Here is a 56,064-nt window from a genome sequence, read left to right on the forward strand (position 1 = left end):
GAGCCCGACTCGCTGATGCCCTCGTGCAGGATCTGGCCCTGCGTGGCCTCCTTGTACGACAGCAGCAGCTCGCGGTCGACGGCCTCGTACGTCTGCCCGTGCGGCGAGTAGATCTTGGCCGTCGGGAACATCGCGTCGAGACCGAACGTGCGCGCCTCGTCGGGGATGATCGGCACGAACCGGTGGCCGATCTCCTTGTCGCGCATGAGGTCCTTCAGCAGCCGCACGAACGCCATGGTCGTGGCCACCTGCTGCTTGCCCGAGCCCTTGCTGAAGGTGCTGTAGACCTCGTCGCCGGGCAGCTTGACCGGCTTGGCGCGCACGACCCGCTTGGGCAGCACGCCGCCGAGCGCCGCGCGGCGCTCCTTCATGTACTGGATCTCCGGGTCGTTCTCGCCCGGGTGGAAGTACGGGGGCAGGTCGCCTTCCAGGGCCGAGTCGGGGATCGGCAGGTAGAGCCGGTCCCGGAACTCCTTCAGCTCGGCCTTGGTGAGCTTCTTCATCTGGTGGGTGGCGTTGCGGGCCTCGAAGTCCTTGCCCAGGGTCCAGCCCTTGATGGTCTGGGCGAGGATCACCGTCGGCTGGCCGACGTGCTCGCGGGCCGCCTTGAACGCCGCGTACACCTTGCGGTAGTCGTGGCCGCCGCGCGACAGCTTGCGGATGTCGTCGTCGCTCAGGTGCTCGACCATCTTGCGCAGGCGCGGGTCGGAGCCGAAGAAGTGCTCGCGGATGTAGGCGCCCGACTCGACCGAGTAGGTCTGGAACTGGCCGTCGGGGGTGGTGTTCATCTGGTTGACCAGCACGCCGTCGACGTCGGCCGCCAGCAGCGGGTCCCAGTCGCGGCCCCACACGACCTTGATCACATTCCAGCCGGCGCCGCGGAAGTACGACTCCAGCTCCTGGATGATCTTGCCGTTGCCGCGTACCGGACCGTCGAGCCGCTGCAGGTTGCAGTTGATCACGAACGTGAGGTTGTCGAGCTCCTCACGCGCGGCCAGGCCGATCGCGCCCAGCGACTCGGGCTCGTCCATCTCGCCGTCGCCGAGGAACGCCCACACGTGGCTGCGGCTCGTGTCCTTGATCTGCCGGTTGAGCAGATAACGGTTGAACCGCGCCTGGTAGATCGCGCCGATCGGGCCCAGGCCCATCGAGACCGTCGGGAACTCCCAGAAGTCGGGCATGAGCCGCGGGTGCGGGTAGGAGGGCAGGCCGTGGAAGCCGTGCGACAGCTCCTGACGGAACGCGTCGAGCTGCGCCTCGTTGAGCCGGCCCTCGAGGAAGGCGCGGGCGTAGATGCCCGGCGCTGCGTGCCCCTGGAAGAAGACCTGGTCGCCCGACTCGCCGTGGTCTTTACCGCGGAAGAAGTGGTTGAAGCCCACCTCGTACAGGGAGGCGGCCGAGGCGTAGGTGGCGATGTGGCCGCCCACGTTGGTGCGGGCGTTGGCCCGGGACACCATGATGGCCGCGTTCCAGCGGATATAGGCGCGGATGCGGCGTTCGACGTGCTCGTCGCCCGGGAACCAGGGCTCGCGCTCCGGCGGGATCGTGTTGATGTAGTCGGTGCTGCGCAGGCCCGGCACGCCGACCTGGTGCTCGCGGGCGCGCTCCAGCATGCGGAGCATGAGGTAGCGGGCTCTGGTGCGGCCCTCCGTCTTGACGACGTTGTCGAGAGACTCGAGCCACTCGTTGGTCTCGCTGGGGTCGACATCAGGCAGCTGGCTGGGTAGGCCGTCGCTGATGATCGAGAATCGCTGGCGTCCGGAAGCCACTGGGTCTCGCCTTCCGAGATGGACTGATGTCTGGTCTGGGTCGCCTTCCATCCTGGTCGCTAGCCGTAGAAAACGCATCTCTACTTGCCAGTAACCAGAGTGTCCCTGCTGGCAGGGCCATCTGCGATGGCCTAGACCACCGATGGTAGGACGAATCGCACCAAAGGTTACATCCCTGGGTCAATTTAACAAGACAGGAAAACGGACGAAATTTCGCTCGAATCCCGGTTGCGCCGGGGATGCCTCCTCCGTAGCTCGTAACCTCCCCGTGGGGGAGGTTTCTCACTCGCGGCGGGCGAGTCTAGCCGCCCCACCTGGAGCCCAGGGCGCGCGCCCCTGAAGTGGCAGGTCGCGGTGCGGCGTGGTACCGCCGCTGGGCGGGGCCGCGTACGGCGCGGTACATGTGGCATTGCACGCACTACAAGAAAACGGTACGCGCGCGCACGCCCGCTTCTGCGGGCGCACCTGCCGACGTCACGCGGTAGCCCGCCCCTACGTGCGTGCCTGCCGACGTCGTGAGCCGGTCACCCGTCCCTGAGTGCGTGCCTGCCGGCGTCGCGGGCCGGTCACCGGTCGCTGGGTGCGTGCCTGCTGGGCTGGCGTCGTGGGCTGCTCGCCCTCCCTATGTGCGTGCCTGCCGGGTCGCGGGCTGCTCACCCGTCCCTGGGTGTGTGCCTGCTTCCGGTGTCGTGAGGCCCTCACCCGCCTCTGCGTGCGAGCCCGCTGGCGTCATACGCCGCTGCCCGCGCCTGCTGGCGTCCAGGGCCGTTGCATGCGACTGCTGGCGTCCAGGGTCGCTGCTCGCGCTTGCTGGCGTCATGGGCCTCTCACCCGTCCCTGCGTGCCCGCCTGTCGGCCGCCGTTATGCGCCGCTTGCTCGTCCGGCGGCTCCGTGCCGGTGCGCCGAGCCGCCGCTTAACGGACCGAACACGCCGCCACCCCGCCACGTGCCCCTCTCGCGGTACGCCGCCCAGCTCGCGCCGCGTCGGCGAGACCTCGTACGAAGGAGCCCGGCGCAACGCGCACGGCGGCCGACCCAGCACCGCCCCCGCCACGTGCCCACCTCGGCAACGCGCCCTCACCACCCGCCATGCGCCCCGCGCTCGCGACGCCCGCCTGCCCACATGCCCGCCCGGCCACACTCCGCCTGGCCACACGCCCCGCCTGGCCACACTCCGCCTGGCCGCTCGCCCCGCCCGGCCACACTCCGCCTGGCCGCTCGCCCCGCCCGGCCACACGCCCGCCCCGCCACGCGTCCCACTCGCCCCCGCCACATGTCCCCGGCCACCCGCCAACTCGCGCCGCGTCGGTGAGACGCCGTACGAAGGAGCCCGGCGCAACGCCCACGGCGGCCGACCCAGCGCCGGCCTCCGCCACGTGCCCACTCCAAGAACCCGCCCTCACACCCCACTCCTCGCGCTCAGGAAGCGCCCCCGACGCGCCTCCGTCACGCGCGTCCGCCACGCGCCTCCTCCCACCGCGCGCCAGCCCGCCAGGGTCCGAGACCGCGGGGCCCCTCAGGGCCCGTCGTCCCCTCCGTGTCCGGTAACAATCTGGTCATCATTCGATCTCTATCCACCCCCTCGGCAAAACTTCGGAATCGCTCTTTTCGTCCGGCAATCGGCGTACCAATGTGGGAGGTATGAATGCGACGGTAGGCGACCGCCTCCTGATGCACGGGAATACGGTCGGCGAAAGCGACCGGGGAGGCGTAATCACGGAGGTGCAGGGCACGGACGGCGGCCCGCCGTACGTGGTCCGGTTCGACGACGGGCACACCGGGCTGGTGTTTCCGGGCCCCGATGCCGTGGTCGTGCCTAAGTAGGATTTCCGTGTGAGATCTGAAATCATCTCTGTGGCCACGGGTTCTCGAGAGACGGTGCATGACATCACGGCCGAATGCGCCGATTTCGTACGTGCCCAGGGTGAAGACGGGCTGCTGCACGTCTTCGTGCCGCACGCGACGGCCGGTGTCGCGCTGCTCGAGCTGGGTTCGGGCAGTGACGACGACCTGCTGGCCGCCCTGCGTGACCTGCTGCCGGCCGACGACCGCTGGCGTCATGCGCACGGGTCGCGGGGGCACGGCAGGTCGCACGTGATGCCCGCGCTGATCCCGCCGTACGCGACGATCCCCGTGCTGGGCGGGCGAATGGCGCTGGGCACGTGGCAGTCGGTGGCGCTGATCGACCTGAACGTCGACAACCGGCAACGTCAGGTTCGCCTGTCGTTTTTGTCTGATTGATTCTGGCCGACTACGGCCGTACCCGTGGCGACCGTTGACGACTGAGGGTCACAGCGTGTGGACTGTGCCGAAGCGATAAACCGCATAAGCGGGGCCACTCAAGCAGGAGGGATAAACGTGAGCGCGACCGCGGGTCAGGCGCAGGGCGAGCGCGGCCTGGCCGAACGACTCGGCCTCAAGCCGGGTCAGGTGGTGCAGGAGATCGGTTGGGACGAGGACTCCGACGACGAGCTTCGCGAGTCCATCGAGAACCTGACCGGCAACGAGCTGCTGGACGAGGACAGTTACGACGTCGTCGATGTGGTGCTGCTGTGGTGGCGCGACGGCGACGGGGACCTCTTCGACGCTCTGACCAACGCCATGCGAGCACTCGCCGATGGCGGCCAGATCTGGCTGCTCACTCCCAAAGCGGGGCGCGAGGGCCACGTGGAGCCGAGCGACATCGGGGAGGATGCGACCACCGCGGGTCTCTCGCAGACCAGCAGCATCTCCGCCGCACCCGACTGGTCCGGCACCCGGCTCGTCCCGCCGAAGGGCCGCCGGTAGGGGGCTCGAGCGCCTGCCGTACGGCAGGATGAGGGTTGTGAACGCACATCCTGCCGAGGTCGGCGCCCTGGCTCCGGATTTCGAGCTGCAGGACCAGCACGGCACCCCGGTGAGCTTGTCTCGGCTCCGGGGCGAGAAGGTCGTGCTGGTCTTCTACCCGCTGGCGTTCAGCGGGATCTGTTCCAGCGAGCTGTCCGCCCTGCGCGATCACCCGATCGAGGGCGCGCGGCTCCTGACCGTCTCCGTCGACTCCGTCTTCACGCATCGTGCGTGGGCGGATCGCGAGGGTTACACGTTCTCCCTGCTCTCTGATTTCTGGCCACACGGACAGGTCGCGCAGGCGTACGGTGTGTTCGATGAGGCGAAGGGGCTCGCTCGGCGGGGGAGCTTCATCATCGACGGCGAGGGCGTGATCCGGTGGTCGGTGGTCAATCCGATCTCCTCCGCTCGCGACGTCGCCGACTATGTCAAGGCACTCGCCGATATTCCGTGACTTCGCGGACTTCGTGACTTTCGGAGGGAAGGATGCCCTGCTACCGGTGCGGGGCCCGGCAGACGGACCCGGTGCGCGGCGCAAGCCCGTGGCAGCGCGGGGTGCGCAACGAGTCCCAGGTGCTGATCTGCCCGGACTGCCAACGACTGCACGACCTCGACCTCGACGCCTGCTCCACCTGCGCCTCCACGGCGCTCATCTGCCGGCTGGGCGAGGTCGAATGCCGCTCCTGCGGGGCCGTGTGGCTGGCGCGCTCGTCCGACGCCCTCGACCGCCCGGCCGCGGTGGCACCGCCGCCCGGGCTGTCGGCCGAGGTCGAGGCGGCACTCAACCGGGTGCTCGGACGGGCCTGAGCCCGCCCTGTGAGCCCGGCCGCGGCCCGCTCCTGCCCGGAAACCCTCCACTCGCGGTACGGGGCGCACGGCCTCACTGAGCACCGCGCGCCGAACGTCCCTCGCAGGAGCCCGAAGCCGGACACGAAGCTCAACAGCCTCGAAGCCGACTCGGAGGCGACTCGGAGCCGACTCGGAGGCGATTCGGAGCGCGGCTCGAAGGCGGCTCTGAGCCATCGACATGGACGCAGAGCCCACAGCCCTCCACAGGGACCCCACAGCCCTCCACCGGGACGAGGAAGCCGGAGCCACGGCACACCCTTTCCAGACATTTACTGAGCTGCGCTATCGTCTCCTTCCGTGTCTGCAATGAGTTCGTTCGTCGTCGCGCTCGACGTCGGTGGTACGTCCATGAAGGGCGGCCTGGTCAGCGAGTCCGGCGCGGTGCTGCTGAGCGAGCGGCGCCCGACCCCCCGAGCCGAGGGCCCGGAGGCGGTCGTGGCGGCCATCTCCGCCTTCATCAGCCACCTGGCCGCCTCGGGCGACGGCAACCCGGCCGGCGTCGGCCTGGCCGTTCCGGGCCTGGTGACGGAGAACGCGGCCGTGTACGCGGCGAACCTCGGCTGGCGCGACGTCCCCGCCTCCAGCTTCACCACCCTGGACATCCCGGTGATGCTCGGCCACGACGTCCGCACGGGCGGCCTGGCCGAGAGCATCCTCGGCGCCGGCCGCGGCCTCACGGACTTCCTCTTCCTCCCCATCGGCACGGGCATCGCCGGCGCCTCGATCATCCGCGGCGAGCCGTACGGCGGCTCCTCCGGCTGGGCCGGCGAGATCGGCCACACCCCCGTCTTCCCGGACGGCGAGCAGTGCGCGTGCGGCCAGTTCGGCTGCCTGGAGACGTACGCGTCGGCCGCCTCGGTCGGCCGCCGCTACAGCCAGCGGGCCGGCGTGGAGGGCGTCAAGGCGGAGCAGGTGGTCTCCTCGGACGACCCGATCGCCATCGAGGTCTGGGACGAGGCCGTGGAGGCCCTGTCGCTGGCTCTGGCCACGTACACACTGCTGCTGGACCCCTCGGTGATCGTGCTGGGCGGCGGCCTGGCGGAAGCGGGCCCGGCCCTGTTCGACCCCGTCCGCACCCGCCTGATCAAACGCCTCGCCTTCCGCGACGCACCCCCGCTGGTCCCGGCCGCCCTCGGCGTGGACGCCGGCATGCTCGGCGCCTCCCTCCTGGGCTGGCGCGCCGCGGGCCGACCTGAGCTGGGGCCCGGCTGGGCGGTGGATGTGCGATCGGGGCCGTTGGTGTCGTAAGGTGTAGTGCCGATCAGGGGCGGTTAGCTCAGCGGTAGAGCACTCGCCTTACAAGCGAGGGGTCACTGGTTCGAACCCAGTACCGCCCACCTGCGACCTCAGCCCCGTCTCCCAGCGTGGAAACGGGGCTTCCTGCCATTAGCTCACGTACCAGGGCTGCTCGTGATCGCCCCGAGCGCTCCGCCGCCATCTCCCCCCGGCGGGGGAGGGCGTCAGGGGAGGGGTCGGCTAGCGTCGGTCCGCATGAAGCGCCATCTTGCCCGGGCCGTGCGGGCCGGGGTCTACCAGTTGCTGGGCGCTGCGTTGCTGTCTCCGGTCGCCGCCGGGCTCGGCTTGCTGATCCTCGGCGAGCCGACGCCGGGACGGGTGCTGGTGTTGTGGGCGGCGTGCGCGCCCGCCTCGGTGCTGCTCGCGATGATGCCGCTGACGCGCCGGCTGGAGGTGGCCGCGCTGTCGGAGCTGCTCGGTGTCGATGTGCCCGAGCGTGGTGATCGGCTCTACCTGGTGGTGCTGACCAGCCTGCATCTGTACGTCGGTGCGTCGCTCAGCGCGGCTGTGCTGGCCCTGGCTCCCGGGCTGCTTCCCGAGGGGTGGCGGGTGGCGTCCGGTGAGGTGGCCGAGGTGCTGGGGCTCGCCGTCGTCGTGGTGGCCGTGATGGTCGGCGCGGGGTTCGGGCAGCGTTGGGCGGCGCGGCGGTTGTTGCGTTCCGAGCCGTCCCGGGTGATCGACGAGCTTGGACGGCGCCAGGCGCTCGCTCTGGAGCTGCACGACTCCGTCGGCCATGCCCTCAGCGTCGTCCTGGTGCAGGCCATGGCGGCCGAGGCGGCGTTGCAGCGGGCCGCCCCGGCGCTCGCCGCAGAGTCGCTCGGACATTTGACGGCCACCGCCCGCGATGCCCAGCAGGAGCTGGACGTGCTGCTGAACGTGCTCGACGACGGTATGGCGGGGGAGACGCCCACTCTGGAGGCGCTCGGCGCGCTCACTCACGGCCTCGACGTCCGGGTCAGTGTCGGTGATCTCGGCAAGGTGCCCGTCGCGACGTCGCGGGCGGCGTTCGCGATCGTGAGGGAGGCGCTCACCAACGCGCTGCGCCACGGGCGCGGCCCGGTCACGCTCAGTGTCGCCGTGGCCGCCGGCCTGGCCCTGACCCTGGAGAACGCGATCCTGGGCAAGCCCAGCGAGCCGGGACGTGGACTGACCGGCATGCGCATGCGGGCCCGTCTCGCGGGTGGGACGTGCGAGTGGGAGGAGGTGGACGGGACGTGGCGCGTACGGGCGAGTCTGCCGCTGTGATCCGGGTCGTCCTGGCCGACGACGAGAAGCTCATCCGCTCGGGCTGGGCCACCATGCTCTCCCTGCACGACGACATCGAGGTGACGGCCGAGGCCGCCGACGGCCGTGCGGCGGTCGCGGCCGGCGCCGGCGCGGACGTCGTGCTGATGGACATCCGCATGCCCGGCATGGACGGCCTGGCCGCGACCCGGGAGCTGGCCCACCGCTCGCCGGGGACGCGCGTCATCGTGGTCACCACGTTCGAGAGCGACCAGCTCGTCTGGGGTGCCCTGCGTGCGGGCGCCGCCGGGTACGTGCTCAAACGCTCGCCCGCCGGCGAACTCGTCGAGGCGGTCCGCCTCGTGCACCGGCGCGACGCGGTGCTCTTCCCCGGCGCGCTGCGCCGCATCGCCGCGCCGCATGCCGGCAGCGCCCGGCAGCGCGGGCCGGTCGTCGAGCTGACGCCGCGCGAGCTGGACGTGCTGCGGCACGTGGCGCTCGGGCTGAACAACGCCGAGATCGCCTCCGCGCTGCACGTCACCAGGGAGACGGTCAAGACGCACGTCGGCAACGTCCTGGACAAGCTCGGCGCCCGCGACCGCACCCAGGCGGCCGTGCTCGCCTACGAGCTCGGTCTCGTCAGCAGCGGCCTCGCAGAGGTGGGGCACCGCTTCTCCGCCGAGATGATCATGTAGGTGCCGGGTCGTCATCGCCCTGCCGGAACGGCCCGGCGGCGCAGCCAGTAGGCCAGGACGGCCACGGCGAGCAGCGCGCCCCACAGCGGGTACGGCCAGAGCAGCAGCGCACCCGGCTGGCCGCGCAGCACGGAGTCGATCACGAGCCCCGGCGAGGCCAGGCAGCAGAGGCCCGCGACTGTGCCACCGGCGATGACCGGCAGCCCCACCGGGACGGGACGCCCGTGCACGATCGGCACCCAGCGCGGGAACACCTCACCCCACCTGCTGATCAGCCCGAGGGTCAACGCGGCGCCCGCCAGCGCGGCGAAGGCGAGCAGCAGCCCCTGGAGCCGGGTGTCGGCCCTGAGCGCCCCGGTGACGTCGGCGTCGGTGGGCCACGGGGTCAGCCAGGTCAGCCGGTACAGCGCGTACGGGAGCGGGCACAGCGCCGCCCCGATCGTGGCGATCCGCCCCCACCTGCGGGCTGACTCGGGCCTGATCCAGCGCGGCCGTTCGCCCGTTCTGAACGCCCTCGCCGCGATCACCGCCCACACGGCGCAGGCGGCCGCGTTGGCGAGCGTCCAGCCGAGCCGGCCGCCGAACGAGGCGAAGTCGCTCGCGACGTTGCCCAGGTAGCGTCCCACCAGGGGCAGCGCGCCGAACCCGGTGATCGTGTCCGCCGCCGCGAGGGCGGCCAGCGCGGCGACTCCCACCAGGCCGAACGCCTTCCCGCGCGCGGCCGCCACCACCACGACGCCGAGCAGGGCCACGGGCCCCAGGATCGCCAGTCCGTAGGCGAAGACGGACATGATGCCGGCGTCGGAGAGCACCACGCCGAAGAAGAGCAGCTCGGCGACCGCGCCGGCGCGCACGACCGGCCCCGGGCCGAAGATCACCGCCAGGCCCACCAGCCCGGCGGCCACGGTCATGGGGCCGGTCACGTCGTGCTCGAGCAGGTGGGTGAGCGACACCTTCACGCGGTCGGCCGCGCCGAACGGATAGCTGGCGGGGGCCGTCCACCACAGGATCCCCACGGCGGTCACGGCGAGCGACAGGAGCGCGCCCAACGTCCGGATGTTTCTGGTCATGCGGCTCACGCTACGAACGCCTGGCCGCCGCCACCTCCCCCTCCTGGGGGAGGCCGCTCACCGGCACACGGGGCCTTCCCGGTAGGACGGGTAGGCGGGCGTCCAGCCCAGCTCCCTCCTGGCCAGATCGGTGCTCAGCCGCAGCCGCGTCCCCACCATGAGGGCGTGCAGGTACGGCGTGGCGCGCAGCAGCCGGCCGGGCACCGTCAGCGGGGCGGGAGCGCCGGCCGCCCGCGCCAGCGCCCTGACGTACTCGTCGAACCGGGCCGGGTGGTCGTCGGCGATGTTGTAGGCCCGGCCCGGCCGGCCGCGCTCCAGGGCGGCCACCGTGGCGGCGGCCGCGTCCTCGATGTGGATCAGCGAGACGGTGCCCGCCGGGCGGGGGACGGGAAGCAGGCGCCTCCTGGCCATCCTCATCAGGTGCCAGGTGGTCGGCTCCGGGCCGTAGAACATGCCGTAGCGCAGGGAGATGCCGCCGACCGCGAACGCCTGCTCCTCGTTGGCGCGCATCGAGCGCATGTGCGGGTCGAAGGCTCCCTGGCCGGGCTCGGCGAACGGGCGGTCCTCGGTCACCGGCTCGTCGCCGTGGTCGCGGTAGCCGTACCCGAGGAAGAACGACTGGGTGAGGAACCTGCGGGCGCCGACCAGCCCGGCGGCCTCGACGAGGTGGGCGGTGCCGCGCTCGCGCAGGGCGTCGGTGGCGTACAGGGCGCGGTGGAAGAGCGGCAGGCCGGTGATGGCGGTGGCCTGGTGGACGACGGCGTCCGCCTCCAGGCCGTCGAGCGCGGTCAGGAGCGCGTCGCGGTCCATCACGTCCGCGACCACGGCCGTGGCGCCCGCGGCCGCGAGCTTCCGGACGCCGGTGGCGGATCTCGTGATGCCGCGGACCTGGTGGCCGGCGGCGAGCAGCTGACGTACCAGGACCGTGCCCAGCGTGCCGGTCGCGCCGGCGACCAGCACCTTCACGCGCCCGCCCCCTGACCCGCGCGGCGGGCGGCCGTCATGCGCAGCCTGGCCACCAGCCCGGCCGCCCCCACCACGGAGAACGCCAGCAGCAGCCAGGGGTCGGAGGCGCGACCGCCGAGGTCGAGGTCGGTCGCGTGGTTGACAGCGTGGAAGGTGTTGGTGAACACGAAACCCGCCAGCACCAAGGTGACGACGTCCCGCCAGCGCAGCGCGCACACCAGCATCAGCCCGATGCCGAGCTGGAACACCCCTGCGTCGTGCAGGAAGTGCACGTGGTTCGGCCAGCCGGCCCAGGCGGCGAACCCGGCCGGATCGACCCGCGCCCACCCGCCGGTGATCAGCATCGACGCCGCGGCCAGCACCAGGGCGGCCCTGATGAGGATGCTCATGTCAGACCTCCGCGCTCTCGCCGGCCCTGACGGGCTCGCGGGCGGCCAGCAGGGCCAGCACGCCGATGGCCAGGATCGGCCAGCCGCCCGTGACCGGGAAGTACAGGACGCACAGGGGCACGCCGATGCCCACCAGGTACCAGCCGAGCTGGGCGGGCAGCCGGCCGGTCGTGGCGATGACGTGCCGGGAGAGGGTGCCCAGGGCGAGGAGGGCGACGCCCGCGGCGAGGAACCAGACGCTGGCCTCGCGGGCGAAGTAGTCGCCGGCCTCGAGGTCGACGAGGGCGCGGAAGAAGCCGTCGCCCGCGATGGCGGCCCAGGCGTTGGGCTGCGCGAACGCCCAGACGAAGTGCACCAGGGCGAGGGCGATGATCAGCCGGGGGACCCAGCGGGTCAGCGTGCTTGCTCGTGGACTCATGAGCGTGACCATACCGTACCTTATGGTATGGCTCGGGGGAGGGGCATACCGTCTGGTACGGTATGCGCGTGGCGTCCAAGGGTGAATGGCTGGAGGCCGGGCTCGCCATCGCGACCCGGGACGGCATCCGGGCAGTGACGATCGAGCGGCTCTGCGCCGACCTCGGCCGCACCAAGGGCTCCTTCTACCACCACTTCAAGGGCATCCGCGGCTACAAGTCCGACCTGCTCGCGCACATCGAGGCCGAGCACACCGGCCGCCTCATCGCCGGCGCGGAGGCCGCCGGCCCGAGCGGGCACGACAAGATCCAGGGCCTGCTCGACCTGGTGCTGGAGGCGTACGCGGGCAGCCGCGACCTGGCGACGGCCGTCCGCGCCTGGGCCCGGCAGGACGCCGACGTCCACGCCTTCCAGGAACGCGTCGACCGCATGCGCATGGACTATCTGCGTTCGCTGTGGCTGGAGCTCGGCGGGGAGCCGGACGAGGCCGAAGGCATGGCCAAGCTTCTTTACCTGATCCTCGTCGGCGCGCAGCAGGTCGTCCCGCCCATCTCGGCCGAGGATCTGCGCGGCGTCTACGCGCTGGCCATGCGCTCCGTCCCGCCCGGCTGACGGACACCGGTCGCGGCGTCGTCACGCCACTCGATCCTGATCCCCGCCCCCGCGACCAGGTCTGGCACGCCATCAAGCACCCCGACCCCACGGACATCCGCCTCGCCAAGCCGCTGTTCGCCCTCCGTGACCTGGCCTCCCGCCTGCGCAACGGCCACGCGCAGCTCGACCTGCCGAGCTTCACCACGCTCGCCGAGAACCCCGGCCGCGAGGTCGTGGACGGCGTGATCGGCCAGTGGTGGCGGCTGGGCCGGGCCGAGAACGTCTCCTCGGTCACCGACCTCGACGGCTTCCTCGCCTTCGACCGTCCCGGCTTCGCCAAGGCCACGTTCAGCTTCCTCCTCGACGACGCCGGCGACGGCCGCATCCGCCTCATCACCGAGACCCGCGTCCAGGCGACCAGCCCGGACGCGCGCCGGGCGTTCCTGCGGTACTGGCTGCTCATCCGGCTCGGCAGCGGTCTCGTCCGGCGGGCCATGCTCTCGGCCGTCCGCGCCCGCGCGCTCCAGGCCCCCTCGCGCCCATGACCTCGTTCAGTCGGTGGGCTCCGCGTCGGGCCGCACGTCCTTCTCCTCGCCCCCTTCGGACGCCACCTCCCGCCGCTCCTCCTCGGCCTTCTGCTCGGGGTCGGGCGGCGGCTCGATCGGCTCGGCCGGGATCGGGCGTGGCGTGTGCCGTACCTGGACTCCGGCTCGTGCCACCAAGGCGTCGGACTCTCCGGAGACCTGTCCGACTGCGGGCGGCATCTCCTCGGGAGGCTTCTCGTCGGTCATGAACGCCAACTGCCCGAGCCCCGACCCGCAAACCCGCCGCCTGCTCGGCGGAAAAGGGGTGGAGACGTCGCGTCCCAGGGTGGGATAGTCGGGGCGCACGCCTGCATAGCTCAGTCGGTGAGAGCGCCGCACTCATAATGCGGAGGTCCCAAGTTCGAGTCTTGGTGCAGGTACGCGAAGGCAGGACGGCACCCGGTGCCGGCGTGAATGCCGCACTCTTGGCCGCTCAGCACTGATCCATGGTTTTCCCGTTGAACGGAAGCGCGAGTGACAGGCCGGCTTCCCCGGCGGGGATGCGGTGGTGGGTCAGCGGGGTCGGTGGCCCTTCCTCCGCCGGCCGGGCTGCGTGCCCCGGCGGCCCACGGCGTTCTGGCTTGGTTTGGGGCTCTGTCGTCGTGCGGGCTTCTGCGCGGGGGAGGCGGCGGCGTTGCGGCCGCGGGAGCTGTTCACCGTCCGGCCGCGAACGATGCCGATGAACTCCTCCACCAGGTCGGTGGTCGCGTCCGCCGGCCAGGCCAGCGCGACCTGCGACTGCGGTGCGTCCGTCACCGGACGGTAGGTGAGGTCCTTGCGGTGGTGGAGGCGGGCGAGTGACTGCGGGACCAGAAGCAGCCCGGCGCCGGAGGCCACGAGCTGGATCGCGTCCGCGGTCGTGTCGGGACGGGTGAACGCGGGCTGCCCGGGCAGGGCCGGCCACTCGATGGTGTCGTCCAGCGGATGGAACACGTCGTCATCGGCCAGGTCGGCGGTCTCGATCTCGTCGGCGGCGGCCACCGCGTGGTCCTTCGGCACCACGACCACCGTCGTCTCCACGTAGAGCGGGATCACGCTGAGACCGTCACGCTCGACCGGCAACCGCACGAACGCGGCATCCGCGCCGCCGTCGCGCAGCAGCGCCACCGCCTCGGCGGCGGGCACCGCGACCAGGGTGAGCGGTACCTCCGGCATCCTCTCGGCCCAGATCCTGACCCACTTCGCGGGCGTCACCCCAGGCACGTACGCCAGCCGGAACTCGTCGCCGCTCTCACCATCAGTCACCGCCTCAGGGTACCGATGTCAGGAAACGCGCCCCGACTGGCTACTCTTGGCCCCATGACCTCGTCCAAACCGAAGAGCGTCCAGACGATGAAGCCCGAGACCGCGGCCAAGAAGCTGGGTGTCCTCTTCTCGGCCACCCCCGCCGAGTTCCAGGCGGGTGTCGTCTCCAGGGACGAGCTGAACGAGCTGCAGGCGAAGCCGCCGGCCTGGCTCACGGACCTGCGCCGCAACGGCCCGCACCCGAAGCAGGTCGTCGCCGCCAAGCTCGGCGTCTCCATCTCCGGCCTGGCCAGGGCCGGCATCACCGAGCCGCTGACCACGGCCGAGATCGAGGCGCTGAAGGCGGAGAACCCGGAGTGGCTGGAGCACGAGCGGGCCGTCCACGCCGAGGCCCGCAAAGAGGCGCTCCGCCTCAAGCAGCGCTAGTCGTCGGTACGGCTCCGCCGCACGCCGGGTGTCGGACAACCAGGCAGCAAGGGCGGGTTCCTGCCTGCTCAGGTGCTATCCGGCGGCGGCCAGGCGGCCCCGGAACTCCGCCGTGGCGCTCTCGAAAACGGCGTTCAGCTGCTTCAGCTCGTCCTCGGTCGGCTCCCTGACGAGCTGGACGCCGATCTGGAAGTCGCCGCCGTCCAGGGTGACCTCGAGCTCGGCCAGCAGGTCGTGCGGCAGCCTGCCGATGACGAACTCGCGGAACGCCTGCGCGATCGCTTCCCTCGTGTCGCCGCAGCCGCACGATCGGCCGGCCATGATGGCTCCGAGATGGCCGCGGCCCTGGATCGCCTCCGGATGCGCGACGTCGAGCGTGGTCAGGCCCGCCTCGACCAGCTCCCGCGCCTCGTCCAGCCGCTCCTCGTGCTGCAGGAAGAGGCCGAGCGCGATGCGGGCGCGGCCGAGCAGCTCGTCGTCGCCAGACAGGCCGGCCTCCGTCACGGCCGCGCGCAGCCGCTGCTCCGCCTCTGCCGGGCGGCCTGCGGACGACAGGGCAAGACCCCAGTTGCGCAGCACCTGGGCGCGGAGGTCATGCCGGCCGATGCCGTCGGCCCGGGCCAGTGCCTGCTCGTACGTCTTGAGCGAGCCGTCCACGTCCCCCGCCGCGTCCTGCGCGACGGCCAGGCCGAGGACCGCCATGAGCGCGTCCTCCGCCCTGCCCTGTCGGTCGTAGGAGGCCAGCAGCTTCTCGATCGCCTCCACCCGTCCCGTTTGATCTCCGGAGTCGTGGCCGGAGTTCGCCAGCTCGGCGAAGGCTTTGAGTGTCGCCTGATGGTCGGGGCCGAGGTGGGACTCCAGGGTGGCGGCCAGGTGGGTGAGCACCGGCCTGGCGGTCGCGGGGACCTGGCGGACCCGGGCCGTCACGGTGAGCACGATCAGCTCGACGATCTCGTCCGGCAGCTGGTCCAGCCCGGGGAAGACGGCGTCCCCGCCACCCGAGGCCAGGACGATCTCCGCACGCAACGCCATGGCGCCTGCGACGCGTTCGTGGCCCGCCTCCCAGAAGATGCCGACCGCCTCCTCGGCGGCCTGGCGGGCCTGGGCCAGCTCACCGCGCCGGATCAGGACGTCGGCGAGCTGCTCCAGGGCGTAGGCGTAGCCCGGGTGCTCGCGCCCGTAGAACTCCTCCCGCTCGCGGAGGTTGCGGCGCAGCTCGGCCTCGGCCTCGTCCAGGCGGCCGGCCATGAGCAGCGCCATGCCGAGATTGAGGCGGTAAGTGAGAAAGTTCTTGAATGCCGCACTGTCGCCGACCGGGGGGTGGGCGCACGCGTCGCGGAAGCACTCCGCCGCGCGGTCGAACTGGTCCGAGTTGAACAGGAGATTGCCCAGGTCACATTGGGCGGAGGCCCATTCGGAGCTGGTGCGGCCATGGCTCTGCTCGACGCTCTGGAGTTCTTTCAGCATGAGCTGCTCCGCGTCGATCAGGCGGCCTTCGCGCAGGAGACTGTACGCGATGTCGAAGGTGGAGGGTGATTCCGGCATGGGCCGGAGTATAGAGATCAAGCATCACCGAATAATCAGGTGTGCGATCGTTCCGGGCGGCTCTAGGGTTTCAGCGTGACCAAGCTCAACCAGATCCTCGCGGTCGAGAAGGGTGTGAAGTCGGACGTCCAGCGCAAGGTGACGGACGCCTACCACCAGATTCAGAAGGCGCCGCTGCTGTCCGGCATCTCCCGTACCTACCAGCCGATCGACGACGAAGGCGAGCAGTTGCCGCCCGAGTCCACGCGGGTGCAGGTGCAGGCGGACGAGGTGCTCAAGGGGGTCGGGGTCGCTCTGGCGCGGCTGTTCGACGTGACCGCGACGAAGGACTGGGCCAACTGCGAGGCCAGGGCCGACGTCGTGGTGGACGGCACGGTGCTGCTGGAGCAAGTGCCGGTGACGTACCTGCTCTTCCTGGAGAAGCAGCTCACCGACGTCTACACGCTGGTCTCCAAGCTGCCCACGCTGGACCCGGCCGAGACGTGGTCGCGCGACGAGGCCACCGACACGTGGCGCACCGATCCCGTCAAGACGACGCGGACCAAGAAGGTGCCGCGTAACCACGTGCTGGCGGAGGCGACCGACAAGCATCCGGCGCAGGTGCAGGTCTACAACGAGGACATCGTGGTCGGCTACTGGACGAAGGTGAACTTCTCCGGGGCGCTGCCGCAGCGGCGGGTCAACGAGCTGCTGGCGCGCGTGCAGAAGCTGCAGGACGCGGTGAAGTACGCGCGTGAGGAGGCGAACGGCACGGAGGTCGTCGACAAGAAGGTCGGCGAGAGGGTGTTCGCCTATCTGTTCGCCTGACCTGACGTGTTACAGACCTGACGTGTTAGAGACCTGACGTGCTGCGGACAATGATGTGACAGACTCCCTCGCCGCGTGCGAGGGTGCGCCAGGAGCGCAAAGCTGAGGCTGAGGCCTGAGGCTGACATGGCGGTGACAGTGGAGGTTCGAGTCCTCCCCGGGGCATTCGGGCCCCGGTGGCCCAACTGGCAGAGGCAGCCGTCTCAATTTCAGATTCTCGCTCCAGATTCAGCATTGATCGTCGAGCGCCAGATCGATCGGGACGGGCTGTGGATGTTGAGGTGCCGGTTCGAATCCGGCCCGCCGCTCTTTTTCCTCATGCGGCGGTGGCTCAATGGCAGAGCGCGCGTCGTAAGAGCTGACCTGTTCCCTTAAATGCCGCTGGTGCTCACATGTGGCGGTCTTTCTCAGGCCCCTCGGATGGGTAGATCCGGGGGGCCACCGCCTTTTCCGGGGCATTGTCCTGGGTGTGTCGCCCGAAGCGTCACCGGGGGAGCCGCAAAGGGGGCTGCGGGGGCCCTTGCCCCCGGGCGTTCCCGGGCAGATGGTGGAGGTACGCAACGCGCGCGAGCGCGGAACCGTCCGGAGTGAGATTCTCCGGCGGGTTGTCCCGCCCGGGCAGCGAGATGGGTGGCGGTGGCCGCGAGGCCACCAGACCTACCGCCGCTTGACGGTGCCTCTGCTGTTGCCGGGCGGGACGCTTGCGAGCCCGTGGCTACCAGCGGTGGTGGACCTGGGGGCGGATGAGGTCGTCGTAGACGGCGCGGACGGCGGTCAGGGTGGCGGCGTCCAGGGGCGGTACGGAGTCGGCGGCGGCGTTCGCGCGGGCCTGGGCCGGGTTGCGGGCGCCCGGGATCACCACCGAGACGCCCTCCTGGTCGAGGATCCAGCGCAGCGCGAACTGCGCCATGGTGACACCCTCCGGCACCAGGGGCGCCAGGCGGCGCACCGCCTCCAGGCCGGTGGCGAAGTCGACGCCCGAGAACGTCTCCCCGACGTCGAACGCCTCCCCCTGCCGGTTGTAGGTGCGGTGGTCGTCGGCGGCGAACGTGGTGTGCTCGTCGTACTTGCCCGACAGCAGCCCGCTGGCCAGCGGGACCCGCGCGATGATGCCGACGCCGGCGGCGCGGGCGGCGGGGAGGACCTGCTCCAGCGGCTTGAGGCGGAACGCGTTGAGGATGATCTGCACCGTCGCCACGCCGGGCCGGGCGATCGCGGTCAGGGCCTCCTCGCAGGTCTCCACGCTCACCCCGTACGCGGCGATCTTCTTCTCCGCCACCAGCGTGTCGAGGGCGTCGAACACCGCGTCCGTCGAGTAGACGGGCGTCGGCGGGCAGTGGAGCTGGACCAGGTCGATGGTGTCCACGCCCAGGTTGCGGCGGGAGCGCTCGTTCCAGGCCCGGAAGTTGGACATCACGTAGTTGGAGGGGATCTGCTCCATCCGGCGGCCCATCTTGGTGGCGACGGTGAGCCCGGGGTGGGCCTTGGCGAAGCGGCCGACGATCTGCTCGCTGCGGCCGTCGCCGTACACGTCGGCGGTGTCGATGAAGGTCACGCCCGACTCCACCGCCGCGTTCAGGGTGGCGACGGCCTCGTCCTCCGAGACCTCGCCCCAGTCGGCGCCGAGCTGCCACGCGCCGAGCCCGACCACCCCGACCTGGCGTCCGGTACGTCCCAGCACACGCTGTTCCATATGTCGTGTCCCACCTTGTAGATATGTGCTGCCTGACCTGCACCAGTCTTCCGGATGGCGGGAGGAAGGGCACATCCCGCCCCCCGGTCTCCGCAGGAAAGGGCACACCCCGCCCCCGGGTGGTGGGGAGGGGCGGGATGCGCGTTCGTGGGGCCGGGTCAGCGGGGGCAGGCGCCCGTGTGCGTGGGGCCGGTCTTGAGGAGCAGGCGTTTGGCGAGGATCTCGGAGGCGACGTCCGCCCCCATTGTCAGCCCGTCGGCGTTGCTGAAGGGGAAGTGCAGGCCGCCGACCACCCGCGAGCGGCCCGCGTCCGCCGCCGCGGCCGAGAAGCTCGCGAACGTGCGCCGCCACGGCTGCCCGGTCGCGGGGTCGATCGGCGCGCTGTCGGTGACCAGCGTGAACGGGATGCGGTCGGCGCAGAAGAAGCCGGCCAGGACGGCGGCGCCGGCGCCGCTGAAGGAGCTGTGGCCCGAGATGTACTCGGGGGAGCCGCCGGCGCTGCCGGCCCGCGCCTGCCAGCCGGGAACCGGCTCGGTGTACGGGTTGCCGTCGGTGTCGGCCTGCTGGATGGCCGCGGTGGGCCGCCAGTGGCGGAAGGTGACCTTGGTGCGCACGGTCGGGATCGAGGTGTCGGCCAGCGCCATGCCGAGCAGCGCGAACAGCCGGGCCTCGTCCGCCAGCGGCAGCGACCGGTCGACGGCGAGCCCGATCTTGATCCATTCGCCGGGCGGCTGGGACGTGCCGGCGGGCAGCGACCAGTACTGGTAGACGGCCGACTTGCCGGCGTCGGCGATGGAGGCGTCGCCGACCAGCCTGACCTCGGCGAACGCGGCCGCGTAGTCGAGGCTCGTGAGCGCGGGCGGGCCCTGGCCGACGTAGGGGGCCGCGTCGGCGATCCCGAACGGCTTCATGGCCCGGTACTGCGTCCCCGACCACGCCTGCGCGAACACGCCGGGCCCCGAGCCCGCCGGCTGCGTCTCGACGGGGGAGGAGCCGTCACCCTGCCTGGCCGCGTCGACGTCCTCGCCGACGCGCGCGCCCCACGCCCGGCCCTCGGCGACGCGCGGTCCCGTCCCTAATCGGGCGAGGTCGGCGGTGAGCCGCTCGGTGAGCGTCGCCTCCTGGTCCGGGTACAGGCGGGTGAGCACCGCGTGGGCCGCCGCCACGGCGGCCGCCTGCTGGTCGCCGCGCGCGGGCGCGCCCTTGGGGTCGCGCAGCGCGTACGTCCTGGTACGGCGGTCGCCGCGGGCGGTGGCGATGCCGTTGACGGCGTCGTACATGCCGATGTTGACCATCGCGTACGTCCTGGCGGCGTCGGAGTCGGAGGCCCGCTCGGCGCGGACGACCTGGAGGGCCTGCTCGTTCCAGGCCCGCACCGGGTCCACGTCCGGAGCGGTCGCCATCGGTGGGGCCGGCGGGACGAGCAGCAGCAGCGCGACGAGCCTCATCATGAGGATCCCCTCTCCCGGTGAAGAGCCGATCAATGAAAGATGCGCCGCACGTGCCGCTCCCGCCACTACCCCCACGGGTCATGCGGCGGTGTGGCGGGTCGAGCGGCTGCCCGGCGTCTCATGCGGCGGTCCGGCGGGTCAGGCGGTGCTCGCCCAGCGTGCGGGTGAGCGCGTGCAGCGCCCGGCGCAGCGACATCCCGTCCAGGTGGCCGAAGCCGAGGACGATCCCGTTGCCGGGCCGCACGCCGGGATGGTGGTAGGCGGCCAGCTCGGCGACCTGGATCCGGCGTGCCCGCAGCGCCGCGACCACGGACGCGGCCGGCACCGACTCGGGCAGCAGGAGCGTGGCCGTCGCGCCGGTGTGCGCGCCGAGCAGCCGGGTGTGCGGGTACGCCTCCAGGGCCTGGCGGACGAGCGCCCGCTTGGCCGCGTACTGGGCCGACAGCCCCGCCACCCGCTCGCTCACGCAGCCCGACGTGAGCAGCTCGGTCACCGCGAGCTGGGCGGTGATGGCCGGCCCGGCCGGCATGACCTGCTCGATCTCGCCGGCCAGCCGCCGCGGCACCACCGCGAACGCCAGCCGCAGCGTCGGCGTCAGCACCTCGGAGAACGAGCCGACCAGGGCGGTCGACCACGGGTCGGCGAGGGACGGAACGGGTGGCAGCGGATCGGGTTCGGCGGTGAACAGGCCGTCGAAGGCCGGCTCCAGCACGAGCCCGCCGCTGTCGTGCGCCCACCGGGCCAGGTCGCGGCGCCGTTCGAGCGGCAGGCGGGTGCCGAGCGGGCCGCCGCGCTCGGGCAGCACCACGACGACGTCGCAGGCGGCGGGGATGCGGTCGGTGCGGGCGCCCGACCCGTCCGAGGGCAGAGGCAGCACGGTGCCGAGGCGGCCGAGCGCGTCCCTGAGCTCCGGCGGGGCGGGATCCTCCAGCGCGATCACCGGGTCGGGGCCGCCCTGCGCGCGCAGGAGCAGCCTCAGCGCGTCCGCCCGCCCCGGCGTGACGATCACCTCGTGACCGTCGAGGTCCAGGCCGCGCGCGTCCTGGAGGTGGGCGGTGATGGCGGCGCGCAGCGCGGGCAGCCCGGCGGCCGGCAGCCCGCCCAGCGGCGGGCGGTGCAGCCCCGCCCGGCGCCAGGCCGCCCGCCACGCCGCCAGCGGGAACCCGTGGCTGCTCGGCCGGTCCAGCCGCAGGTCGACGACCGGCTCCGTGGCGGCGGCCGGGCGCGGCGGCGCGCTGGTCCGCTCGCACACGTAGGTGCCGGAGCCGTGCCGGCCCGTGATATACCCCTCGGCCAGCAGCCGCTCGTAGGCGGCCAGCGCCACGCCCCGTGAGATCCCGAGCACGCCGGCGAGCGTGCGGGTGGACGGCATCCGGCTGCGGGGGGCGAGCTGCCCCCGCACGATGGCCCTCCTGAGCTGGCCGGCGAGCTGGTCCTGCAGCGGCTCGATCAGGCCACGCTCAAGATGGACGGGTACGCTGAGCCTTTGCGGATGACGCATGGAATGTCCCCCAGTCGACGTACGGAACGGGCCCCCCTCACTAGAGGCGTGACATCCTGTTCCACGCCGTGCCAGCGCTCACCCCGCGCGCTCATCGGGGCCGGTACGAGCAGCGCACCCCGGTCTGCACGGTGGCCCGCAGCTCGTCGCCGATCACCCGGTCCACGGCCGAGATGCGGGCCAGCGCCCGCCTGATCGCCTTGCCGACGGCGATCCGCGCCCGCTCCTCGCTGCCCGCGAACGGCCGCGCCCGCCCGCCCATGCCGGTGGCGGCGGTCAGCTCCGCGATCAGCCATTCGCGTTCCATCCGCAACGTCGCCGCCCGCGCCAGGTCGTGCATCGACTCGTGCTCGTCGATCTCGGCCTGCAGCTCGGTCAGCCGCCGCCGGTAGGAGTCCCTGGCCACGTCGTCGAGCAGCGGCTGCACCGACTCGCGCGGGCTGTCGGGCCGCGAGGTGCCCGCGGCCAGGTCGGCGGCGGGGATCTCGTGCCCGGGGTTGGCGGCCAGGGTGGCCAGGTGCGCCATGCCGACGCTGTGCTCGACGAGCGCGACCCGTCCGTGCAGCTCGACGTGCCAGCGCCGGCCGTCGCGGCGGAAGTGGCAGGCGCCGTTCGCCGGCGCCGGCCGCCCGACGACGGCCGGCAGCACCATGCCGAGCTCGGCGGCCTCGGCGGCGGCGGTGGCCAGCTCCGCGCGGGCGCTCGCGTCGGCGGGGCCGTCGCGCAGCGCGAGCGCCTGGCCGAGGCGGCAGCGGGCGAGCGTGGCGGCCGGCCAGTGGCCCAGCGCCAGGTTGTCGTGCACGGCTCCGCGCAGGTGGGCCACGGCCAGGTCGAGGTCCCCGGTGGTGAGCGCGGCCATCCCCAGCGAGTGCCGGACGGAGCCGAAGCAGGCCACGCCGAGGCTGGCGATGACCGGCAGGTGCGCGTACGGGCTGAGCAGCGCGTACGCGCTGGCGGCCGTGTCGGCGTCCTGCAGCAGGTGCGCGGCCTCGACCACGCAGTACATGGCGATCAGCCAGGAGCTGGAGCGGGGCACCTCCGCGAGGTCCCGGCCGCGTAAGCGGGCCAGCAGCCCGGCCGCCAGCCGTCGGTCGCCGGAGACGGCGGCGGCCAGCGCCAGGGCGGCCAGGTAGGAGTTGTCGATGGGGCTGAGCGTGGGGGAGTTGACCAGGTCGGCCAGGAAGGGCAGCAGCTCGGCGGCGCGGCCCTGGTACCAGCGGACGGCGCCGAGCTGGCCGCCGTACCAGCCGGTGGCGTCGAGGTCGCCGGCCGCGACGCCGCGCTCGAAGCAGGCGCCGGCCAGCCGCTCCGCCTCCTCGAACCGGCCCGCCCTGATGGTGCGCATGACCTCGATCGCGCTGACCACGAACTCGGCGGCCAGGTGGCGGTGCTCCTCCAGCACGGTGCGCAGCTCCTCCAGGCAGCGCTCGGCGTGCGGGTCGGCGGCCAGGTAGAGGTCCACGGTGCGCCACATCAGGCCCATGATCAGGTCGCTCCTGCGGCCGGTCAGCGCCGCCTGGCCGATCAGCTCGCCGGCCAGCTCCAGGCGCAGCGCGCCGTGCTCCGGGCCCAGCACGCAGTGGTGCGTGAGGCTGAGCGCGTCCGCCAGCGCCGTCGGGTCGCCCGACTCCCTGGTCAGGGCCAGCAGCCGCAGGATCCCGTCGTGGGCGCCGCGGCGGTAGTCCTCCTCGCCCTGGAGGCGCAGCCGCAGCCGCTGGGCGAGCGGGGAGCGCGGGTCGACGCGGGACAGCGCGTGCCGCTGGCGCACCCGTACCTTCTCGGACTCGACCGCCGTGCGGTGCTCGTGCACCCAGATGCCGCCCAGCCCCAGGGCGGCCTGCGCCAGCCCCTCCGGGTCGCCGCACTCCTGCGCCCGCTGGTAGGCGATGTCGAACCAGCGCCGGGCGCGCTGCAGGTCGCCGTCCTCCAGCAGCGCGCGCTCCCCGCGTACGAGGGTCACTTCGAGATCCGGGCCCGCGTCCAGCCCTTGTGCAACGCTCACGATCGCCGCTCCCCTGTCGGTCGTCCGGACTGAGCGTCCCCACCCACGCCCGAATACCGTTCTAGGACAACCACGTATGGCGTACGGGGCGCGGTTCAACTCCGCGTAGCCTCGTTGCCATGATTCGTCCTGCAACACCCGCTGACGTGCCCGAGATCGTCAGCATGATCCGCGAGCTCGCCGAGTACGAGAAGGCCGCCCACGAGGTGCGCGTGACCGAGGAGCAGCTCCACGACACCCTCTTCCGCGACCACCCGGCCGCCTTCGCGCACATCGCGGAGCAGGACGGCGAGGTGGTGGGCTTCACGCTCTGGTTCCTGACCTACTCCACCTGGCGCGGCACGCACGGCATCTACATGGAGGACCTGTACGTCCGGCCGCGGCACCGCGGCGGCGGCCACGGCGTGGCCCTGATGCGCAAGCTGGCGGAGATCTGCGCCGAGCGCGGCTACCAGCGGCTGGAGTGGTCCGTTCTCGACTGGAACCGGCCCAGCATCGACTTCTACGAGAAGCTCGGCGCGGTCAACCAGGACGACTGGTACCGCTACCGGCTGACCGACGAGCCCCTGGCCCGCCTGGCGCGGCGCAACGACTGAGGGGGCGGGCACGGGCCACGCAGGTCACGTACGGTGACGTGACCTGCGTGACACATCCGCTTAAACGCCGGCGTGCGAGCGGGACCGCGTGCTCTCCTGCTCGAACATCCCGACGGACGGCTCCTCGAGGTCGCGGTGGGTCTCCTCCATGCGCAGCGCGACGCCCATCGCGAAGAACGTGGGCGCCCATTCCCCGACGAAGATGCCCCACCGGTCGGCCCGGTCGAGGCCTGCCGACTCGGCGTTCTTGGACAATATCCAGCTCGCGAAGGCCAGGCCGATCGAGGCCAGCCCCGCGGTGTACATGTGACCGGACTTCACGCCCATCTGGTGCAGCTTTTTGATCATGTTTCCCCCCCTTGCTCAAGTGCTGTTACCCCAGGGCCGGAGAGGTAACCGATCATTACCGGCATGTTTCCACGGTGACGCTTGTGCGCGGCTTGTTACCGAGGTGAATCACATGTAACCGGCGCACAGCCACGCAGGGTCAAAGTGCGTAACGAGCCCTTCCTACCTTGGAGATCCCCGGACGCCGAGCGTAGGAGAGGTCGATGGCGCGCTGGATCGCCGAGTGGCACCCCGATGACCCAGCATTCTGGGAGAGTTCAGGCAAGAGAGTCGCACGCCGCAACCTGATCTTCTCGATCCTGGCCGAGCACCTCGGCTTCACGGTATGGACGTTGTGGAGCATCGTGGCGACCAAGATGGGGTCGTACGAGTTCACCACCGACGAGCTGTTCTGGCTGGTCGCCCTGCCGAACCTGATCGGCTCGGTGCTGCGGGTGCCCTACACCTTCGGGCCCGCCAAGATCGGTGGCCGCAACTTCACCGTGGTCAGCGCGACGCTGCTGCTCATCCCCGCCGTGCTGCTCAGCGTGGCGGTGAACAACCCGGGCACGCCCTACTGGCTCTTCCTCGTGATCGCGGCGCTGGCCGGCTTCGGCGGCGGCAACTTCGCCTCCAGCATGGCCAACATCACCTACTTCTACCCGCGCAACAAGCAGGGCGTCGCCCTCGGGCTCAACGCCGCCGGCGGCAACATCGGCGTCAGCTCCGTCCAGCTCGTCATGCCGCTGGTGATCGGCTCGCTCGGGCTGGCCGCCGCCGGCTGGTTCTGGATCCCGTTCATCGTCGTGGCCGCCGCCTGCGCCTTCTTCTTCATGGACAACCTGACCAGCGCCAAGGCCAACCCCCGCCAGCAGCTCGCGGTCGCCGGCAAGGCCCAGACCTGGATCATGTCCTTCCTCTACATCGGGACGTTCGGCTCGTTCATCGGCTACTCCACCGCCTTCCCCCTGCTGAGCAAGAGCCTGTTCCCCGACGCCCCGTTCACCGCCGTCGCCTTCGCCGGGCCGCTCATCGGCTCCCTGATCAGGCCCGTCGGCGGCTGGCTGGCCGACAAGCTCGGCGGCGCCCCCGTCACCCTGTGGAACTTCGCCGCCATGGGCGGCGGCGTCCTGCTCGTCTGGCTGGCCAGCACCTCCGGCAACTTCTGGATGTTCTTCCTGGCCTTCCAGCTCCTCTTCCTCACCTCCGGCATCGGCAACGGCTCCACCTACCGCATGATCCCGGCCATCTTCCAGGCCAAGGCCGTCGCCGAGCGCGGCGACGAGACCGAGGAGACCCTGCTGTACGGCAAGCGCCAGGCGTCGGCCGCCATCGGCATCATCTCGGCGGTCGGAGCGCTCGGCGGCTTCCTCATCAACCGGGCGTTCGGCATGGCCTTCGCCGCGGCCGGCACCCCGGCCCCCGCCTTCCTGGCCTTCGGAGTCTTCTACCTCTCCTGCCTGGCCCTGACCTGGTGGTGCTACACCCGCACCGTCGGCGTCAAGGTCGTCGCGAGCCTCGCCTATGCCCGGATCTGACATGACCAGGACACACTGCCCGTACTGCGCCCTGCAGTGCGGCATGGAGATCGGCCCCGGGCTGGCCATCAGCCCCAGGACCGACATCCCGGCCAACGCCTCGGGGGCGCTGTGCCAGAAGGGATGGACGGCGGGCGAGCTGCTCACCAACGGCGAGCGCCTGACCACCCCCCTCCTGCACGGCGAGCCCGTGGAATGGGACGTCGCCCTGGACTACGTGGCGTACCGGTTGTCCGCCATCCGCGCCGAGCACGGCCCCGACGCCGTGGCCGTGTTCGGCGGGGGTGGGCTGACCAACGAGAAGGCGTACACGCTCGGCAAGTTCGCCCGCGTCGCCCTCGGCACCAGCCAGATCGACTACAACGGCCGCTTCTGCATGTCCTCGGCCGCCGCCGCCTCCATCAAGGCGTTCGGCATGGACCGGGGCATGCCGTTCCCGATCACCGACCTGGACGACGCCGACGTCGTCATGATCGCCGGCGGGAACGTCGCCGAGACCATGCCCCCGTTCGTGCGCCACCTGGACGGGCCGCGCCTGATCGTCATCGACCCGCGCCGCACCCAGACCGCCAAGCTGGCCTGGCTGCACCTGCAGCCCACACCCGGCACCGACCTGGCGCTCGCGCTCGGCCTGCTGCACCTCGCCATCGCCGACGGGCTGGTGGACGAGGAGTACGTCGCCGCCCGCACCACCGGCTTCGACGAGGTGCGCACCTCACTGTCGGCCTGGTGGCCCGAGCGGGTCGAGCGCATGACCGGGGTGCCCGTGCACCAGATGCGGCAGGCCGTGCGCGCCATGGCCGCCGTGGACAGGGCGTACATCCTGACCGGGCGCGGCGCCGAGCAGCACGCCAAGGGCACCGACACCGTCACCGCGTTCATCAACCTCGCCCTCGCGCTCGGCCTGCCCGGCAGGGAAGGCTCCGGGTACGGGTGCGTGACCGGGCAGGGCAACGGCCAGGGCGGCAGGGAGCACGGCCAGAAGGCCGACCAGCTCCCCGGCTACCGCAAGATCGACGACCCGGCCGCCCGCGAGCACATGGCCGGCATCTGGGGCATCCCCGCCGCGGACATCCCCGGCCCTGGGCGGTCGGCGTACGAGCTGCTCGACGCGCTCGGCACCCCGGAAGGGCCGAAGGCGCTGCTGCTGTTCGGCTCCAACCCGGTCATCTCCGCCCCGGCCGCCGAGCACGTCGCCGAGCGCATCGGCGCCCTCGACCTGCTCGTCACCTGCGACTTCGTCATGTCCGAGACCGCCGCGCTGGCCGACGTGGTCTTCCCCGTCACCCAGTGGGCCGAGGAGAGCGGCACCATGACGAACCTCGAAGGCCGCGTCCTGCTCCGCCGCCAGGCCGTCACGCCGCCCGAGGGCGTCAGGAGCGACCTCGACGTCATCGCCGCGCTGGCCGGGCGGCTGGGGCACACGTTCGAGACCGAGCCGGTCAAGGTCTTCGACGAGCTGCGCCGCGCCAGCGTCGGCGGGCCCGCCGACTACTCCGGCATCACCTACGAGCGCATCGCGGACGAGACCGGCGTCTTCTGGCCCTGCCCGTCGCCCGAGCACCCCGGCACGCCCCGCCCGTTCCTCGACCGGTTCGCCCACCCCGACGGCCGCGCCAGGTTCGTGCCCGTCCAGCACCGGCCCGCCGCCGAGGAGCCCGACGAGGACTACCCCGTGTACCTGAGCACCGGCCGGGTGCTCGCCCACTACCAGAGCGGCGCCCAGACCCGCAGGATCGCGCCGCTCGTCCAGGCCGCCCCCGAGCCGTACGTCGAGCTGCACCCCGACCTGGCCGAGCAGCTCGACATCACCGCCGGGGACGTCGTCCGCGTCAGCAGCAGAAGGGGCGACGCCAAGGCCGTCGTCAGGATCAGCGACGCCATCAGGCGCGACACCGTGTTCATGCCCTTCCACTGGGAGGGCGCCAACCGGCTCACCAACCCGGCACTCGACCCGACGTCGAGGATGCCGGAGTTCAAGGTCTGCGCGGTCAGGGTGGAGAGGGACTCATGAGGCTCGTCGTCGTGGGCAACGGAATGGCCGGGTCGCGGCTGGTGAGCGAGGTGCGCACCCGCGACCCCCACATGAAGATCACCATTTTCGGCGCGGAGTCGCGCCAGCCGTACAACCGGGTGCTGCTGTCCAACGTGCTGGCCGGCAGCTCCCGCCCCGAGCAGGTCCGCCTGCTCGACCCCTCCTGGTACGACGCGCACGACGTGGAGGCCGCCTTCGGCGACGCGGTCGCCCACATCGACCGCGACACCCGGCACGTCGTCACCGAGAGCGGCCGGCGCGAGCCGTACGACCTGCTGGTGCTGGCCACCGGCAGCGACGCCATCGTCCCGCCGATCCCCGGCGTCGAGCGGGCCATCCCGTTCCGCACCCTCGACGACTGCGAGCGCATCCTCGCCTCCGCCGAGAGCGCAGGCCGGGCCGTCGTCATCGGCGGCGGCCTGCTCGGCATCGAGGCCGCCCGCGGCCTGGCCGGGCGCGGCCTGCCGGTCACGCTGCTGCACCTGGCCGGACACCTCATGGAGCGCCAGCTCGACGTGGAGGCCGGGCTCGTCCTCGGCGAGACGCTGAACGGGCTCGGCGTCGAGATCCGCACCGGCGTCTCCGCCTCCGGCGTCGAGGAGCACGGCGTCCGGCTCGACGACGGCGAGCTCGTCGAGGCCGACCTCGTCATCCTGGCCTGCGGGGTGCGCCCCGTCACCGGCCTGGCCGCCGACGCCGGGCTCGAGGTGCGGCGCGGCGTCGTCGTGGACGACGAGCTGCGCACCGACGACCCGTCCATCTTCGCCATCGGCGAGTGCGCCGAGCACGACGGCACCGTCTACGGCCTGGTCGCCCCCGCCTGGGAGCAGGCCGCCGTCGCCGCCGACGTCATCACCGGCGGCAAGGCCCTCTACCACGGCTCCCGCCTGGTCACCCGGCTCAAGGCCAAGAGCGTCGAGCTGGCCGCCATGGGCGAGACCCAGCTCGGCGAGGAGCACGCCGAGGTCGTGCGCTTCAGCCACCGGGCGCGCGGCACCTACCGCAAGCTCGTCATCCAGAACGGCCGCCTCGTCGGCGCGATCCTGCTGGGCGAGAGCGACGCCGTCGGCACGCTCACCCAGCTCTTCGACCGGGGCGGGCCGGTGCCGGGCGACCGGGCCGGGCTGCTGTTCCCCGGGCTGGCCTCGGCGCCCGTCGCCGACAGCCCGACGCTGATGCCCGACGCGGCCAAGGTCTGCCAGTGCAACAACGTGACCAAGGGCCAGATCAGGGCGTGCTGGGAGGCCGGGGCCAGGGACGTGACCGCCGTCGCGGCGGCCACCAGGGCCACGACCGGATGCGGTACCTGCCGCGACGCCGTGGAAGGCATCGTCGGCTGGCTTTGTGAGCAGGAAGGGGTCTCAGTATGAACAGGATCGTCGTCGTAGGGTACGGACCGACGGCTCACCGGCTCGTCGAGACCCTGGCGGGCAAGGGCTTCGGCGGCACCGTCACCGTCATCGGGGAGGAGCCGCGGCCGGCGTACGACCGCGTGCACCTGACCTCGTACCTGTCCGGCACCAGCGCCGAAGACCTCACCTACGAGGTGCCGGCCGGCATCACGACCAGGCTGAACACCCGCGTCACCGGCATCGACCGCGAGGCCAGGCAGGTCACGCTGGCCGACGGCGGCGTCGAGCCGTACGACGTGCTCGTGCTGGCCACCGGCTCCGCGCCGTTCGTGCCGCCGGTGCCCGGCGCCGAGCACGCCTACGTCTACCGCACGATCGAGGACCTCGACGCGATCAGGACCGCCGCCAAGGACGCCGTGGAGGGCGTCGTCGTCGGCGGCGGCCTGCTCGGCCTGGAGGCCGCCGACGCGCTGCGGGCGCTCGGCCTCAAGGCGCACATCGTCGAGATGAGCCCCTGGCTGATGCCGCGCCAGGTGGACGAGGGCGGCGGCTCGGTGCTGAAGTCGCACATCGAGGGGCTCGGGCTGAGCGTGCACGCCGGCGCCGGCGTCCAGGAGATCGTCACCGACGACGCCGGCCAGGTGACCGGGCTGCGCAAGCCCGACGGCACCCTGATCGAGGCGCAGGTCGTGGTGTTCTCGGCGGGCATCAGGCCGCGCGACGAGCTGGCCAGGTCCTCGGGGCTGGAGGTCGGGCCGCGCGGCGGCATCGTCGTCGACGCCGGGATGCGCACCTCCGACCCCGCGATCTACGCCATCGGCGAGTGCGCGCTGGCCGGCGGCATGGTGTACGGGCTGGTCGGGCCGTGCAACACCATGGCCGAGGTGGCCGCCGACCGGATCATGGGCGGGGCCTCGGCGTTCGAGGGCGCCGACATGTCCACGAAGCTCAAGCTGCTCGGCGTCGAGGTCGCGCAGTTCGGGGCCATGGACGGGGCGCTCGACGTCACCTACATGGACCCCGTCGCCGGCGTCTACAAGAAGCTGTTCATCAGCGACGACGCCCAGACGCTGCTCGGCGGCATCTGCGTCGGCGACGCCTCGCCGTACACGTCGCTGCGGCCGTTCGTCGGCAAGGCCCTGCCCGCCTCGCCGTCCGACCTGCTGTTCAGCGGCGCGGGCGCGCAGCTCGACCTGCCGGACGAGGCGCAGGTCTGCTCCTGCAACAACGTGTGCGCGGGCGACATCCGCACCGCCATCGCCGACAAGGGCGTCACCGACGTGCCCGGCCTCAAGGCGTGCACGCGGGCCGGCACCACCTGCGGCAGCTGCGTGCCGATGCTCAAGCAGCTCCTGGAGAAGTCGGGCGTCGAGGTCAGCAAGGCTCTGTGCGAGCACTTCACGTACTCGCGGGCCGAGCTGTTCGACATCGTACGCGTGCGCGGCATCACGACGTTCTCCGAGCTCATCACCCAGCACGGGCAGGGCCGGGGCTGCGACATCTGCAAGCCGGCCGTGGCCTCGATCCTCGCCTCCCTGCACAACGGGCACGTGCTGGAGGGCGAGCGCGCCGCGCTCCAGGACACCAACGACGCCTTCCTCGCCAACATCCAGAAGAACGGCACGTACTCGGTCGTCCCGCGCATCCCCGGCGGCGAGATCACCCCCGAGAAGCTCATCGTGATCGGCGAGGTGGCCCGCGACTTCGGCCTCTACACCAAGATCACCGGCGGGCAGCGCATCGACCTGTTCGGGGCCCGCGTCGACCAGCTCCCCGAGATCTGGCGGCGGCTCGTGGACGCCGGCTTCGAGTCCGGCCACGCCTACGGCAAGGCGCTGCGCACCGTCAAGTCGTGCGTCGGCTCCACCTGGTGCCGCTACGGCGTCCAGGACTCCGTGGGCATGGCCATCGCGCTGGAGCTGCGCTACCGCGGCCTGCGCTCCCCGCACAAGCTCAAGTCGGCCGTCTCCGGCTGCGCCCGCGAATGCGCCGAGGCCCGCTCCAAGGACTTCGGCATCATCGCCACCGAGCAGGGCTGGAACCTGTACGTCGGCGGCAACGGCGGCTTCAAGCCCCGCCACGCCGACCTGCTCGCCAACGACCTGACCACCGACGAGCTGATCAGAACCATCGACCGCTTCCTCATGTTCTACATCCGCACGGCCGACAGGCTGCAACGCACGTCCACCTGGCTCGAGTCCCTGGACGGCGGGCTCGACTACCTCCGTGAGGTGATCATGGAAGATTCCCTGGGCATCTGCGCCGACCTGGACGCGCAGATGGAGCGGCACATCGCCACCTACGCCGACGAATGGGCCGCCACGCTCGACGACCCCGACAAGCTCAGCCGGTTCGTCAGCTTCGTCAACGCCCCCGGCGTGCCCGACCCGTCCATCGTCTTCGCCAGCGAGCGCGGCCAGATCAAGCCGGTGATGGCCCAGTGAACTGGACGACGATCTGCGCCTACGAGGCGCTGCTGCCGGAACGCGGAGTCTGCGCCCTCGTCGAGGGCACCCAAGTCGCCATCTTCCGCACCTACGAGGGCGAGCTCTACGCGCTGGGCAACCTCGACCCGTTCAGCGGGGCGTACGTGCTCTCACGCGGCATCGTCGGCACCCGGAAGGGCGAGCCGACCGTCGCCTCCCCCCTGCACAAGCAGGTGTTCTCCCTGGTGACCGGGCGCTGCCTGGACGACGAGACCGTGTCGGTGCCGTCCTACCCCGTGCGGGTGGGGGACGACGGTCGCGTCGAGGTCAGCCTCGAACAGCGGGTGGAGGTCGGCGTCTAGCGGGGGGCCGGGTCCGGGGCGTCGTCCAGCGGGGGCCGGGTCCAGGTCGTCGTCCAGCGGGGGCCGGGTTCAGGTCGTCCGCTCGCACGGCGGCTTGGGCGCGGCCCTTCCGGCTATTCCTCCGTGCCTATCTCGGCCGGGGGATAGACGTGCGCTCCCCGGTGCGCCGCCGGTAACACACAGCGGCGGCCCGACTCGACGCTTTCGCAACGCTCGGCGTCCTCGCGCTGGGGGAGTGGTTCGGGGTTCGCCTGGATTCGCGGCACTGAAGGGACGCTATCGGCGCCGCCGTACGCGCTGGTATCGGGGCGGCAACGATCACGGCTCTGACCGGTCTCGCCCATTCCTGTGAACCGCGACCGTGAGCAATACCGGGACCAGGCAAAGGTGTCGTGCGGAGTGCCTAAACCGCGCATTCGCCGACGACGCGCGGGGGCATCAAAGCGGCCATGAGCAAGATTTCTCAGCGCAGGGCACTCCTGCTGGCCGCGATCGTGCCCGCCCTCCTGGTCGCGGGCTGCTCCGCGGGGAACAACACCCAGGCGATGAAGGGCGCGGCGAGCCCCGGCACGCCCACCGACATGGACTCCATGTCCCCCGAGGAGAGCGACACCTCCTCCCCCGACGCCACCGACACGGGCGCCTCCCCGACGGACACGGCGGGCGGCGGGCAGGCCCAGACCGCCGTCCAGGGCTTCTTCAGCGCGGTGAAGTCCGGCAACGTCGACCAGGTCGTCAACTCCTTCTCCGACGACGCCGTCGCCGCCGTCAACGGCCAGGCCACGGCGGAGGGCAGCCAGGCGATCCGCACCCTCTTCCAGAAGCAGCTCCAGGGCAACGGCATGAAGCAGGCCACCCACACCATCGACGAGTCCCGCATGGCGGGGGACACCGACGCGATCGTCCGGTCCACCAGCAAGCAGGGCAGCGACGAGATGCGTGAGCTGTTCGTGCTCACCAAGGACGGCGAGGAGTGGAAGATCTCGCAGTTCATGAACAACAAGGCTTCGTGAGCTTGGGGCGGGCTTGAGCGGCCCGTTCGAGGGGGGGCGGAGGCCGGCGGCCGGTCGCTTGACGCGATCGGCCACCGGCCACCTGCCCCCGGCCTGGCACCGGCCCCTCGGCGAGCACGATCCGCCTACCAGCCGCCACCCCGCACCGCCCCGCTGATCCCGCCCCGCTGCCACCCCACCTGCTGCCGCCTTGCCGCCGGCCAGCGGTCGGCCTCGCCACCCACTCGCCTCCACCCGGCGCTCCACCTGCCTGCTGCCGTTCTCCTGCGCCGCGCTACCCTGCCCGCCGCGACCTCGCCGTGCCGCCCCACTCGCTGCCGATCCCGGCCCGCCGTGACCCCCGCCGCCGGCTCATGGCAGCTCCGCCAGCTCACCCGCCTTCGCCTGCCATCGTCCCGGCAAGGGGCCTCCAGTCGTTGTGCGGAGGGGAGCCTTGGGGTGAAACGCTGGCGGAAACCTTGGCCGTAACTAGCCGTATATTGCATGGTTATTGTGTGACATATCCAGGAATGCGCATGCGTGCGTACGCTATATGGGCTAATTCTGGGTGGTGTCGCCGGGAATCCGTGGGCGGATGCGGCGCTGGTCCACCAGTGCGAGGTAGACCGCGAAGGCGCCGCGTGCCCACATCTCCGCCTGTTGCGCGGTCAGCCTGATCTCCTCGCCCTCGTGCGAGACGATCATGTACTCGCCCACCGGCACCCTCCGCCACGCGACCAGGACGCTCTCATAGACGAGCACGTCGAGCATCGCGGTCAGATATTCACGCTCGGCGGCGGACACGGCGTAAGCCTCCTCGCTCCTCGCCGATTTATCGCCCTTGCCCACCATTGTGCGCGCCCTTTCGGGAAATGTCGCAGACCCATGTCGAAAAGCCGCCCGAATCCCGGAGAACCTCCACCCGCCCGCCGGTGTATCCACACCGGAGGTGGTCACATGAAGAGACTCCTGACCCTGTTGATCGCGACCCCGGCGCTGCTCCTCGCCCTCGGGGGCGCGCCGGCCGAGGCGTCCGGCGCGTGGGCGGTGACGTACCTGGATCCGGTGCCGCCCCGGTTCGAGAGCGGGACGTCGTACACGCTCGGCTTCTGGGTCCTGCAACACGGCACCCACCCGTTCGAGGGCTCGATGAACCCCGTCGGGCTGCGGCTCACGCGTGCCGACGGCAAGACCATGGAGTTCAAGGGCATCGGGCTGGCCGAGGCGGCGCACTACTCGGCGTCCGTGGTGGTGCCGAAGGGCGTGTGGAAGGTGGAGGGCATCCAGGGGCCGTTCCAGCCGTACGCGGTGGGCACACTGACCGTGCCCGGCGCCCTGCGGATCAACCCCCTGCCGCCTGGCCAGGCGGACATGATCGCGCAGACCGAGCAGCGCTACTGGGGTGACGTACGGCCACCCGGCTTCAAACCCGGCACCACGACCCCCGCCGCCGAGATGCCCGCCGCGTCCGCCGCCCCCGTGGTCACCGTCACGGCCTCCCCGCCCCCTCCGGCGCCCGCCTCGGACGGCGGCGTCCCCGCGTACACCCTGCTCCTGGCCGCAGCCGGCGGCGCGGTGGCGACATGGGCGGTGCTGGGACTCCCGGCAGCGCGACGGCGGCGGCGCGCGGAGGACGAACCGGACCGCACCCAGGAGGACACCATCGTGATTTCTGGGTAGGAGCGGGGGCAGACCGCCGGGGTGTGCTCCGACGCCCTCCTTCCCGAGCGGCCCGCGTCGGCGCCCACCCCGGCTCTCCCCTTTTCTCTTGAATCCGGGACAAATCCTTGGCGCGTGCGGCAGGGTCGGAAGTGTTGCCGATCTTCGTGAGGATCACGCATGGACTGGCCGAACTGCCCCTCCTGCGGCGTCGCCCTGACCGGAACGGTGGATGCCTGTCCCGAGTGCCGGCTGCTTCTGCACGGGCCCGCCGCCAGTGACTACCTGGATGTGGTGGCGGCGCTCGCCGAGCTCGACGGGCGGCGGGTGGAGTTGTTGCGGCGGCGGGAGGAGGCGCTCGCTGGGATGCGGGCGGCCACCGACGCCGCTCGTATCGCAGCGGATGCAGCGGATGCAGTGGACCCGGCGTCGGTGGTCGCCGGCGTGCCGGTGGTGGCTGAAGGTGTGCCGGTTGCGGGGGTGGGCGGGGAGGGGGAGCGGGGGCCGCGGCGGGATCTGTCGCATCGGGCGGTGCAGAATGTCCTGCTGCTGCTCGGTGGGACGCTGCTGTCCATCGCGGCGGTGGTGTTCACGCTGGTGAGCTGGCAGGTGCCAGCTTTGCGGGCGCTCATTCTGACCGTGTTCACGGTGGCGGTGCTGGCCGCGCCGTGGTTGCTCGTGCGGCGGCGGCTGGTGGCGACGGCCGAGACGGTGGCGTTGCTCGGGCTCGTGCTGATCCCCTTGGACGGGGTTGCCGTCATGCAGGTGTTCGGTGACGGTGGCGGTGGTGGTGCGGGGCCCGAAGTCGATTCGCTGTGGGGGTGGGCGGTTGCGGCTGCGGGGTTGAGTCTGGTCTGGGCGGTGTACGCGTGGTGGGCGCCTCTGCGGTTGCCGACGCCGGTCGCGATCGTTCTGGCTCAGGTTCCGTTGCCGCTGGCGGCGCTGGCCGGGGTGGGTTCGGGGCCGCTCGATGACGTGCCGGGCCTGGCGGGGGCGCTGGTGGTCGATGCCGCGTTCGACCTGGTGTTGTGGCGGGTGGCGCGCAGGGCTCGGGTCGCGGTTGAGTACGTGACGACGGCCGTGGCCGGGCGGTGGCGTGGGTCGGCGGGGTGGGGGTCGCAGCGTTCGCGATGGTGGTGGTGATGGCCGGTGACGGGTTCGTTCCCATCACGGATCCTCGGCCCGTTCTGGTGACGGGGCTTTCGCCCGGGGTGGGGCTCGTGCTGGGTGGGGCGGCGGTGGTGGCCGTTCTGTGGGCGGGCGCTACTCGGGGCAGGGGTGCCCGGCTGGTGATCGGGGCGGGTGGGGCGCTCGCCGGCGTGGGCGCCGGGTGTGCTCTGACCGCCTCCGTCGTGCCTGGCGTGGACGGGGCCGCGGTGGCCGCCTGCGCGGCGTCGCTGGTCCTGGTCGTGGCGCTGTGGCTGCCTGCTCGGCTGCGGGACGGCGTTCGTACGGGTGGCGCGCTCGTCCTCGGCGTGGCCGCATGCTTGCAGGCGCAGGCCGTGATCGCGGTGGCGCTCGGCCCCCTTGGGTGGCTCACCTCCGCCTGGGGGGAGCGGGCCGGGCGCGCGTCCGAGCTGCTCGGGCCCGATCTTCGCTGGGACGACGCCGGGGCCGCGCCCGTGGTGATGGCGGCCGTGGCGGTGGGGTCGGCGCTCGTGCCGGCCGGGCGTGAGGGTTGGACGCCTGCGTTACGGCGGATGTCCTGCCTGGTCAGTGGGTGTCTGGCTGTGGTCATGGCGCCGGTGTCGGCGGGGCTGGGGTACGAGGTGGGGCTCGGCGTGGTCGTGGCGCTCGCCTCCGCGCTGATGTGGCGGGCGGCTGCTCACAGGCCCGCGTCGGGCGGTGGCGGGGCCGGGTCGAGCGGGCGCGGTGGCGTGGGGGTGTTGTGGGTCGGCGGGTATCTGGGTGGGCTGGCCATGTGCTGGGGGCTGGCCGATCGGACGGCCAGTGTGACGGTGGCCGGCGTGCTGGCGGTGGTGTGGGCCGGGTGTGCCGTGGCCGGCCGGACGAAGGGCGTGCAGGCCGTGGGCGGGGCCGGGGCGACGGTGGCAGCGGGGATGCTGGTCTGGGGATGTTCGGGAGCGGGCTGGCGGCGGCCGTGGCGATGCTGGGCGTGCGGGCCGGCACACTCGTCGTCACCCGGCCGTCCCGGAAGCTGGCCGCCGCCGTCGTACGGGCCGGGCGCACCAGCACCACCCTGGCGCTCGGCATCCTCGACCGGTTGACCAGGCTCGTACGGCCCGGCGGCAGGACGGCGGTCGAGGCGGCGGCCATGGTGGTGGCGTTGCTGGCGCTGGCCCAGTACAGGTTCGGACCGGAGCACGTAACCGCTGGTGAGGGGCTGCCGCTCCTGCCGGGGCGGCTGGGTGACGAGATGCCGGCGCTGCTGCTGGCGGTCGGCGCGGTGCTGGCGGCGGCCTCCGCGTGGCGCCGCCCCCGGGGAGCGTGGCGGACGGTGGCGGCGGTCGAGGCGTGCCTGCTGGCCGTGCTGGCGCCGCTGCCGCTCAGCGGGGCCGCCGTGCCCGCGCTCGTCGGCCCGTACGGCTGGCTGACCCACGCCTGGGCCGGTGCGGCGGAAGGGGCGCGTGCGGCGCTCAGCCCGGCGGGGCCGTGGCAGGCGCAGCCGCTGCTGATGCCCGTGCTGGTGCTGGCCGGGGCGGCCGGCGCGCTCGCCGTGTGGGCGCGCTGGGGCAGGCAGGCCGCCATGGGGGTGGCCGGGATCGCGTTCCCGGTGGCGGCGACGGCGTTGCCGGTGGTGGCAGACCTGCCGTACTGGGCGGCGCTGGCGTTCCTCGTCGCGCTGACGGCCGCGCTGGCGCTCTGGTCGGCGGTGAGCCGGTCGGCGGCGGGCGGGGCGAGCCTGTGGACGGCGACGCTGGCCGTGTCCTGGTCGCTGGCCGACCGGACGGCGACGCTCGCGGTGCTGGCGGCGATCGCGGTGACGGCGCTGCTGTGTGCGGTCCGGGGCAAGGGGTCGCCGGTGACGAGCGTGGCCGCGACCGTCACCGGGCTGGCCGTCGGGGCGGAGAGCGTGGCCGCGGCGCTGGGCGGCGGCCTCGGACGGTCGGACGCCGCGCTGGTCCTGCTCCTGGTGATCGTGCTGCTGTCGCGGGCCGCCGCGCTGCCCGTCCTGCCCGCCGCCGTGGCGGGGCCGCTCGGGGCGGCGGCGCTGGCGTTGTGGCCGGTGGCGATGCTGCTGGCACGGGACGTGGCCCGGCTGTCCCTGGTGCTGGCCGCCGGCGGGCTGGCGCTGGCCGCGTCGGCGTGGCGGCTGAAGGGCGCGGTCAGGCCCGGGGCGTACGCGCTGGCGGGCGCGGCGTCCGCGGTGGCGGTCCTGCCGCACGTGCCGGTGTGGGCGGAGGTGCTGGGGTTCCCGTACCAGGGGGTCGGGCGGCCGTGGCGGGAGCTGTTCGGCGGGTGGGTGCCGCGACCGGAGGTGTGGGACTCCGGGCTGCCGATGGTTGCGGGCTTCAGTTTTGTAAGGGCGGAGGTGGCGACGGCGCTCGGCGCCGGGGTGTTCGCGGTGGCCACAGCCGTGATCATCGCGCGGCGGCTGCGCGGGGACGTGGCGGCGCGGTCCGTGGCGACCGTGGCCGTGCCGGTGTGCCTGGTCTTGGTGCCGCCCGTGGCTGAGCTGGCGTACCCGTGGGTGCTGATCTTCCACGGGGTGGTGCTGGTGGCGCTGGCCGTGCAGGCGTCCGCCGGAGCGGGGGCGGCCGGGGTGATGGCGTTGCTCGCGGGCGGGCACGTGGTGGCGTGGTCGCTGGACGTGGAGGCGTACACGCTGGCGGTCCTCGCCGGGATCACCCTGCTCGGCGTGGCGGCCTCGGGGTGGCGCGCGGGGCGGCGGCCCGGACAGGGGCGGCGGCGTCCGCGACCGTCGCGGCGGGTGGGCTGGCGGCGGCCTCGGCGCTGTCGGCGGGGCTGCCGGGGGAGGAGGCGGCGTTCGCGGTGCTGGGCGTCGCGGCCGTGGCCGTCCTCGCCGCGGCCCGGCTCGCGACCCTCCGGAGGGCGGTTCCTGGTGCGGCTCGGGCCGGGGCACTCGGACGGGTCGTCGTCCCTGCGGGGGCTCAGGCCGGGGCGGGCCCGCATGGGTCGGTCGAGGTTGTGGGCCGTGCTCAGGTGGTCGAGAGGGCGGAGGCGGTCGGCGGGGCTCAGGCGGTCGAGAGCGGCGGGGCGGTCGGCAGGGCCGGCGGGGTCGCCGTGGCCTTCGGGGTTGCGGAAGGGGCCGAGGTGGCGGGGTGGGGGGTGGCCGTTGCCGGGGTGGTGATGGCGGGGGGCGATCGCGGGCTGCTCAGCCTGGCGCTCGCCAGTGCCGGTGTGCTCGCGCTCCTCGTCGCCCTGCGTCCCGACCGGCGGGCCGCCGTGTGGGCCGGGCTGGGGCTGCTGCAGGTGGCGCTCTGGCTGCGGCTCGCGCTGTCCGGTGTCGTCGCGCCCGAGGCGTACACCGTGCCCCTGTCGGTGGCCGGGCTGGTCGGGGCGTGGCTGGCCAGGCGGCGCGATCCCGGGATCTCCTCCTGGAGCGGGTACGGCCTGGCGCTGGCGCTGACGTTCCTGCCCAGCGCGTACGCCGCCTGGCACGACCCCGGCCTGGCCAGGCCGCTGCTGCTGGGCGTGGCCGCGTTCGCCGCGACGCTGGCCGGGGCGCGGGCGCGGTTGCAGGCGCCGCTCATCCTCGGCGGGGCGGTGCTGGTGGTGACGGCGGCGCACGAGTTCGCGCCGGCGCTGGCCGAGCTGGTGGGTCAGGGGCCGCGCTGGGTGCCGATCGCGGTGGCGGGGGCGTTCCTGCTGTTCACCGGCGCCACGTACGAGCACCGGCTGCGCGACCTGCGCAAGATCCGCCGGCTGATCGTCAGGATGCGCTGAACCACGGCGAGGCACAGGCCACGCCAGCGCCGGCCGCGGAGGTCAGGGTTCTGCGGGCGCGGAGGGGCGCCGCGGTGGGTCAGAGGTGGCGTTCCTGCTGGTCGAGGATGGCGACCGAGACGGCGACCGCCTTCGCCGCGTCCCGCTCCTCGATCGCCTGCAACAGCTCCTCGTGCGAGCTGTCCGGCACCAGTGCCGCCTCCTCCTGGTCCCTGACGCTGTCGCGCAGCGCGTCGCTCATGCTGCGGTAGAGGTCGCCGAGCAGGGCGTTGTGGGCGGCGTCCGCGACCAGGAGGTGGAAGTCGACGTCGGCGTCGGCGAAGCCGTCGAGGTCGCCGGCCCGGCTGGCCGCGTTCCTGCGGGCGAGGGTGTCGCGCATGGCGGTCAGGTCGTCGTCGGTGCGGCGGCCGGCGGCGAGCCGGGCGGCGACGAGGTCGAGGCCGCGGCGGACGTCGATGATGTCCATGGCGGCGGCCGTGTCGAGCCGGCGCCGCAGCGCGACCTGGGACTCGTCGGTCGCGGTCACGTAGGTGCCGTCGCCCTGCCGCGTGTGCAGCAGCCCCGCGTGCGCCAGCACCCGCACCGCTTCCCGTACCGACAGCCGGCTCATGCCGAGGCTCTCCGCCAGCCGGCTCTCGGACGGGATCTTGGTGCCGACCGGCCACACCCCCGCGGCGATCTCCCGGCGGAGCTCGGCGATGGCGGCGTCGACGAGCGAGGTCCTGGCGACGTTACGCATGCACCTACTCCTGTTCGGCTGAAGAACCTCCACCCTAGATATTGCCGTACGGACGTGCCGGGTCAGACGAGCGCGGCGGCGAGGCGTTCGATCGTGGGGCGGCCCTCCAGCGGGGACAGCCAGGCGGCGGGCAGCGGCGCGGTGCCGTGCAGGGCGCCCAGCAGGTTCCCGCACACGGAGCCGGTCGAGTCGCTGTCGCCCGAGTGGTTGACCGACAGCAGCAGCGCCCGGTCCACGGCGGGCTCGGCCAGGGCGCAGTAGACGCCGATGGCCAGCGCCTCCTCCGCCACCCACGCGCCGCCCAGCGACTCGACGGCCTCCGGCGAGTGCCCGCCGGCGCTCGCCAGGTGCACGGCGGCGCGCAGGGCGGCGGTGGTCTCCTCGTGGCCGGGGTACCGGGCCAGCAGCTCCATCGTCTCGTGGACGGCCGGCTCCAGCGCCTGGCCGGCCATGAGGTGGGCGATGATTGCCGCGAACGCGCCCGCCGCGAGGTAACCGGTCGGGTGGCCGTGGGTGATCTGCGCGCAGGCCGCCGCCAGCTCGAACGCCTCCTGCGGCAGGCGGTTGACCAGCCCGAACGGGGCGGAGCGCATCACCGTTCCGCAGCCCTTGGAGTCGGGGTTCACCGGGCCCGGCACGCCCCACGCGGACGGGCCGGGGAACGGCCGGTGCAGGCCCGACAGGCAGGCGTTGCCGGGGGCGCGCCGCGAGTACAGCCAGCCCTCCTCGCGCAGGGTGCCGGTGTGGTGGGGGAGGGTCGCGGGCGGGGGAGCGGGGTGCTGCTGGGTGTCGAGCCAGCGCAGGTACGCCCGCCGCACCGCCTCGACGGCCGCCTCCCGCGCGTCGCCCCCGTCTTGGCCCTGGGTTTCGGTAGCGTGAGCTGCGGTGGCACGGGCGTCCAGCAGGCCCTCGACCGTGAAGAGGGTCATCTGGGTGTCGTCCGTGATCAGGCCGGTCCTGCCGCGCCAGGTCGCGACATATCCCGTGATGCCATCCGTCCCGTGATGCTTGCGGATGTCCCGCAACGACTGGAACTCGATCGGCGCGCCGAGCGCGTCACCGACCGCGCCGCCCAGAAGGCAGCCCCGTACCCGATCCAACACTTCCATGCCCTGGATATTGCCACCTTCCTGGCTCTTTGAGAGATTGCGCTTGTTTCGGCCAATCGTGTCCCGGAGGTCACGCGTGTCACAATTACGCCCCGCCCTCTTCGCCGTCGCCCTCACCCTCGCGATCGCGACTCCCGCCCAGGCCGCCGCAGCCGCTCCCGCGATCACCGTCCGGGACGGCCGCACGCAGCCGGTCTTCTCGTACGCGGACGCGGTTCGCGAGCACGTGTACGTCGAATCGCCCGTGGACAGCGACGCCGACGGCGCGCTCGACCGGGTCAGGGTGGACATCATCCGGCCCAAGGAGTCCGGCCCCGGGCTCAGGGTGCCGGTGATCATCGACGAGAGCCCGTACTACGACAACTCGGGACGCGGCAACGAGTCGGAACGCAAGGTCTACGACGCTGCCGGAAATGTCACGAAATTTCCGCTCTTCTACGACAACTACTTCGTCCCGCGCGGCTACGCCGTCCTGAACGTCGACATGCTCGGCACCACCCGCTCCGACGGCTGCCCCGACGTCGGCGGCAAGGCCGACGTGCTGGGCGGCAAGGCAGTCATCGACTGGCTCAACGGCCGCGCCAAGGCGTACAGGGCCGACGGCACCCCGGCCGTCGCCGACTGGACGACCGGCAGGTCCGCGATGATCGGCAAGTCGTACGACGGCACGCTCGCCAACGCCGTCGCCGCCACCGGCGTCGAAGGGCTCAAGACCATCGTGCCCATCTCGGCGATCAGCTCCTGGTACAAGTACCAGCGCTCGAACGGCGTCATCTACAACCTCGACTACGCCTCCTTCCTCGCCAACTACGTCGACACCGACCCCGACGCCAAGTGCCAGGCCGTCCGCGACAGGATGGACGCCGAGGACGGCGACGACACCGGAAACTACAACCGGTTCTGGGCCGAACGCGACTACATCAACGGCCTGCTCGCCGACGTCTCCAAGGTCAGGGCGAGCGTCTTCGTCGTGCACACCGTCAACGACCTCAACGTCAAACCCGACAACTTCTCCGCCTGGTGGAAGGCCCTGGCCGACCGGAACGTCCCGCGCAAGATCTGGGTCGGGCAGACCCAGCACGTGGACCCGTTCGACTTCCAAGGACGCAGGGACCTGTGGGTGGACACCCTGCACCGCTGGTTCGACCACTGGCTGCACGGCGTCCGCAACGGGATCATGAACGAGCCGCGCGCCGACGTCGAGATCGGCCCCGTCCAGTGGATCACCCAGCGCGACTGGCCCGCCCCGTACGCGATCAACGCGTCACTGCGGCCCGCCCCCGACGGCACGCTCGGCCTGCGCCCCGCCGCCGGCAACAGCACCGCGACCTTCACCGACGTCGCCATGAGCGAGAACGACATGGTGGCCGGCATCGGCACCCCGAACCCCGGCCGCGTCGCGTTCACCACCGGAGCGCTCCCGCTCGACCTGCGCCTGTCCGGCACACCCACCGCCGACCTGCGCGTCAAGCTCGACCGGCCCACCGCCAACCTGACCGCCCTCCTCGTCGACCTCGGCGATGCCACCCGCGTGGACTGGCGGCGCGGCCAGGGCATCACCACCCTCACCGAGGAGGACTGCCACGGCGAGAGCACCGCGGCCGACGACGCCTGCTACCGCAAGGTCGTCACCAACCTCGCCACCCGGCCCCTCGAGATCGTCGCGCGGGGCTGGATCGACGTCCAGAACCGGCAGTCACTCAGCCGACCCACACCCCTGCCGGCCGGCTCCTACGGGACGGTGCGGTGGCTGACGCTGCCGCAGGACTACACGTTCAAGAAGGGCCACCGGATCGCGCTCGTGGTCGCGGGCACCGACACCACGTACACCGACGAGGCCGGCACGGGGGCCGCCGTGACCCTCGACCTCTCCCGCAGCAGTGTGAACGTCCCGCTCGTGCTGGGGACACCGCTGGCGGACGTGCCTCAGGACGCCGCCACGTTCCGCGGGCCCGCCGAGGTGGAACTGCCCGAGCCTGAGACCGGGTTCCACTTCTTCTAACCCACCTCGACCCCCGCCGCACTCCGGCGGGGGTCGCTTGGGTTTTTACCGGCGCGCGAAACGGACGCCCAGCGCCCGGCGCTACGCCCGCGGCCACCCGGCAGGACGGTCGCGCGGGGCGGCGACCCGAGACGGCGGGTCGGTGTGCGGACGGCACCCTCGCAGCAGCGGCATGCGCCTGGGGTGCGTGGCACTGGCGGGGCGGCTCGCGTGGAGTGGACGGTGCCGCGCTTACGGCCCTATGGCGCGATGGTGGCGCTGGGCGCGGCCGATGCGGCGGGGCGGTGTGTGGGCGGCGCCTTCGGCACGGTGGCGGGTGCGGGCATGCACGTAGCAGGGGCCGGATGAGTGTCGCGGCGTGCGCGATGAGCCCCGCTTGTCCGTGCGGCGCGCACGACGGCCTCGCCCGCGCCGTGCAGAGCGCGACGGCTCCGCCTGCCGGAGGGGTCAGTCGCACGGGCGGTGGGGGTCGCCGTTGCGGACGCTGAGGGTGGTGCCGGAGTCCGCGGAGCGGGGGGACGTCCAGGAGATGCGTAGCGTCAGGGAGCCGCCGGCCCGGGTGATGCCGCCGGTGGTGCGGCCGTCGCCGGTCGTGTGGCCGGTCCAGCGGACGGTGATCCGCCCGTGCCGTTCCACCGCCCCCAGCTCGCACGCGTCCCGAGGGGCCTGGATGCGGAAGCGGTGGCCGGAGACGGTGATGCCGGCGGTGGCGGAGGTCGAGGTGATGGCGCAGCGGCCGGTGCACGACAGGGAGAACGTGCCGCTGCGTCCTGAGCCCAGTGACAGGGACGGCGGCGACAGGCGGGCCACGGGCGGGGCGGGGCGGGGGAGGGCGGTCTTCTTGGGGACGGAGCGGAGGCCCGAGCCGGCCAGGGTCTGGGTGGTGGCGGAGACGGTGGGGTCGGCGGGGGCGTTCAGGAGCAGGGTGGTCTGGGCGGCGGTCTTGGTGATCGTGGCCGGCTGGGACTGGGCGTTCAGCACGGCCCAGATGAGGCCGGCGGCGAGCAGGCCGACGCCGAGGATGAGGGCGAGCCGGGCCACGGCCCTGATCGGGGTGCCGGGCTCGGGGTCGTCGTCCTCGTCGGCGGGCAGCCGCCAGTATTCCTGCCACTGCGCCGCGTCCCCGTTCGCCGGTTGTTCGAGGGCGGACAGGGTGAGGCCGCCGTAGCGGACGATGGCGCCGCTCTGGTGGGTGCCGTTGCTCTCGCCCTTGATGGCGGTGGTGTAGACGAGCTTGTCGCCGTACGCGCCGCCGCGGAAGGGCCGGGTGCGGCTGGGCGGGGTGAAGGGGTGCCGGCCCCGTACGGCCGGCGCGCCCGGAGGCCCCAGGCCCGCGCCCGCCTGCTCAGGATCAGGATCAGGGCCGGGGATGGGGGCGGAGAGGGGAATGGGGCGCCCGGGGGGCTCCTGGTCGGCGGCGGCCGCGCCCGCCGCCGACCAGGGCTTTCCCGAGGTCGCCGTCGTGGGGCCGGCGACCTGGGCGGGCGGCGTGGTGTCGGCGACCGGAGGAGCCGGCGACGAGAGGCCGGTCTCCACCAGTGTGCGGGCCTGCACTGGAAAGCCGTCGGCCCGCCAGAGTGGCCCCTCGCCGGGCAACGGCTGCGCCGACGCCAGCCGGTTGGGAAGCGTGCCGGGCAGTGTCGCGATCGGCAGGCGGCGCAGCAGCGCGCCGGCCGTCATGGTCCTGGGCGCGGCCCGGCAGGTCGCGCAGGACTGGATGTGCCGGCCGATCCTGGCCCTGGCCCGCCGTCCTGGCGCGGCGACCCATTCGGCCATGCGCGCGGTCAGGACGGGGCAGCCGGCGCGGGAGCGGGCGGCGATGATCGCGGCGAACCATTCCTCCAGCCCGGCCGCGGCCCGCGCGACGATGGCGTGGACCTCGGGCTCGGGCAGCTCGAAGATGGCGGCGAGCTCGGCGTCGGCCAGGCCGTGCCGTACGGACAGGTCGAGGAGCTCGCGCTGGGGGCGTTCGAGGGAGAGCAGCGCTTCGGGCAGCAGCTCGGACATGCGGCCGGGCCGCGACCAGGAGCCGATGCTCGCGGGCTTGGCGACGACGGCCCGGTGGGCTCGGGCGACGGCGTACAGCCAGGGCCGTCTCAGGGCCGGATCGACCACGCGATCCGCGTACAGGTGGACGGTCATCGCGGCGCCGGCGACGGCCTGCTCGGCGTCGCCCGCGGCGAGCTCGGTGCGGCAGTAGTCGTAGAGGCGGGCGCCGTGCTTGTCGCACAGGTCACGAATGGCCTGGCGCGCGTCGTCCGACAGGGTTCGCCACATCCGGTGTCACCTCCTCCGTTCGGTACGCGGACGCTGGTTCGTGGTTCAGGTCCCCCCGGGGGTGTCGAGCAGCGACGCCTGCGCCAGGTAGGCGCGGGTGGCGTCGGGGTCGCCGGCGATGGCCCGCAGCCCGGCCATGGCGGCGGCGAGCCGGGCGCTGTCGCGTTCGCGCACTCCCGCCGGGCGGGTCTCGCCCCGGGGGATCACGCGGTGCAGCAGCACGGAGCGGCGCCGCCAGGCCCACGCCTCCAGCGCGGCGGGCCGGGCGGAGCCGTGGAGCACGGCCGCGAGGACCTGGCCGGCCTCGGCGGCGTCGTGGATGCCGGCGTTCATGTTGAGCCCGCCGACGGTGGAGGTCAGGTGCGCCGCGTCGCCGACGAACAGCACCCGCCCGCACCGGTACGACGTCAGCACGCCCCTGGACAGCCCGAACCGGTCGGCTCCGGTGATCCGGATCGGCTCGCCCGCGCCCGGCAGCGCCCTGCGGACCAGCAGCGACAGGTTGGGCGCGGACAGCGGCTCGTGCGTGTCGCAGGGGATCTTGAAGATGATCCGCCAGTGGTCGGGCAGGCCGAGCAGGGTGCACGACTGCTGCACGTCCCGCACGTACGTCAGCGGCGCGAGGCTGGGCAGCAGCCGGTCGAGCGGCGCGTCGGTGAAGACCCGCAGCGCCTGCGCCGGGCAGGCGGAGCGGGGGAACGGCAGGCCGAGCGAGCCGCGCACGGTGCTGTGGGCGCCGTCGGCGGCGATGAGGTACCGGGCCCGCGTCCAGGTGTGGCCGACGCGGACCCGGATGCCGGTGCCGCCCTCCGCCACGCCGTCCACGTGGGTGCCGAACCGCACGTCCACGTCCGGGTAGACGCTGAGGGCGGACAGCAGCAGCGGGGTCAGGCGGGCCTGGTCGGCGTGGATCCTGAAGGGGTGCTTGGTCAGGCCGTCGAGCCGGTTCATGCCCATCTCGGCCAGCACGATCCCCGACCGGTCGCGCCACTGCACCCGCTCCACGACCCGGCCCGCGGCGACCAGCCTGGACGCCACGCCGAGGTCGTCGAGCAGGTCGAGGGTGGCGGGGTGGAAGGTGCAGGCGCGCGCCTGCCGGGGCAGCTCGCTCTCGCGCTCCAGGACGGTGACCGGGATCCCGGCCCTGGCCAGGCAGAGCGCGGCGGTCAGCCCGGCGGGCCCGGCTCCTGCGACGATGACGCCGTTCATGGCCGGCCTCCGACGCGGGCCGCGGCGGCCATGTGGCGGCGGTACGGCACGCGGCTGAGCGTCACGTGCCGGCCGACGGCCTTGGACAGGGCCCACCAGGCCACGCAGAGGTTCGAGGTGAGCAGGGTACGGTCGTTGCCGCTGGTCAGCGGCCTGAGCACGGGCAGCGTGGGCAGCCCGGTGCCGGTGAACAGCAGCACGGCGTCGCCCGGCACCTCGGCCAGCTCGACCTGGCTGACCAGGGACGCGGGCGTGTGCCCGTAGGGGGAGTAGCCGTCGGGGGCGCGTACCTGGACGACCTGGGTGACGTTCAGCCCGGCCGTCTTCCAGAAGCGCTCGGCCAGGTCGGTCACCCACGGCTGGTACGGCGAGACCAGCACGATGTCGGTCACCATCACGTGCTCCAGCGCCTCGCGCGTGGCCTGCGTGGCGGAGGCGAACGGCACCCCTGTCGCGGCGGTCAGCTCGGCGCACTGCTCGCGGTCCTCGTCGGGGCCGAGCAGGTAGCGGGGCTCGCTGCAGGCCATGACCAGCGCGTCGAGCCGCAGCCCGTCGAACGCGCCGAGCATGGCGGGCACGGCGGAGTTGTAGCTCTCCAGCCGGTCGATCAGGGACCGTCCCGGCCGGGCGGGGAGGCGGGCGACGTGCATGTCGGCCCGCGAGCCGAGCAGCCGGGTCAGCTCGGGCTCGGCCGACGGGTTCGCGGGCGCCACGAGCACGCCGATCCTGCGGCGGCTCATGGTGTGCCCCGGACGGTGCGCATGGTCTTCTCCTCCTGTGCGGGAAGGTCTTCCGGTGCCGGAAGGCGAAGAGGTTTCAGGGGGTGCGGTGGTGGGTCAGGGCGTGGTCGATCTCGGTGATCGCCGCGACGGACACCTGCCGGATGCGGCGCAGCTGGTGCACGGTGCGCGCCGCTCCCTGGTCCTCTTCACGGGGTTTCCCGCCGGACGGTGGTGGGGGCGCGCCGGGTCGTACGCCCCGGGGGTGCACTTCGTGCGGTTGTGACCTGCGCAGCTCGTCGGTGAGCATGATCACTCCTATGTGGAGGCGGGTGGTGAGGGGTGCGGCGCGGAGAGGAGCCGGCGCGGTGTCGCCACCGGCTCCTCTCCGGCCGCGCGTCGGGGTGGAGGTCCGGTCTCACGTTCCGACGCCACGGCGACCCGCACCAGCGCCGTGGCGGCGAGCAGAACGGTGGCCGGCGGAACGGCCATGAGCACGCGGGCGTGCCCGGGCGACGGCCCCCTTGGGGGCGGCCGGTCGATCGGCATCGTGGCGCCCGTCACGGCGATCGTCCCGCCCGGCATCGCTGCCGTGCCGATGGTGCCGTCCAGGCCGGGAACACCGCCGTAGACGACCCTGCCGAGCCCGACGCGGCGGACGACCGGCATGGCCGGAGGCGCCGCCGCCATCGTGGCGGCCCTTGTGGGGCCGCCGTCCCGCCGCGGGTCGCGGGCACGCCGCCGCCGCGAGTTCAGCGGCAGGGCGGCGGGCGTGCGCGGGCGACCTCGCGGGCGGGAAGAAAGCCGGCCCCAGGCGCCACCCCTCGAGACGGCCAGCACGCCAGCCGCTACCGCGCTGGCCGTCAGCACCGCGCCGACTAGGTCGGGCACGTGCCGCACGGTGCCGGGGGGGTGGGGAAGCGCCGGGGCCAGCGCTTTGTGCGCCGCCACACGGGCCGCGTACGGGTCGCGCCGGCCGAGACCGGCCGGCGGCCGTGCGCCGCGGGGTGGCGGCGGTCGCCGGGACGCGAGCGGGATTCCCGCCGTCGCGCCCGGGCGGTGGGGGTCCGGAGGCGACGTCGGCGGGATGGCCGCCGTCGCGCCCGGGCAGTGGGGGGCCGGGGGTCTCATCGAGCCGTCACCGCGCTCTCGGCCACGTTCGGCACGCTGACGCAGACCATGCGCTCCGTCAGCCCGGCCCTGGGTCCGGCCGCGCGGGCGCGGGCCGGTGGTCCGGCTTCGCCGGCCGCGTGCGTACGGGCCGGCCCCGCACCGCCGGCCACCATGCGCGCGACCTTGGAGGCGAGCGCGAGATGCTCGGCGCAGCGCCGGCCCACCTTGGCCTCCAGGCCGGCCACCTGGGCCAGCCGCAGCCGCAGGGGCTCCAGCGACGAGCACCGTTCGAGGCCGTCGAGGTCGGCCAGCCGGGCGGGCCAGCGCAGGTCCTCGGCGCAGTGGGCCTCGACCTCGCCGGGCAGGTCCGCGGCGGGGAACCCCTCGTGACGCAGCCGGGTGGCGACCATGACGGCGGTGAACGCCGTCCGGTCGAAGTCGGCCAGCCGTCCGGTGAGGGCCGCGCCGAGCATCCTGACGCGGTGGCTCAGGCAGACCGCACTCCACCCGAGCAACAGCAGCCGGTCGGGGCCCGTCTCGGTGTGCCAGCCCGCCAGCCGCAGCTCGCGGGCCATCCGGTGGTAGTGGCGCCAGCGGTGGCCGGGGTCGTCGAGCCAGACCTGGACCCCGCCGAGCGGCAGGCTCGCGACGTGGACGCCGGGCCCGGCGACGCGGGCGCAGATGCGCTGGACCGCCGGCTCCTGGCCTGGGACGGCCGGGCCGTCCAGGAAGGTCGAATCCATGGTCACGTCCGGCCACCTCCTCGCAGGGGGATCTCTCCAGAACCCCTGAGGCTGTTAAGCCCCAGTTACCACGTGCTCCGATACTCCGCTTCTGCGGGGGGCTATGTCAACTGACAGTTTGCGCATAAGTTGATACCTGCCTGCGTGGCAGAGCTTGCCCGCATGGCAGGGGACAGTGGGGCGAGCGTCCCTTACGCTGGACCATGTTCACGGGCGGCTAGGAGGTGTGCCGTGGCGAACTTCGCCGAGCGGCTCGATCTCGCGCTGACCAAGCGCGGCTTCACCGGCGCGCAGGTCGCCTCCGCCCTGACGGAGGCCGGCATCCCCATCACCCGTGCCTACGTGAGCCAGCTGCGCACCGGCAAGCAGACCAACCCGACGCTGCAGGTGCTCAGGGCGCTGGCGTCCTGCCTCCAGGTCAGCGTCGGCTGGCTGGTCGGCGACGACTTCCTCGAATCGGGCTCCGTGGAGGACCTGCAACTGCGCGCGGCCACCATCGGCCTGTCCGCCTCCGGCCTGTCCGAGAGCTCCCTCGCCGTGCTGCGCGGCGTGGTCGAGCTGGCCCGCAAGGCCGAGGGCCTGCCCGAGGAGCCCGAGCCGACCTCCGACATCCCCGAGGCGGTCGCGCCGCTGAGCGGCCCGCAGCGCCGGGCGCTCGGCAAGCGGTTGCACGGCCTGCGCCTGTCGGCGCAGCTCTCGGTCGAGCAGGTCGAGACCGCGATCGGCAGGGGCGCGGCGGCGATCCCCGCCATCGAGGAGGGCCGCATCGCCCCGCCGCCCATCACCGTCGAGCGCCTGCTCACCGTCTACGGCGTCTCCGTGCCCCCCATCCGCGAGTACGTCCTCTCGCTGGCCAGGGGCGAGCGCGAGGCCGCCTGGTACGACGCCCAGTCGGTGCCCGTCTGGCTGGCCACCGGCTACGCGCTGGAGGGCCGCGCCACGGTGATCCGCACGTACCACAACCAGTTCGTCCCGCCGCTGCTGCAGACCGAGGAGTACGCCAGGGCCGCCATCACCGTGGCCGGGCCCGCGACGCTCGGGCAGCAGACGGTCGAGGAGGCGCTGGCGCTGGTGCTGGCCCGCCAGGAGGCGGTGCCGCGCGACAACGGCGTGGTGTTGTGGGCGGTGATCGACGAGAGCGTGCTGACCCGCTCGATCGTCGGGCAGCACGTCCAGCTCCGGCAGCTCGAAGTGCTGATCGAGCACGCCAAGCGGCCCAACGTCTCGCTGCACGTGGTGCCGATGGAGGACCCGGCATACGTGCCGCGCACGGGCCCGTTCACGATCTGGCGCTTCGCGGAGGCGTTCGAGCCCGACATCGCCTGCGCCCACGGCATCGACTCCGACACGCTGATCACCGGCGCGGCCGAGGTGGAGGCGTTCCACCAGGCGTTCACGAAGCTGTCGGTGACGACGACCACGCGCGACGAGACCTTCGAGATGCTGAATTTCCATCGCGAAAGACTTTCGCGTTCGTTGGGCATCTGATCGTTCAGGCTTTCGCCTCCCCCGGGGATCTGATCGTTTCGCGGTTTGTACCAACGAATGGTTACGTAGGTATATCCACAATCAATGGCTTTTGCGGTTGTCTTTCCCTCCGGGGCGAGGATCATATGGTCTGGGTCATCGAGTGGGGTCCGAAAGGATCAGCTTTTCCCGCGATAGTGGGCGAGGGGAAAGGGGCAACACTCAAATGCGTCAGCGTGCCATCCGAAACCTGGCGAAGCTGGAGATGACCCAAGCGCGCGTCACACGGATTCTCGACGCCGCCGCGGGTGGGAAGAACAACTTCGTGGCGGACCGGGATGTCATCAGCCGCTATGACCAGGCCGCCCCGATCACGACGACGGCCGCCAGAGCGGTGCTCCAATATTTACGCCGGGTGGTCCGTCATCTGGCGAGCGAAGGTGTGGACCAGTTCGTGATCGTCGGGAGTGGCGTCCCGAGCGGCCTGCCACCGGGCAGGCAGTTGCACGACGTGGCCAGGAACGCGCTGAACGGCTCCGTGCCACGCGTGGTCTACGTGGAGAACGACCCTATGGTGCTGGCCGGAGCGCGGGCGACCATCGAGCCGATCACCGATCTCGTCCGCGTCGTAGAGGGCGACGTGCGCGAGATCGACGAGATCCTCGACGACCGGGTGCTCCAGACGTTCCTCGACTGGGACCGGCCCATGGCCGTGCTGCTGCTGTCCACCCACAGCCTGAACGACGACGAGTACTTCCATTACGTGATCAAACGCATTCGCCAGGTGGTTCCCGAACGGAGTTACCTGTCGATGATGCAGACCACGTTCGACGCCATTCCGGCGGAGTTGTTGCCGGCCATTCACGACCTGCTGGCGATGACGCTGCCGGGCCACGCGATTCGCACCCGGGAGGAGGTCGAGGCGTTGCTCGACGGCCTGGTGCTGGTCGATCCGGGGCTGGTGTGGGTTCCGGAATGGCGGCCCGACGGCCACGACGACGCTTGTGCCGAACAACCCAGCGCGTCCGGCAACTACGGCGCCGTGGCCCGCGTTCCCTGACGCGCCTACACCTTCGCGGGTTCGGCCGGCGCTCCGGCCGGGCCCTTGACGGGCTCGACGCCGAAGACGAGCACCGCCACCACGGCCAGCAGCAGGGGCACCGCCCCCAGCAGCGCCGTCATCCCGATGGACGGGGCCGCCGCGCCCGCGACGAGCACGCCGGTCACGGCCACGCCGCCGAACTTGCCGACGCCCGCCGACAGCCCGGAGCCGCGCGAGCGCACCCGGGTCGGGTAGATCTCGGAGCTGTACGCGGCCAGCACCGCGGCGATCGCCGCCGTCCCCACGATCGGCCCGGCCAGCAGCACGTACAGCCAGGTGCGGTCGTGCGCCAGCGTCTCGCCCGAGAACGACAGCACCACCAGCGCCGCCCCGACCAGTGCCGAGAGCACCACGATCGTCTTCTTGGCGCTCCACAGGCCGTACATGGCGGCCGAGATGAAGATCAGCGGCAGCCCCAGCAGCGTCGAGTCCGCGAGGGCCCGGTCAGCGGCCGACTGGTCGAGGCCGAGGCTGCGCAGGTTGGACGGGATCCACAGCTGGAAGCCGTAGGTGACCAGGCCGATGCTCAGCCCCAGGATCACCACGGCCGTCGTCAGCCCCGTGAACGGGGCGCGGAACAGCCGGGAGTAGCCGCCCTCGTGCTCGTCCTGGACCCGCTCCACGTCGGACTCCGAGGTCAGCGTTGCGCCGTAGCGGGCCATGATCGCGTGCGCCTCGGCGTCGCGGCCGTGCGCCAGCAGGAACCGCGGCGACTCGGGGATGAACCGGTTGAGCAGGATGAGGAAGACCCCCGTCGGCAGGCCGACCAGCCACAGCACCCGCCACGAGTACTCCGGCGCCAGCGTCGCCGACAGGAAGCTCGCCAGCAGGTAGGCCACGGCCAGGTTGCCGCCGATGAGCACCATCACCCAGCCCTTGTGCCGCGGCGGGATCGTCTCCGCGAGCAGCGAGAACGCGATCGGCAGCATGCCGCCCGCGCCCAGGCCCATCGCCAGGCACATGGCCAGGTTGCCCTCGAAGCTCGGCATCACGCCGCAGATGGCCGTGCCGATGAACAGCACGCCCGCGTACAGGATGGACGGCTTGCGGCCGATCTTGTCGCCCAGCCAGCCCCACAGCAGCGAGCCCAGCACCGTGCCGGTCAGGCCGGACAGCGGCAGCAGCGCCACCGGCAGGTCGCCGCCCGGGTTGAGCGGGGACCTCAGGCCGTACTCCTCGACCATGCCGGGGGAGACGAACCCGAGCGTGATCGGCTTCATCGCGTCGATCACCACCGCGACCGACATGACCACGATCAGCCCGATGTGCGCCGGGCGCATCCGCTGGTCGTCCAGCGCCCGCACCCGCACCTCGGCCGCCGGCCTCGCGGCGAACGCGCCCGGCGGCACCAGCCCCCACGCCGTCACCACGAGCCCCGCGACGATCAGCACCATGCCGATCGTCATCGGCAGGTCCATCGGCATCCCGGCCAGCCGGTAGTGCATGTCCGCGCCGTGCAGGTACATCGGCAGATGCAGCAGCACCCCCGCCACCGTGGCGAGCGTGCCCAGCCAGAAGTACAGCGGACGAGCCAGCTCGACCCCGCCCATGAGCTTCCCCCTCACAACAGGCGGCCACCCCGCAGCCGCCACTGGACGAACAGCACCCGCATGGGCCCGTTCACGAACAGCCACTGGCCGATCCACACGACGCCGAACATCACGGCGAACGCCCAGAACGGCACCGGCCCCCCGACCCCCGGCACCAGACCGGCATCGAGCAGCACCCACATGAGCAGCCCCTCGGGCACGGCCGTGACCAGCCCGAACAGCGTCGGCCAGTCCTTGTCCCAGCGGAACTGCATCAGCAGGTGGTACAGCAGCTCCCAGCCGACGCCGACCACGGCGACCGCCAGCAGCATCACGAACGCGTCGCGCAGCGACATGGGCAGCACGAGCGCGAGCAGCGCCGTCAGCACCACCCCCACCGTGGCCAGCACGAACAGCCGGGTCTGCACCCGCCCGGCGAGCGTCGGGATCAAGCCGGTCTCCTGTTCGCCGCCCACTTCAGCCACTGCGACACCGACCTGACCGGCCCCAGCCCCTTGCAGAAGCCGCGCCTGGCCAGGTCGTCGGCGATGTCGAGGGCCGCCGTCTGCATGCCGAGGAAGCTGTCGACCGCCAGGAAGTGGTTGCCCGCCGTGGCCGCGCCCGAGGCGTACAGCCGGCCGTCGCCGCTCTCCGTGCCCAGCACCTCGAAGCTCGGGCCCACCTGCAGCCGGCCCGCCTTGTTGGGGCGGGCGCCGCCGTGCTGCAGCAGGTCGGCCAGCACCCGGTGCTCCGGCATGTCGGCCTCCAGCCCGGTGCAGTCGATGATGAAGTCGGAGACGTACTGCATGGGCGCCGAGCTCGCGCTGCGCGTGTGGGTGACCAGCCGGCCGTCGGGCGTCTGGTCGATGCGCTCCACCTCGGCCTGCACCGCGTGGTACCAGCTGCCCTGCCTGGCCCGGCGCAGCTGCTCCTGCCAGCGGGCCAGCTTCGGCGTGGTGGTGCCCGCCACCAGCGCGGCCAGCCGCGCCCGCCGCTCCGGCGTCGCCTTGCGGAACTGCGCCTTGAGCTGCCCGCCGAACGCCGACTTCGGCATCGTGAACGCCTGGTACGCCCACCCGTCGCCGCCCTTGCGCCGCATGAACGGGTGCGGCCCGTGCGAGCCCGTCACGTACGTGCGGAACAGGTGCACGATCGTGGTCTGCAGGCCGTAGCGCTCCCTGTCGTCCATGAGGCGCTGCAGCACGCGCGAGGCCACGATGCCCGCGCCGCGCACCACCACCACGCCGGGCCGCTTGCTGAGCTGGTCGTAGACGTGCTCGTGCGGCTCGTACGCGTTCACCACCCGATACCGCTCGCCCCGCCGCTGGCGGAACTCCTGGAGGTCGTCGAGGAACTTCAGCCCCGGATACCCCACGGCCAGGTGCACGTAGCGGGAGCGCAGCGCCACCCGCTTGGTCGGCCCGCTGCCCGCCGGCGGCGTCAGCACCGTGAAGTAGCCGCCGCCCAGCCGCTTCCTGACCATGCGGACCTGACCCTTGGCCAGCATCTCCCAGTAGCCGATGCGGTCGGCCTCGCGCTGCACGCTCCGCATGACCAGCGCCGCCCGGGGGCTGTAGAAGTCGGTGCCGATCGGCTCGGTCAGCACCTGGAGCAGCGGCTTGACGGAGCGTTCCTGCCAGGCCTCCTGCACCGCGTACGAGGGGAAGCCCCAGATGTTGTCGGGCCGCGCGCCCGAGTCGGAGCGGATGCGCTCGTGGGCGGGCAGCTGCGAGACCCGCGTCAGGTACTCCCACGTCTGCCAGGGGGAGTCGCTGGTCGAGAGCACCCGCATGGCGGAGGTGGGCACGCCGCGGATGCGCAGCACGTCGAGCAGCGTGAACGAGCCGATGCCGCCGCCCACCGACACCAGCGGCATGTCATAGACGGGGATGCCCGCCGACTCCACCAGCCCGTCGGCCCAGACGGAGGAGTGGAGCAGCTCCGGCGTCAGATCTCCCCATGGCACGGAAGTTAAAGGTAGCGTAAAAGCGGGCTTTCAATCCCACCAGAATGACCAGGCGTGCCGGCCCATGATCTGGGCGGCGTATCCCTGGAGATCGCCGGGTCCCTGCACCACGTTGTCCGGGCAGAACGTCCAGTGCTCGGCCGCCACGTGCAGCGCGTGCTCGTGGTCCACCGGCGGCGCCGCCACGCTCAGCTCCAGCGTGTTGAAGCCGACGCCCACCACCCGCGCCCCGAACCGGTCCTCCCAGCTGCGCACCACCGCCGCCATCGGCACCATCCACTCGTTGTGGTGCAGCGCCCCCTGCCAGCCCATCACCGCCAGCGCGTCGGCGCCCCGGCCCGCGGCGACCAGGCCCAGCGGCATGCCCCTGGCGGCCAGCTCGCCCGCCAGCCAGTCGGCGACCGCCTCCGGCTCGGCCTTCAGCACGCCGGGCGCCGCCGGGCCCGGGCAGATCGCGCCGTACGGATCCAGCTCCTCCAGCGCGTCCGGCGGCATCTGCGCCACCCACTCCTGCCACACCTCCGCCATGAACCCCTCGGCGGTGAAATGGTCGATCTGGCGGGGATCGTCCGGCACGACCTGC

At 72.5% G+C, this 56,064-nt stretch carries 52 protein-coding genes and 2 tRNA genes (2 of these 54 only partly in view); 28 read left to right on the plus strand and 26 right to left on the minus strand.

Annotated elements, in window-relative coordinates:
- Positions 1–1,769: the 5' portion of a pyruvate dehydrogenase (acetyl-transferring), homodimeric type gene (aceE, locus tag KIS93_RS14325; protein ID WP_080046341.1), read on the minus strand. 979 nt of this gene lie to the left of the window's left edge; the window shows 1,769 of its 2,748 coding nt (coding positions 1–1,769); the start codon lies at positions 1,767–1,769; its stop codon lies off the left edge, out of view.
- Positions 1,770–3,411: 1,642 nt separating this feature from the next.
- Here aceE and KIS93_RS14330 point away from each other — a divergent pair.
- The 9 genes from KIS93_RS14330 (at position 3,412) to KIS93_RS14370 (ending at position 8,660) form a co-directional block, all read left to right on the plus strand.
- Positions 3,412–3,594, plus strand: coding sequence for a DUF1918 domain-containing protein (locus KIS93_RS14330; RefSeq protein WP_080046342.1), 183 nt, complete (start codon positions 3,412–3,414; stop codon positions 3,592–3,594).
- Positions 3,595–3,603: 9 nt separating this feature from the next.
- Complete coding sequence (locus KIS93_RS14335) at positions 3,604–4,011, plus strand: secondary thiamine-phosphate synthase enzyme YjbQ (RefSeq protein WP_080046343.1); 408 nt, start codon at positions 3,604–3,606, stop codon at positions 4,009–4,011.
- 117 nt (positions 4,012–4,128) lie between these two features.
- On the plus strand, positions 4,129–4,557 hold the full coding sequence (locus KIS93_RS14340; protein ID WP_080046344.1) for a DUF3052 domain-containing protein: 429 nt from the start codon (positions 4,129–4,131) through the stop codon (positions 4,555–4,557).
- A 37-nt stretch (positions 4,558–4,594) separates the two neighbouring features.
- Complete coding sequence (locus KIS93_RS14345; protein WP_230465905.1) at positions 4,595–5,050, plus strand: peroxiredoxin; 456 nt, start codon at positions 4,595–4,597, stop codon at positions 5,048–5,050.
- 32 nt (positions 5,051–5,082) lie between these two features.
- Positions 5,083–5,403, plus strand: coding sequence for a hypothetical protein (locus KIS93_RS14350; protein WP_080046346.1), 321 nt, complete (start codon positions 5,083–5,085; stop codon positions 5,401–5,403).
- 348 nt (positions 5,404–5,751) lie between these two features.
- Positions 5,752–6,693: an ROK family protein gene (locus tag KIS93_RS14355; protein WP_080046347.1), complete on the plus strand. Its 942-nt coding sequence runs from the start codon at positions 5,752–5,754 to the stop codon at positions 6,691–6,693.
- Positions 6,694–6,710: 17 nt separating this feature from the next.
- Positions 6,711–6,782: transfer RNA gene (locus KIS93_RS14360), tRNA-Val, on the plus strand.
- Positions 6,783–6,936: 154 nt separating this feature from the next.
- Positions 6,937–7,986, plus strand: a complete 1,050-nt coding sequence (locus tag KIS93_RS14365; protein ID WP_080046348.1) for a sensor histidine kinase — start codon at positions 6,937–6,939, stop codon at positions 7,984–7,986.
- Positions 7,983–8,660 (plus strand): response regulator transcription factor, encoded by a 678-nt coding sequence (locus KIS93_RS14370; protein WP_080046349.1) that lies wholly within the window; start codon positions 7,983–7,985, stop codon positions 8,658–8,660. The genes KIS93_RS14365 and KIS93_RS14370 overlap by 4 nt, the downstream gene beginning before the upstream one ends.
- Positions 8,661–8,671: 11 nt before the next feature.
- Here the strand turns inward: KIS93_RS14370 and KIS93_RS14375 are convergent, their stop codons facing one another.
- From KIS93_RS14375 to KIS93_RS14390, 4 genes are read right to left on the minus strand one after another with little or no spacing between them, the layout of a single operon-like run.
- Positions 8,672–9,730 (minus strand): hypothetical protein, encoded by a 1,059-nt coding sequence (locus tag KIS93_RS14375; protein ID WP_080046350.1) that lies wholly within the window; start codon positions 9,728–9,730, stop codon positions 8,672–8,674.
- A gap of 57 nt (positions 9,731–9,787) precedes the next feature.
- Entirely contained in the window at positions 9,788–10,696 is a 909-nt protein-coding gene (locus KIS93_RS14380; protein ID WP_080046351.1) for an NAD-dependent epimerase/dehydratase family protein, read from the minus strand.
- Positions 10,693–11,085 (minus strand): hypothetical protein, encoded by a 393-nt coding sequence (locus KIS93_RS14385; protein WP_080046352.1) that lies wholly within the window; start codon positions 11,083–11,085, stop codon positions 10,693–10,695. Before KIS93_RS14385 ends, KIS93_RS14380 begins: the two co-directional genes overlap by 4 nt.
- 1 nt (position 11,086) lies before the next feature.
- On the minus strand, positions 11,087–11,503 hold the full coding sequence (locus tag KIS93_RS14390) for a DUF6463 family protein (protein WP_155129416.1): 417 nt from the start codon (positions 11,501–11,503) through the stop codon (positions 11,087–11,089).
- Between the two features lie 68 nt (positions 11,504–11,571).
- On the opposite strand from KIS93_RS14390, the gene KIS93_RS14395 reads away from it, so the two are divergent.
- Entirely contained in the window at positions 11,572–12,114 is a 543-nt protein-coding gene (locus KIS93_RS14395; protein ID WP_222107472.1) for a TetR/AcrR family transcriptional regulator, read from the plus strand.
- A 215-nt stretch (positions 12,115–12,329) separates the two neighbouring features.
- Complete coding sequence (locus tag KIS93_RS14400) at positions 12,330–12,641, plus strand: hypothetical protein (RefSeq protein WP_080046356.1); 312 nt, start codon at positions 12,330–12,332, stop codon at positions 12,639–12,641.
- 6 nt (positions 12,642–12,647) lie between these two features.
- On the opposite strand, the gene KIS93_RS14405 is transcribed toward KIS93_RS14400, so the two are convergent.
- Positions 12,648–12,887: a hypothetical protein gene (locus KIS93_RS14405; RefSeq protein WP_155129419.1), complete on the minus strand. Its 240-nt coding sequence runs from the start codon at positions 12,885–12,887 to the stop codon at positions 12,648–12,650.
- 99 nt (positions 12,888–12,986) lie between these two features.
- Here KIS93_RS14405 and KIS93_RS14410 point away from each other — a divergent pair.
- A tRNA-Met gene (locus KIS93_RS14410) sits at positions 12,987–13,060 on the plus strand.
- Between the two features lie 133 nt (positions 13,061–13,193).
- Here the strand turns inward: KIS93_RS14410 and KIS93_RS14415 are convergent.
- The gene (locus KIS93_RS14415; protein ID WP_230465906.1) at positions 13,194–13,925 is read right to left on the minus strand and encodes a LysR family substrate-binding domain-containing protein; all 732 of its coding nucleotides are present in this window, start codon (positions 13,923–13,925) and stop codon (positions 13,194–13,196) included.
- Positions 13,926–13,979: 54 nt separating this feature from the next.
- On the opposite strand from KIS93_RS14415, the gene KIS93_RS14420 reads away from it, so the two are divergent.
- Complete coding sequence (locus tag KIS93_RS14420) at positions 13,980–14,351, plus strand: DUF5997 family protein (RefSeq protein ID WP_080046358.1); 372 nt, start codon at positions 13,980–13,982, stop codon at positions 14,349–14,351.
- Between the two features lie 75 nt (positions 14,352–14,426).
- On the opposite strand, the gene KIS93_RS14425 is transcribed toward KIS93_RS14420, so the two are convergent.
- On the minus strand, positions 14,427–15,896 hold the full coding sequence (locus KIS93_RS14425) for a tetratricopeptide repeat protein (RefSeq protein ID WP_080046359.1): 1,470 nt from the start codon (positions 15,894–15,896) through the stop codon (positions 14,427–14,429).
- 75 nt (positions 15,897–15,971) lie between these two features.
- On the opposite strand from KIS93_RS14425, the gene KIS93_RS14430 reads away from it, so the two are divergent.
- Entirely contained in the window at positions 15,972–16,703 is a 732-nt protein-coding gene (locus KIS93_RS14430; protein WP_080046360.1) for a DUF7873 family protein, read from the plus strand.
- Between the two features lie 715 nt (positions 16,704–17,418).
- On the opposite strand, the gene KIS93_RS14435 is transcribed toward KIS93_RS14430, so the two are convergent.
- The 4 genes from KIS93_RS14435 to KIS93_RS14450 all read right to left on the minus strand — a co-directional run bounded on the left by KIS93_RS14435 (position 17,419) and on the right by KIS93_RS14450 (position 23,350).
- Positions 17,419–18,396 (minus strand): aldo/keto reductase, encoded by a 978-nt coding sequence (locus tag KIS93_RS14435; protein ID WP_080046361.1) that lies wholly within the window; start codon positions 18,394–18,396, stop codon positions 17,419–17,421.
- A gap of 158 nt (positions 18,397–18,554) precedes the next feature.
- The gene (locus tag KIS93_RS14440) at positions 18,555–19,847 is read right to left on the minus strand and encodes a vanadium-dependent haloperoxidase (protein WP_080046362.1); all 1,293 of its coding nucleotides are present in this window, start codon (positions 19,845–19,847) and stop codon (positions 18,555–18,557) included.
- 118 nt (positions 19,848–19,965) lie between these two features.
- Entirely contained in the window at positions 19,966–21,348 is a 1,383-nt protein-coding gene (locus tag KIS93_RS14445) for an aminotransferase-like domain-containing protein (protein WP_080046363.1), read from the minus strand.
- A 91-nt stretch (positions 21,349–21,439) separates the two neighbouring features.
- Entirely contained in the window at positions 21,440–23,350 is a 1,911-nt protein-coding gene (locus KIS93_RS14450; RefSeq protein WP_230465907.1) for a hypothetical protein, read from the minus strand.
- A 119-nt stretch (positions 23,351–23,469) separates the two neighbouring features.
- Here KIS93_RS14450 and KIS93_RS14455 point away from each other — a divergent pair, with 119 nt between their 5' ends.
- Positions 23,470–23,946 carry a GNAT family N-acetyltransferase gene (locus KIS93_RS14455; RefSeq protein WP_080046364.1) on the plus strand — a complete coding sequence of 159 codons (477 nt, stop codon included), beginning with the start codon at positions 23,470–23,472 and terminating at the stop codon, positions 23,944–23,946.
- 60 nt (positions 23,947–24,006) lie between these two features.
- Here KIS93_RS14455 and KIS93_RS14460 read toward each other — a convergent pair whose 3' ends face one another.
- On the minus strand, positions 24,007–24,294 hold the full coding sequence (locus KIS93_RS14460; protein ID WP_080046365.1) for a hypothetical protein: 288 nt from the start codon (positions 24,292–24,294) through the stop codon (positions 24,007–24,009).
- A 203-nt stretch (positions 24,295–24,497) separates the two neighbouring features.
- On the opposite strand from KIS93_RS14460, the gene KIS93_RS14465 reads away from it, so the two are divergent.
- From KIS93_RS14465 to KIS93_RS14490, 6 genes are all read left to right on the plus strand, one after another.
- The gene (locus KIS93_RS14465) at positions 24,498–25,811 is read left to right on the plus strand and encodes an MFS transporter (RefSeq protein WP_080046366.1); all 1,314 of its coding nucleotides are present in this window, start codon (positions 24,498–24,500) and stop codon (positions 25,809–25,811) included.
- A gap of 1 nt (position 25,812) precedes the next feature.
- Positions 25,813–27,825: a molybdopterin oxidoreductase family protein gene (locus KIS93_RS14470; protein ID WP_155129422.1), complete on the plus strand. Its 2,013-nt coding sequence runs from the start codon at positions 25,813–25,815 to the stop codon at positions 27,823–27,825.
- Positions 27,822–29,216, plus strand: coding sequence for an FAD-dependent oxidoreductase (locus KIS93_RS14475; RefSeq protein WP_080046368.1), 1,395 nt, complete (start codon positions 27,822–27,824; stop codon positions 29,214–29,216). Before KIS93_RS14470 ends, KIS93_RS14475 begins: the two co-directional genes overlap by 4 nt.
- Complete coding sequence (gene nirB, locus KIS93_RS14480; RefSeq protein WP_080046369.1) at positions 29,213–31,642, plus strand: nitrite reductase large subunit NirB; 2,430 nt, start codon at positions 29,213–29,215, stop codon at positions 31,640–31,642. Before KIS93_RS14475 ends, nirB begins: the two co-directional genes overlap by 4 nt.
- Positions 31,639–31,986 carry a nitrite reductase small subunit NirD gene (gene nirD / locus KIS93_RS14485; RefSeq protein ID WP_080046370.1) on the plus strand — a complete coding sequence of 116 codons (348 nt, stop codon included), beginning with the start codon at positions 31,639–31,641 and terminating at the stop codon, positions 31,984–31,986. Before nirB ends, nirD begins: the two co-directional genes overlap by 4 nt.
- A gap of 449 nt (positions 31,987–32,435) precedes the next feature.
- Positions 32,436–32,999 carry a YybH family protein gene (locus KIS93_RS14490; protein WP_080046371.1) on the plus strand — a complete coding sequence of 188 codons (564 nt, stop codon included), beginning with the start codon at positions 32,436–32,438 and terminating at the stop codon, positions 32,997–32,999.
- A 537-nt stretch (positions 33,000–33,536) separates the two neighbouring features.
- Here the strand turns inward: KIS93_RS14490 and KIS93_RS14495 are convergent.
- Positions 33,537–33,782, minus strand: a complete 246-nt coding sequence (locus KIS93_RS14495) for a hypothetical protein (RefSeq protein ID WP_155129425.1) — start codon at positions 33,780–33,782, stop codon at positions 33,537–33,539.
- A 153-nt stretch (positions 33,783–33,935) separates the two neighbouring features.
- On the opposite strand from KIS93_RS14495, the gene KIS93_RS14500 reads away from it, so the two are divergent.
- The 4 genes from KIS93_RS14500 (at position 33,936) to KIS93_RS14515 (ending at position 39,506) form a co-directional block, all read left to right on the plus strand.
- On the plus strand, positions 33,936–34,658 hold the full coding sequence (locus KIS93_RS14500) for a hypothetical protein (RefSeq protein WP_186404223.1): 723 nt from the start codon (positions 33,936–33,938) through the stop codon (positions 34,656–34,658).
- Positions 34,659–34,817: 159 nt separating this feature from the next.
- Positions 34,818–35,780 carry a hypothetical protein gene (locus KIS93_RS14505; RefSeq protein WP_186404224.1) on the plus strand — a complete coding sequence of 321 codons (963 nt, stop codon included), beginning with the start codon at positions 34,818–34,820 and terminating at the stop codon, positions 35,778–35,780.
- Positions 35,781–36,711: 931 nt separating this feature from the next.
- Positions 36,712–38,910 carry a hypothetical protein gene (locus KIS93_RS14510; RefSeq protein ID WP_186404225.1) on the plus strand — a complete coding sequence of 733 codons (2,199 nt, stop codon included), beginning with the start codon at positions 36,712–36,714 and terminating at the stop codon, positions 38,908–38,910.
- Entirely contained in the window at positions 38,910–39,506 is a 597-nt protein-coding gene (locus KIS93_RS14515; protein ID WP_186404226.1) for an SCO7613 C-terminal domain-containing membrane protein, read from the plus strand. Before KIS93_RS14510 ends, KIS93_RS14515 begins: the two co-directional genes overlap by 1 nt.
- Positions 39,507–39,585: 79 nt before the next feature.
- Here the strand turns inward: KIS93_RS14515 and KIS93_RS14520 are convergent, their stop codons facing one another.
- Together KIS93_RS14520 and KIS93_RS14525 are read right to left on the minus strand one after the other, a co-directional pair.
- Positions 39,586–40,245 (minus strand): FadR/GntR family transcriptional regulator, encoded by a 660-nt coding sequence (locus KIS93_RS14520; protein WP_080046377.1) that lies wholly within the window; start codon positions 40,243–40,245, stop codon positions 39,586–39,588.
- Positions 40,246–40,307: 62 nt separating this feature from the next.
- Positions 40,308–41,354: an ADP-ribosylglycohydrolase family protein gene (locus KIS93_RS14525; protein WP_080046378.1), complete on the minus strand. Its 1,047-nt coding sequence runs from the start codon at positions 41,352–41,354 to the stop codon at positions 40,308–40,310.
- Between the two features lie 76 nt (positions 41,355–41,430).
- On the opposite strand from KIS93_RS14525, the gene KIS93_RS14530 reads away from it, so the two are divergent.
- Positions 41,431–43,356 carry a Xaa-Pro dipeptidyl-peptidase gene (locus KIS93_RS14530; protein WP_186404227.1) on the plus strand — a complete coding sequence of 642 codons (1,926 nt, stop codon included), beginning with the start codon at positions 41,431–41,433 and terminating at the stop codon, positions 43,354–43,356.
- A gap of 447 nt (positions 43,357–43,803) precedes the next feature.
- Here the strand turns inward: KIS93_RS14530 and KIS93_RS14535 are convergent, their stop codons facing one another.
- The 6 genes from KIS93_RS14535 to KIS93_RS14560 all read right to left on the minus strand — a co-directional run bounded on the left by KIS93_RS14535 (position 43,804) and on the right by KIS93_RS14560 (position 49,423).
- Positions 43,804–45,633 (minus strand): RNA polymerase sigma factor, encoded by a 1,830-nt coding sequence (locus tag KIS93_RS14535; RefSeq protein WP_080046380.1) that lies wholly within the window; start codon positions 45,631–45,633, stop codon positions 43,804–43,806.
- Positions 45,634–45,678: 45 nt separating this feature from the next.
- On the minus strand, positions 45,679–46,842 hold the full coding sequence (locus tag KIS93_RS14540) for an FAD-dependent oxidoreductase (RefSeq protein ID WP_080046381.1): 1,164 nt from the start codon (positions 46,840–46,842) through the stop codon (positions 45,679–45,681).
- A complete protein-coding gene (locus tag KIS93_RS14545; protein WP_080046382.1) occupies positions 46,839–47,582 on the minus strand; it encodes a maleate cis-trans isomerase family protein in 744 nt (247 codons plus the stop codon). The genes KIS93_RS14540 and KIS93_RS14545 overlap by 4 nt, the downstream gene beginning before the upstream one ends.
- Before the next feature lie 76 nt (positions 47,583–47,658).
- Positions 47,659–47,871, minus strand: a complete 213-nt coding sequence (locus tag KIS93_RS14550) for a hypothetical protein (protein WP_155126247.1) — start codon at positions 47,869–47,871, stop codon at positions 47,659–47,661.
- 8 nt (positions 47,872–47,879) lie between these two features.
- Complete coding sequence (locus tag KIS93_RS14555; RefSeq protein ID WP_155129434.1) at positions 47,880–48,452, minus strand: hypothetical protein; 573 nt, start codon at positions 48,450–48,452, stop codon at positions 47,880–47,882.
- A 236-nt stretch (positions 48,453–48,688) separates the two neighbouring features.
- Complete coding sequence (locus KIS93_RS14560; protein ID WP_080046384.1) at positions 48,689–49,423, minus strand: hypothetical protein; 735 nt, start codon at positions 49,421–49,423, stop codon at positions 48,689–48,691.
- 225 nt (positions 49,424–49,648) lie between these two features.
- Here KIS93_RS14560 and KIS93_RS14565 point away from each other — a divergent pair, with 225 nt between their 5' ends.
- The gene (locus KIS93_RS14565) at positions 49,649–50,905 is read left to right on the plus strand and encodes a helix-turn-helix domain-containing protein (RefSeq protein WP_186404228.1); all 1,257 of its coding nucleotides are present in this window, start codon (positions 49,649–49,651) and stop codon (positions 50,903–50,905) included.
- Positions 50,906–51,110: 205 nt separating this feature from the next.
- On the plus strand, positions 51,111–51,944 hold the full coding sequence (locus tag KIS93_RS14570; RefSeq protein ID WP_230465908.1) for an SAM-dependent methyltransferase: 834 nt from the start codon (positions 51,111–51,113) through the stop codon (positions 51,942–51,944).
- A 5-nt stretch (positions 51,945–51,949) separates the two neighbouring features.
- Here the strand turns inward: KIS93_RS14570 and KIS93_RS14575 are convergent, their stop codons facing one another.
- The 4 genes in view from KIS93_RS14575 to KIS93_RS67455 are tightly spaced (at most 30 nt apart) and all read right to left on the minus strand, a layout consistent with a single transcriptional unit that may run on beyond the window.
- Entirely contained in the window at positions 51,950–53,536 is a 1,587-nt protein-coding gene (locus KIS93_RS14575) for an MFS transporter (RefSeq protein WP_080036174.1), read from the minus strand.
- Positions 53,537–53,547: 11 nt separating this feature from the next.
- Positions 53,548–53,967 carry a hypothetical protein gene (locus KIS93_RS14580; protein ID WP_080046386.1) on the minus strand — a complete coding sequence of 140 codons (420 nt, stop codon included), beginning with the start codon at positions 53,965–53,967 and terminating at the stop codon, positions 53,548–53,550.
- A complete protein-coding gene (locus KIS93_RS14585; RefSeq protein WP_080036175.1) occupies positions 53,964–55,481 on the minus strand; it encodes a hypothetical protein in 1,518 nt (505 codons plus the stop codon). The genes KIS93_RS14580 and KIS93_RS14585 overlap by 4 nt, the downstream gene beginning before the upstream one ends.
- A gap of 30 nt (positions 55,482–55,511) precedes the next feature.
- On the minus strand, positions 55,512–56,064 hold the 3' portion of the coding sequence (locus KIS93_RS67455) for a DUF4253 domain-containing protein (RefSeq protein ID WP_080036176.1). Its footprint extends 266 nt past the window's final position; only the last 553 of its 819 coding nucleotides appear in the window; its start codon lies off the right edge, out of view; its stop codon occupies positions 55,512–55,514.

It is taken from the genome of [Actinomadura] parvosata subsp. kistnae (assembly GCF_900323885.1).
Taxonomy (GTDB): Bacteria; Actinomycetota; Actinomycetes; order Streptosporangiales; family Streptosporangiaceae; genus Nonomuraea; species Nonomuraea composti.

What these genes read in the sequence shown, in the direction of transcription:
- KIS93_RS14330 (WP_080046342.1), top strand. Translation starts at nt 3,412, where the DNA reads ATGAATGCGACGGTAGGCGACCGCCTCCTGATGCACGGGAATACGGTC.
- KIS93_RS14350 (WP_080046346.1), top strand. Translation starts at nt 5,083, where the DNA reads ATGCCCTGCTACCGGTGCGGGGCCCGGCAGACGGACCCGGTGCGCGGC.
- KIS93_RS14355 (WP_080046347.1), top strand. Translation starts at nt 5,752, where the DNA reads ATGAGTTCGTTCGTCGTCGCGCTCGACGTCGGTGGTACGTCCATGAAG.
- KIS93_RS14365 (WP_080046348.1), top strand. Translation starts at nt 6,937, where the DNA reads ATGAAGCGCCATCTTGCCCGGGCCGTGCGGGCCGGGGTCTACCAGTTG.
- KIS93_RS14375 (WP_080046350.1), bottom strand. Translation starts at nt 9,730, where the DNA reads ATGACCAGAAACATCCGGACGTTGGGCGCGCTCCTGTCGCTCGCCGTG.
- KIS93_RS14385 (WP_080046352.1), bottom strand. Translation starts at nt 11,085, where the DNA reads ATGAGCATCCTCATCAGGGCCGCCCTGGTGCTGGCCGCGGCGTCGATG.
- KIS93_RS14390 (WP_155129416.1), bottom strand. Translation starts at nt 11,503, where the DNA reads ATGAGTCCACGAGCAAGCACGCTGACCCGCTGGGTCCCCCGGCTGATC.
- KIS93_RS14405 (WP_155129419.1), bottom strand. Translation starts at nt 12,887, where the DNA reads ATGACCGACGAGAAGCCTCCCGAGGAGATGCCGCCCGCAGTCGGACAG.
- KIS93_RS14420 (WP_080046358.1), top strand. Translation starts at nt 13,980, where the DNA reads ATGACCTCGTCCAAACCGAAGAGCGTCCAGACGATGAAGCCCGAGACC.
- KIS93_RS14425 (WP_080046359.1), bottom strand. Translation starts at nt 15,896, where the DNA reads ATGCCGGAATCACCCTCCACCTTCGACATCGCGTACAGTCTCCTGCGC.
- KIS93_RS14435 (WP_080046361.1), bottom strand. Translation starts at nt 18,396, where the DNA reads ATGGAACAGCGTGTGCTGGGACGTACCGGACGCCAGGTCGGGGTGGTC.
- KIS93_RS14440 (WP_080046362.1), bottom strand. Translation starts at nt 19,847, where the DNA reads ATGATGAGGCTCGTCGCGCTGCTGCTGCTCGTCCCGCCGGCCCCACCG.
- KIS93_RS14445 (WP_080046363.1), bottom strand. Translation starts at nt 21,348, where the DNA reads ATGCGTCATCCGCAAAGGCTCAGCGTACCCGTCCATCTTGAGCGTGGC.
- KIS93_RS14455 (WP_080046364.1), top strand. Translation starts at nt 23,470, where the DNA reads ATGATTCGTCCTGCAACACCCGCTGACGTGCCCGAGATCGTCAGCATG.
- KIS93_RS14460 (WP_080046365.1), bottom strand. Translation starts at nt 24,294, where the DNA reads ATGATCAAAAAGCTGCACCAGATGGGCGTGAAGTCCGGTCACATGTAC.
- KIS93_RS14465 (WP_080046366.1), top strand. Translation starts at nt 24,498, where the DNA reads ATGGCGCGCTGGATCGCCGAGTGGCACCCCGATGACCCAGCATTCTGG.
- KIS93_RS14470 (WP_155129422.1), top strand. Translation starts at nt 25,813, where the DNA reads ATGACCAGGACACACTGCCCGTACTGCGCCCTGCAGTGCGGCATGGAG.
- KIS93_RS14475 (WP_080046368.1), top strand. Translation starts at nt 27,822, where the DNA reads ATGAGGCTCGTCGTCGTGGGCAACGGAATGGCCGGGTCGCGGCTGGTG.
- nirB (WP_080046369.1), top strand. Translation starts at nt 29,213, where the DNA reads ATGAACAGGATCGTCGTCGTAGGGTACGGACCGACGGCTCACCGGCTC.
- KIS93_RS14490 (WP_080046371.1), top strand. Translation starts at nt 32,436, where the DNA reads ATGAGCAAGATTTCTCAGCGCAGGGCACTCCTGCTGGCCGCGATCGTG.
- KIS93_RS14500 (WP_186404223.1), top strand. Translation starts at nt 33,936, where the DNA reads ATGAAGAGACTCCTGACCCTGTTGATCGCGACCCCGGCGCTGCTCCTC.
- KIS93_RS14505 (WP_186404224.1), top strand. Translation starts at nt 34,818, where the DNA reads ATGGACTGGCCGAACTGCCCCTCCTGCGGCGTCGCCCTGACCGGAACG.
- KIS93_RS14510 (WP_186404225.1), top strand. Translation starts at nt 36,712, where the DNA reads ATGTTCGGGAGCGGGCTGGCGGCGGCCGTGGCGATGCTGGGCGTGCGG.
- KIS93_RS14515 (WP_186404226.1), top strand. Translation starts at nt 38,910, where the DNA reads ATGGCGGGGGGCGATCGCGGGCTGCTCAGCCTGGCGCTCGCCAGTGCC.
- KIS93_RS14520 (WP_080046377.1), bottom strand. Translation starts at nt 40,245, where the DNA reads ATGCGTAACGTCGCCAGGACCTCGCTCGTCGACGCCGCCATCGCCGAG.
- KIS93_RS14525 (WP_080046378.1), bottom strand. Translation starts at nt 41,354, where the DNA reads ATGGAAGTGTTGGATCGGGTACGGGGCTGCCTTCTGGGCGGCGCGGTC.
- KIS93_RS14535 (WP_080046380.1), bottom strand. Translation starts at nt 45,633, where the DNA reads ATGTGGCGAACCCTGTCGGACGACGCGCGCCAGGCCATTCGTGACCTG.
- KIS93_RS14540 (WP_080046381.1), bottom strand. Translation starts at nt 46,842, where the DNA reads ATGAACGGCGTCATCGTCGCAGGAGCCGGGCCCGCCGGGCTGACCGCC.
- KIS93_RS14545 (WP_080046382.1), bottom strand. Translation starts at nt 47,582, where the DNA reads ATGAGCCGCCGCAGGATCGGCGTGCTCGTGGCGCCCGCGAACCCGTCG.
- KIS93_RS14550 (WP_155126247.1), bottom strand. Translation starts at nt 47,871, where the DNA reads ATGCTCACCGACGAGCTGCGCAGGTCACAACCGCACGAAGTGCACCCC.
- KIS93_RS14570 (WP_230465908.1), top strand. Translation starts at nt 51,111, where the DNA reads ATGCGTCAGCGTGCCATCCGAAACCTGGCGAAGCTGGAGATGACCCAA.
- KIS93_RS14575 (WP_080036174.1), bottom strand. Translation starts at nt 53,536, where the DNA reads ATGGGCGGGGTCGAGCTGGCTCGTCCGCTGTACTTCTGGCTGGGCACG.